46 protein-coding genes are annotated in these 49,751 nt (G+C 57.5%); 23 read left to right on the top strand and 23 right to left on the bottom strand.

The window, feature by feature from the left end; translation table 11 throughout:
* A partial coding sequence (locus tag BSU04_RS08560) for an ATP-binding protein (RefSeq protein ID WP_179258253.1) occupies window positions 1-289 on the top strand: 289 nt, incomplete at its 5' end.
* Here the strand turns inward: BSU04_RS08560 and BSU04_RS08555 are convergent.
* The gene (locus BSU04_RS08555) at window positions 276-503 is read right to left on the bottom strand and encodes a hypothetical protein (RefSeq protein ID WP_144021164.1); all 228 of its coding nucleotides are present in this window, start codon (window positions 501-503) and stop codon (window positions 276-278) included. The genes BSU04_RS08560 and BSU04_RS08555 overlap by 14 nt on opposite strands.
* A gap of 255 nt (window positions 504-758) precedes the next feature.
* On the opposite strand from BSU04_RS08555, the gene drt3a reads away from it, so the two are divergent.
* The 3 genes from drt3a (at window position 759) to BSU04_RS08540 (ending at window position 5,455) form a co-directional block, all read left to right on the top strand.
* Window positions 759-1,916 (top strand): antiviral reverse transcriptase Drt3a, encoded by a 1,158-nt coding sequence (gene drt3a, locus BSU04_RS08550; protein WP_089160212.1) that lies wholly within the window; start codon window positions 759-761, stop codon window positions 1,914-1,916.
* Entirely contained in the window at window positions 1,904-3,913 is a 2,010-nt protein-coding gene (drt3b, locus tag BSU04_RS08545; RefSeq protein ID WP_089160211.1) for an antiviral reverse transcriptase Drt3b, read from the top strand. Before drt3a ends, drt3b begins: the two co-directional genes overlap by 13 nt.
* 885 nt (window positions 3,914-4,798) lie before the next feature.
* Window positions 4,799-5,455, top strand: a complete 657-nt coding sequence (locus tag BSU04_RS08540; protein WP_089160210.1) for a histidine phosphatase family protein — start codon at window positions 4,799-4,801, stop codon at window positions 5,453-5,455.
* Window positions 5,456-5,550: 95 nt separating this feature from the next.
* On the opposite strand, the gene BSU04_RS08535 is transcribed toward BSU04_RS08540, so the two are convergent.
* The 3 genes from BSU04_RS08535 to BSU04_RS08525 all read right to left on the bottom strand — a co-directional run bounded on the left by BSU04_RS08535 (window position 5,551) and on the right by BSU04_RS08525 (window position 8,186).
* On the bottom strand, window positions 5,551-6,411 hold the full coding sequence (locus BSU04_RS08535; protein WP_179258252.1) for a relaxase/mobilization nuclease domain-containing protein: 861 nt from the start codon (window positions 6,409-6,411) through the stop codon (window positions 5,551-5,553).
* A 276-nt stretch (window positions 6,412-6,687) separates the two neighbouring features.
* Window positions 6,688-7,731, bottom strand: a complete 1,044-nt coding sequence (locus BSU04_RS08530) for a type IV secretion system protein (RefSeq protein ID WP_089160208.1) — start codon at window positions 7,729-7,731, stop codon at window positions 6,688-6,690.
* 146 nt (window positions 7,732-7,877) lie between these two features.
* Window positions 7,878-8,186, bottom strand: a complete 309-nt coding sequence (locus BSU04_RS08525; RefSeq protein ID WP_089160207.1) for a hypothetical protein — start codon at window positions 8,184-8,186, stop codon at window positions 7,878-7,880.
* Between the two features lie 117 nt (window positions 8,187-8,303).
* Between BSU04_RS08525 and BSU04_RS46325 the strand changes: the two genes are divergently transcribed.
* Window positions 8,304-8,462 carry a hypothetical protein gene (locus BSU04_RS46325; RefSeq protein ID WP_179258251.1) on the top strand — a complete coding sequence of 53 codons (159 nt, stop codon included), beginning with the start codon at window positions 8,304-8,306 and terminating at the stop codon, window positions 8,460-8,462.
* A gap of 164 nt (window positions 8,463-8,626) precedes the next feature.
* Here BSU04_RS46325 and BSU04_RS08515 read toward each other — a convergent pair whose 3' ends face one another.
* Window positions 8,627-9,166 (bottom strand): plasmid mobilization protein, encoded by a 540-nt coding sequence (locus BSU04_RS08515; RefSeq protein ID WP_179258250.1) that lies wholly within the window; start codon window positions 9,164-9,166, stop codon window positions 8,627-8,629.
* Between the two features lie 108 nt (window positions 9,167-9,274).
* The gene (locus BSU04_RS08510; RefSeq protein WP_089160204.1) at window positions 9,275-9,886 is read right to left on the bottom strand and encodes a helix-turn-helix domain-containing protein; all 612 of its coding nucleotides are present in this window, start codon (window positions 9,884-9,886) and stop codon (window positions 9,275-9,277) included.
* A 921-nt stretch (window positions 9,887-10,807) separates the two neighbouring features.
* Here BSU04_RS08510 and BSU04_RS45270 point away from each other — a divergent pair.
* On the top strand, window positions 10,808-11,029 hold the full coding sequence (locus BSU04_RS45270) for a hypothetical protein (protein ID WP_144021163.1): 222 nt from the start codon (window positions 10,808-10,810) through the stop codon (window positions 11,027-11,029).
* Between the two features lie 425 nt (window positions 11,030-11,454).
* Here the strand turns inward: BSU04_RS45270 and BSU04_RS08495 are convergent, their stop codons facing one another.
* From BSU04_RS08495 to BSU04_RS08485, 3 genes are all read right to left on the bottom strand, one after another.
* Entirely contained in the window at window positions 11,455-12,720 is a 1,266-nt protein-coding gene (locus BSU04_RS08495) for an MFS transporter (protein ID WP_089160201.1), read from the bottom strand.
* A gap of 40 nt (window positions 12,721-12,760) precedes the next feature.
* Window positions 12,761-13,324: an isochorismatase family protein gene (locus BSU04_RS08490; RefSeq protein WP_089160200.1), complete on the bottom strand. Its 564-nt coding sequence runs from the start codon at window positions 13,322-13,324 to the stop codon at window positions 12,761-12,763.
* 102 nt (window positions 13,325-13,426) lie between these two features.
* A complete protein-coding gene (locus BSU04_RS08485; RefSeq protein WP_089160199.1) occupies window positions 13,427-13,891 on the bottom strand; it encodes a MarR family winged helix-turn-helix transcriptional regulator in 465 nt (154 codons plus the stop codon).
* A 602-nt stretch (window positions 13,892-14,493) separates the two neighbouring features.
* On the opposite strand from BSU04_RS08485, the gene BSU04_RS08480 reads away from it, so the two are divergent.
* Window positions 14,494-14,784 carry a hypothetical protein gene (locus BSU04_RS08480; protein ID WP_179258249.1) on the top strand — a complete coding sequence of 97 codons (291 nt, stop codon included), beginning with the start codon at window positions 14,494-14,496 and terminating at the stop codon, window positions 14,782-14,784.
* Between the two features lie 69 nt (window positions 14,785-14,853).
* On the opposite strand, the gene BSU04_RS46320 is transcribed toward BSU04_RS08480, so the two are convergent.
* Together BSU04_RS46320 and BSU04_RS08475 are read right to left on the bottom strand one after the other, a co-directional pair.
* Entirely contained in the window at window positions 14,854-15,024 is a 171-nt protein-coding gene (locus BSU04_RS46320) for a hypothetical protein (protein WP_179258248.1), read from the bottom strand.
* 340 nt (window positions 15,025-15,364) lie between these two features.
* The gene (locus BSU04_RS08475; RefSeq protein WP_089160216.1) at window positions 15,365-15,685 is read right to left on the bottom strand and encodes a DUF4148 domain-containing protein; all 321 of its coding nucleotides are present in this window, start codon (window positions 15,683-15,685) and stop codon (window positions 15,365-15,367) included.
* Between the two features lie 266 nt (window positions 15,686-15,951).
* Here BSU04_RS08475 and BSU04_RS47430 point away from each other — a divergent pair, with 266 nt between their 5' ends.
* The 3 genes from BSU04_RS47430 (at window position 15,952) to BSU04_RS08460 (ending at window position 18,926) form a co-directional block, all read left to right on the top strand.
* Window positions 15,952-16,134 carry a hypothetical protein gene (locus tag BSU04_RS47430; RefSeq protein ID WP_089160198.1) on the top strand — a complete coding sequence of 61 codons (183 nt, stop codon included), beginning with the start codon at window positions 15,952-15,954 and terminating at the stop codon, window positions 16,132-16,134.
* A gap of 373 nt (window positions 16,135-16,507) precedes the next feature.
* Window positions 16,508-17,440 carry a 2-hydroxyacid dehydrogenase gene (locus BSU04_RS08465; protein WP_089160215.1) on the top strand — a complete coding sequence of 311 codons (933 nt, stop codon included), beginning with the start codon at window positions 16,508-16,510 and terminating at the stop codon, window positions 17,438-17,440.
* A gap of 121 nt (window positions 17,441-17,561) precedes the next feature.
* The gene (locus tag BSU04_RS08460) at window positions 17,562-18,926 is read left to right on the top strand and encodes an MFS transporter (protein ID WP_089160197.1); all 1,365 of its coding nucleotides are present in this window, start codon (window positions 17,562-17,564) and stop codon (window positions 18,924-18,926) included.
* 173 nt (window positions 18,927-19,099) lie between these two features.
* On the opposite strand, the gene BSU04_RS08455 is transcribed toward BSU04_RS08460, so the two are convergent.
* The 4 genes from BSU04_RS08455 to BSU04_RS08440 all read right to left on the bottom strand — a co-directional run bounded on the left by BSU04_RS08455 (window position 19,100) and on the right by BSU04_RS08440 (window position 23,264).
* A complete protein-coding gene (locus tag BSU04_RS08455; RefSeq protein ID WP_256982323.1) occupies window positions 19,100-20,851 on the bottom strand; it encodes a tetratricopeptide repeat protein in 1,752 nt (583 codons plus the stop codon).
* Between the two features lie 126 nt (window positions 20,852-20,977).
* Window positions 20,978-21,574: a lipocalin family protein gene (locus BSU04_RS08450; RefSeq protein ID WP_089160195.1), complete on the bottom strand. Its 597-nt coding sequence runs from the start codon at window positions 21,572-21,574 to the stop codon at window positions 20,978-20,980.
* Window positions 21,575-21,679: 105 nt separating this feature from the next.
* On the bottom strand, window positions 21,680-23,062 hold the full coding sequence (gene dbpA, locus BSU04_RS08445) for an ATP-dependent RNA helicase DbpA (RefSeq protein WP_031361009.1): 1,383 nt from the start codon (window positions 23,060-23,062) through the stop codon (window positions 21,680-21,682).
* Window positions 23,063-23,066: 4 nt separating this feature from the next.
* Window positions 23,067-23,264, bottom strand: a complete 198-nt coding sequence (locus BSU04_RS08440) for a hypothetical protein (protein ID WP_062087611.1) — start codon at window positions 23,262-23,264, stop codon at window positions 23,067-23,069.
* A gap of 246 nt (window positions 23,265-23,510) precedes the next feature.
* On the opposite strand from BSU04_RS08440, the gene sbcD reads away from it, so the two are divergent.
* Both sbcD and BSU04_RS08430 read left to right on the top strand, forming a co-directional pair.
* Window positions 23,511-24,725, top strand: coding sequence for an exonuclease subunit SbcD (gene sbcD, locus BSU04_RS08435; RefSeq protein WP_089160194.1), 1,215 nt, complete (start codon window positions 23,511-23,513; stop codon window positions 24,723-24,725).
* The gene (locus tag BSU04_RS08430; protein ID WP_089160193.1) at window positions 24,722-28,159 is read left to right on the top strand and encodes an AAA family ATPase; all 3,438 of its coding nucleotides are present in this window, start codon (window positions 24,722-24,724) and stop codon (window positions 28,157-28,159) included. The genes sbcD and BSU04_RS08430 overlap by 4 nt, the downstream gene beginning before the upstream one ends.
* A 29-nt stretch (window positions 28,160-28,188) precedes the next feature.
* Here BSU04_RS08430 and BSU04_RS08425 read toward each other — a convergent pair whose 3' ends face one another.
* From BSU04_RS08425 to dnaA, 4 genes are all read right to left on the bottom strand, one after another.
* Complete coding sequence (locus BSU04_RS08425; protein WP_218827250.1) at window positions 28,189-29,400, bottom strand: tetratricopeptide repeat protein; 1,212 nt, start codon at window positions 29,398-29,400, stop codon at window positions 28,189-28,191.
* An 849-nt stretch (window positions 29,401-30,249) separates the two neighbouring features.
* Window positions 30,250-32,721 (bottom strand): DNA topoisomerase (ATP-hydrolyzing) subunit B, encoded by a 2,472-nt coding sequence (gyrB, locus tag BSU04_RS08420; RefSeq protein WP_089160191.1) that lies wholly within the window; start codon window positions 32,719-32,721, stop codon window positions 30,250-30,252.
* 147 nt (window positions 32,722-32,868) lie between these two features.
* On the bottom strand, window positions 32,869-33,972 hold the full coding sequence (gene dnaN / locus BSU04_RS08415) for a DNA polymerase III subunit beta (protein ID WP_089160190.1): 1,104 nt from the start codon (window positions 33,970-33,972) through the stop codon (window positions 32,869-32,871).
* A 401-nt stretch (window positions 33,973-34,373) separates the two neighbouring features.
* Window positions 34,374-35,966, bottom strand: coding sequence for a chromosomal replication initiator protein DnaA (gene dnaA, locus BSU04_RS08410; protein WP_089160189.1), 1,593 nt, complete (start codon window positions 35,964-35,966; stop codon window positions 34,374-34,376).
* 419 nt (window positions 35,967-36,385) lie between these two features.
* On the opposite strand from dnaA, the gene rpmH reads away from it, so the two are divergent.
* The 4 genes from rpmH to yidC all read left to right on the top strand — a co-directional run bounded on the left by rpmH (window position 36,386) and on the right by yidC (window position 39,202).
* Complete coding sequence (gene rpmH / locus BSU04_RS08405) at window positions 36,386-36,520, top strand: 50S ribosomal protein L34 (RefSeq protein ID WP_006998755.1); 135 nt, start codon at window positions 36,386-36,388, stop codon at window positions 36,518-36,520.
* A gap of 92 nt (window positions 36,521-36,612) precedes the next feature.
* Entirely contained in the window at window positions 36,613-37,065 is a 453-nt protein-coding gene (gene rnpA / locus BSU04_RS08400; protein ID WP_179258247.1) for a ribonuclease P protein component, read from the top strand.
* Between the two features lie 68 nt (window positions 37,066-37,133).
* Window positions 37,134-37,517, top strand: coding sequence for a membrane protein insertion efficiency factor YidD (gene yidD, locus BSU04_RS08395; protein WP_089160214.1), 384 nt, complete (start codon window positions 37,134-37,136; stop codon window positions 37,515-37,517).
* Window positions 37,518-37,525: 8 nt separating this feature from the next.
* Window positions 37,526-39,202 carry a membrane protein insertase YidC gene (gene yidC, locus BSU04_RS08390; protein WP_089160187.1) on the top strand — a complete coding sequence of 559 codons (1,677 nt, stop codon included), beginning with the start codon at window positions 37,526-37,528 and terminating at the stop codon, window positions 39,200-39,202.
* A gap of 37 nt (window positions 39,203-39,239) precedes the next feature.
* On the opposite strand, the gene BSU04_RS08385 is transcribed toward yidC, so the two are convergent.
* Together BSU04_RS08385 and BSU04_RS08380 are read right to left on the bottom strand one after the other, a co-directional pair.
* Window positions 39,240-39,764 (bottom strand): hypothetical protein, encoded by a 525-nt coding sequence (locus BSU04_RS08385; protein ID WP_089160186.1) that lies wholly within the window; start codon window positions 39,762-39,764, stop codon window positions 39,240-39,242.
* Between the two features lie 247 nt (window positions 39,765-40,011).
* Window positions 40,012-40,431, bottom strand: coding sequence for a transcriptional regulator (locus BSU04_RS08380; protein WP_089160185.1), 420 nt, complete (start codon window positions 40,429-40,431; stop codon window positions 40,012-40,014).
* Window positions 40,432-40,744: 313 nt separating this feature from the next.
* Between BSU04_RS08380 and mnmE the strand changes: the two genes are divergently transcribed.
* Both mnmE and BSU04_RS46315 read left to right on the top strand, forming a co-directional pair.
* Window positions 40,745-42,133: a tRNA uridine-5-carboxymethylaminomethyl(34) synthesis GTPase MnmE gene (gene mnmE / locus BSU04_RS08375; RefSeq protein ID WP_089160184.1), complete on the top strand. Its 1,389-nt coding sequence runs from the start codon at window positions 40,745-40,747 to the stop codon at window positions 42,131-42,133.
* A gap of 68 nt (window positions 42,134-42,201) precedes the next feature.
* On the top strand, window positions 42,202-42,339 hold the full coding sequence (locus BSU04_RS46315) for a hypothetical protein (protein WP_179258246.1): 138 nt from the start codon (window positions 42,202-42,204) through the stop codon (window positions 42,337-42,339).
* A 113-nt stretch (window positions 42,340-42,452) separates the two neighbouring features.
* Here BSU04_RS46315 and BSU04_RS08370 read toward each other — a convergent pair whose 3' ends face one another.
* Window positions 42,453-43,079, bottom strand: a complete 627-nt coding sequence (locus BSU04_RS08370) for a LysE family translocator (RefSeq protein WP_089160183.1) — start codon at window positions 43,077-43,079, stop codon at window positions 42,453-42,455.
* Window positions 43,080-43,609: 530 nt separating this feature from the next.
* On the opposite strand from BSU04_RS08370, the gene sap1 reads away from it, so the two are divergent.
* A complete protein-coding gene (gene sap1 / locus BSU04_RS08365; RefSeq protein WP_089160182.1) occupies window positions 43,610-43,954 on the top strand; it encodes a surface attachment protein Sap1 in 345 nt (114 codons plus the stop codon).
* Between the two features lie 366 nt (window positions 43,955-44,320).
* The gene (locus BSU04_RS08360) at window positions 44,321-44,872 is read left to right on the top strand and encodes a YaeQ family protein (protein WP_089160181.1); all 552 of its coding nucleotides are present in this window, start codon (window positions 44,321-44,323) and stop codon (window positions 44,870-44,872) included.
* Window positions 44,873-44,896: 24 nt separating this feature from the next.
* Here the strand turns inward: BSU04_RS08360 and BSU04_RS08355 are convergent, their stop codons facing one another.
* The gene (locus tag BSU04_RS08355; protein ID WP_089160180.1) at window positions 44,897-45,304 is read right to left on the bottom strand and encodes a VOC family protein; all 408 of its coding nucleotides are present in this window, start codon (window positions 45,302-45,304) and stop codon (window positions 44,897-44,899) included.
* A 384-nt stretch (window positions 45,305-45,688) separates the two neighbouring features.
* On the opposite strand from BSU04_RS08355, the gene ada reads away from it, so the two are divergent.
* The 3 genes from ada (at window position 45,689) to gshA (ending at window position 49,717) form a co-directional block, all read left to right on the top strand.
* On the top strand, window positions 45,689-46,798 hold the full coding sequence (ada, locus tag BSU04_RS08350) for a bifunctional DNA-binding transcriptional regulator/O6-methylguanine-DNA methyltransferase Ada (protein WP_089160179.1): 1,110 nt from the start codon (window positions 45,689-45,691) through the stop codon (window positions 46,796-46,798).
* Between the two features lie 63 nt (window positions 46,799-46,861).
* Entirely contained in the window at window positions 46,862-47,824 is a 963-nt protein-coding gene (locus BSU04_RS08345) for a DNA-3-methyladenine glycosylase family protein (protein WP_373452811.1), read from the top strand.
* Window positions 47,825-48,097: 273 nt separating this feature from the next.
* On the top strand, window positions 48,098-49,717 hold the full coding sequence (gene gshA, locus BSU04_RS08340) for a glutamate--cysteine ligase (protein ID WP_089160177.1): 1,620 nt from the start codon (window positions 48,098-48,100) through the stop codon (window positions 49,715-49,717).
* Window positions 49,718-49,751: the final 34 nt, after the last annotated feature.

Here is a 49,751-nt window from a genome sequence, read left to right as displayed (position 1 = left end):
CGTGAGAAAGGACCAGGCCGAAACCAGCGTGCTGTTCGAGTTGATAGCCGAGAGATATGAAAGAAAAAGTCTTCTCATCACGGCCAATCAACCATTCTCGGGGTGGAATGACGTGTTTCCTGACCCTGGTATGACCGTCGCCGCCATAGACCGCCTCGTTCATCACTCGACGATCTTCGAACTGAATGTCGAAAGCTATCGGCGCCGCAACGCCAATGACAGACAGAAAGAGCGGCGGCGTCAATTACCCACAGACGACCACAACGGAGCGACAACTATAGCCAATTGACAGCGACAATTACCCCCGTCGACCGGCCATCATAGTTGTCGCGCAACCGGACATCGTAGTTGACGATATCCAGCTGAAGCGGTACACCCACCTCAAACCGGAAAGTCTCCTCGATAAGCTCGGATAGAATCGCAACCTGATTGTCCACACGGGCAACGCGTGACTCGTCGAACAGCCCAGAAGTGACTTCGACGAGTAAAATGTTCAGATCCATGTAAGCAGCCAGCTCATTTTTCCCTTGCACTATCGTCATCTTCCATGACGGTAAGGAGGAAACGACGCCGGACAACAAGAGGCACCGCCCGGTTGCGCCAAGGATACGATCAACAGACGCACTACGGGGAAGTGATGATCGAAATTGCATACACAAAACGGCGAATCGCGAAATGCATAAGCTACAGCGATCTGATTGACGACAAATCCCTCTTAGACCGAAAAAATCGAGATGCTGCTGCATCGAGGGCATTAAATGAAATCAATAAAGATACGCTTTTTCAAAAAAAATCTAAAAACACTGACAATTAGAGGAAAGCAAGCCTTTGCATGTGCCAATATTGAGCAAGCGCTGGCAACAAGACTCATTTCAAAAAATATAAAAGCCAACTACAAGATAAAACCGCAGAACAGAAGTGCAATAATTAGGAACTTAATTTCCTCTTTACGGGAAAGCGGTCCATACAATATTCATCGATTCGATATTGAGAGTTTTTTTGAGAGCATTAATCGCGACGCTCTGTTTTCCAAACTCATGAGCGATGATCGATGTTCTAGGCAAACACTGCTATTGATTTACCAGCTCTTTGAAAAAATTAAATCTCAAGGCATATCTGGTTTGCCTCGCGGCATTGGATTGAGTTCGACACTTTCCGAGCTGGCTTTACACGATTTTGACAATAGCATTAAGCGAGAAAGAAATATTTTCTTTTATGCTCGATTCGTCGACGACATCATTTTAATAACAGCCCCGGATCTTCAAAAAGGCGAGGTCATTGAGCTTCTTCAGGGAAATTTAAAATTTGACCTGAAACTGCATAAAATTGGCAAAAAGATATCGCATCACAACATCAGTAAAGCAACCGACAAGAGTGACCCAACAAATGCGACCTTCGAAAAATTTCAATATTTAGGCTATGATTTTTCGATATTTAACAGCAACGCTCGCAATGAAACGATCTTGGGAATTCCTCGTCGCCAATTGAAAGTTGATATTTGCCAAGAAAAAGTCGAAAAAATAAAATCTCGAATTATCGCATCATTCACAAATCATTTAAGCACGTCGTTTGAGCCCGGTTCATTTGATCTCCTAGAAATGAGAATCAAGGCATTGACCGGCAACTACATCATAAATGACCCTTCGACAGGGATAAGCATCAAGACGGGTATCTACTACAATTATTTCGAGAAAAATAATAAGACAAAGTGTCCCCTCAAAGACCTTGACGCTATGTTGCGTGGTTTATTGTTTTCAAAAAATCATAAGTTGTCGTCTCGAATTCAGGCTAAAATTCCGATTCATAGACGGCACAAGCTTATTGGCTATACGTTTACCGAGGGATTTTACGAGGCGCGCCTTCATTTCTTTAAGCACGAAGACTTAAAAAAAATAAAAGAGGCATGGAAAAAATGACAAAATCATTGCGACGCGTAAAGAAAGAAGACTATGCACGAGTTCTATTAACAGAGACCCCTTGCTATGATGCACCCGTGACGTTCTCAAACGTTGGCTTTTATTGGCATTGGAAAAAGTACCAGGAGGGGAAAAGCTTTTTCCCGGAAATTATGGACTATTTTTTCAAAGATGGCGACTTGAGTAGCTACACGATCCCGCTGCCGTACAAAATCAGAAAAGACAACAACTCATACCGTCAGCTCTCGTTAATCCACCCTATCACTCAAGCCAATTTTGTCGATTTTTACAGAGCATTTGATCAACAAATCATTTTAGCTTGTAAAGACAGCCCATTTAGCATTCGCTGCCCAGAAAATATTGCCAGCAAGTATTACGTTCGAAACAGCAATGAGAATGCGTACAAATTCAAACCGGAAGGAGTAACTACAAAGCAAGCAGAAGCGAAGAGTCGATATCTAACTTCCTATTTCTCTTACAGAGGCTACGGTCGACTCCATCATTTTTTCGATTCTCAAGAATTCATATCTCTTGAACGAAAGTACTCGTCATTTTGGTCTGTCGACATATCAAGGTGTTTCGACAGCATATACACGCACTCGGTAACCTGGGCGCTGAAAACCAAAGTGCACTCGAAAAACATCGCGAACGTTAAAAATACATTTGGCTCGGTTTTTGATACATTAATGCAGCGATGTAATTACAACGAAACCGCAGGCATTGTTATTGGTCCAGAAGTCAGCCGCATATTCTCTGAAATAATATTTCAAAGAATAGACCGAGACATTGTTTCTGAACTTGAGAAAACTGAAAATCACTGTCTAAAAAACGAAGTCGACTACACGATCCGACGATATGTCGATGATATCTTTATTTTTTCAACTGCGGATGACATTTCAGCTGTCGTCGCGAAGGTCGTAGAGAACTGCCTCAAGACGTACAAGCTCAATCTAAATAACGCGAAAACCGTGAAGGCAACTCGGCCGTTCATCACGGAGAAAAGTAGGTCGCTGCAGTTGGTGAAAAAGGCGCTCCAAGAATTCACCGCAAAATTAATCAAAGTTCCAATCGATGAAAGTGAAATTCAAACACCTGTGCCAAGGCGCATATATAGGCGCAGAAGATTTATTGCATCATTTCTTAACGACGTTAAATCCGCATGCATAGGGTCGACGCAAGAATATGAGCTGGTCTCCGGCTATCTCATCTCGGCCATATCGAATCAGGCAATTTCGTTTTGTGAAGAAAGCATGACGCAACCGATACCGGAAGACGAAAGTAAATCGAAATATATCGATTTTCTACTGATTTTGATCGAGCTTGCCTTTCATTTTTATATTGTCAGTCCAAGTCAGAGTGGATCAATCAAGATTTGCGTTTTGACGGATATTGCATGTCGCTATGTTGATCAAAAAATACCCGACGAATCCCATGAAATTCGCAGCCTTATCTATACTCTGGGTAATGACTTTTTCTCAAGTAGTGGCTTCAAGAAGATTTCCAAAGACAATTCAGACGTTGCTCTTCTGGAAGCACTGAACATTCTCGTCGCACTTAAACTTCTGGGCCGTAAATATCTGGTTTCCCGGGAAGTTTTGGGAAAGATAGTTAACGTTGCCGAAAATCGCCGCATCTCTTATTTTGAGATTACGGCCCTTCTATTTTATATAGGCAATGACGAAGAGCATTCGTATAGTGCGATAAAGAAACGCGTCATTAAAGACATTGATGCGGCCTTGCACGATCTCTCTGACGTAAAATCAAACTCCGAGAAGGCCTATATTCTCCTCGATGCTCTAACCTGTCCTTACATCGAAGATGAGAAACGAAGAGGGTATGTGAAAAAGCTTTTAACGTTGGCTACTCAGTCACAGCCGTCGGACCATCTCGTCCTTGATTATCAAAAGAAATTCGCGAAGTATCGATGGTTTACGTCTTGGAATAAAACTGAGTTACTTGCATCACTCGAGAAAAAAGCGTTGCTCAAGAGTTATTGAACGATTATGCTTTCGAGGTAGGGTGTACCGGCTCGTCTTACGGATCTGGCAACCATGGATCCGGCTAATCTAAATGCTTGTTTGAGCAATTTCCCGGCGAGCATGAAGATATCGCTTTTTTCCTAGGCGGCGGAAACGCACACACTATACTGGCTGGACACCCTACACCTTCGCATTATGCTTGCAAGGCAAGCCGTTGCGACTGACCTTCTTACAGTCTCGTTTCAATTGCAGCGCCGACGTCGGGATACGATGTCGGGCTGACAAAATGTCTGCCGCCGCTGTGCTGGACAGCGCGTATCAATCCGGGACTAGCAAGAGCGCATGCGTTTGCGGACCCACGTGACCCTACAGTGCCGACCGTTGTGCCGCGCTCTGCGGCAACAGCTCGGAATAGACGCGATCTATGCAGCAACGATCGCTGCCAAGGTTTGCAAGATCCGCAGTAAGTGGTACCACCGCCCCCCTAAATTGACCACTGGAAAGCGCCCAGCCGGTGACCACACATTCGCCGGCTGGGCTCAGCATGATCATAACCTCCTCGTTATGACGATTCCCGGCGGAAGCCTATCCTGCCTTAGAACCAAACCGTCGTACTTCTTGCGCTGTCGCAATTTTTTGCGGATGGCGTTGATTTCGGCGCTGCATTGCCCGACCCTGCCGGGCACCCTTAAAACCAGTTTGGCAAAAGGAGGAAAGCTTCCGCTTTCCGTGCGCGCCCTGCGCGAATGCGGACGCGGTCCCAACACTGGGAACGGCGTCTAATTGTATTGCGCAATACAATTAGATGCTTATGGACGGGCGTTATTTCTTGCGACGTCGCAATTTTTCACTCTGGGCGCGGACAACGCTCTGCGCTGAAGAACTACCGGAGCACCCCCAGACATGCCCCTACTGCGAGTTCTATGCTTCCGGCATGGCGAGAGTGCCGCGAACGCTGGCCACGCGACGAGCGATCCGGTGTCGATCCCACTGACTGAATTGGGCGAACAGCAGGCCCACGCGATCAGCCAGCGCCTTGTCGAATCTCCGTCCATCGTGATCTGTTCGCCCTTTCTGCGCGCCCGGCAGACGGCTGCGCCGACATTGGCCCGATTCCCCGCCGTGCGAAGTGATATCTGGCCGGTCCAGGAATTCACCTACCTGGCACCGGCCAGATGCGCAGGCACGTCGGCGCAGCAACGTCGGCCGTGGGTCGACGCGTACTGGAATGCGTTCAATCAGACGCTTGTGGATGGGCTAGGGGCCGAGTCGTTCTCCGCCTTCATCGAGCGCGTGCTCGAGGCTCTGAACCGCTTCAGGATGCTCCACAATGCGTCAGACGCTACAGCAGCGATGTTCGGGCACGGTCAGTTCCTACAGGCAATGCGGTGGCTGATCCAGAATGGCGACGGAGTAATCGACACTGACGCCATGCGCTCATTCAGAATTGTCGATCAGCGGTCACCCATTCACAATGCGGGCGGGTTTGTGGCGACGTTTGACGGACGGTCCTGGTCCGTCGAGCAGGAACATGCGGCGCTGGAGACGCCGCTGCGCTGAAGAACTACCGGCTGGTGAGATGTGAGCGCGACAGACCACTGAATTGCGGCAGCGCAAATTTCTCGCGCTGTCGCAATTTTTCGTCGCACGCGCGTCTATCTGGAGGGTTCGTCAGATCCCCCGTTGGGCTCCCGATTCCGAACCGTTCGTTTCGGCACATCGGGGCGAGGTGAACTCGATCTATCCGGCCGATCTGTTTGGAGTGACATATGTGCGAGTTGGACGGATGGCATCTGCTTTACCAGTTTGACGATTTCGACCGCCATCTTCCGGTCTTCTACGTCCTCAGAGTCCGCCATAGTCTTCGCCATCGCGCCGTATGCTTGCAGCACCTTGTGCCCAGTCTCTGAACGGTCTCCTGCCTGGGTGTGCTTTGCATCCAGAAGCGGTGTGCTGTGCGGCCGCCGGGGAGCCGTGCCGCGCTTCTTCTGCATGTTCACAACGGGTTGCGGCACCGGCATTCTCGTTACCCCACGCGCCTGGCGTCGAGTGGCATTGGCATCAATCCCGTGTTCACGCAGATAAGCAGCGAACGACTCTCGCCAGTCCTGCAGGTCCGCCTTGCGCGGATTGAGTCTCGTACCGTCGTTCGACCGGGCTATGACGCAAAGGTGCACATGGGGATGGGCCTCATCCGTGTGGCACGCGAATACGTAGCGAAAATTCTTTCCGAACTCGTCTGCGGCAAAGCTACGTACGGAATCGTGAACAGCAGTCCTGTCGGTACCCGGTGGCATCGATAGAACGATGTTGAACGCTTCCCGAACCGTACTCTCCTCAGGGATGCCGAAGCCGCCAAACTGAAGTTCAGTCTTGAGGTCTCGAATATCATCGCGCCCGACAAGAGCATCACCGTCTTGGTTCTCCAATGCGACCTTGCCGTTGCGCGAGATGTAATCGAGATGGGCTCGAATAGCCGTCATCCCCCTGCCGCCGCCGCTTATCTTGACAACCACCTCCGGTGCTTTCTTGGTGGTTGCCGCGAGCGTTTGCCGAATTCTTAAGATGCCAGAGGGCCGTGCACGCCTGCTAGGTGAAAGCGTTCGAGGAGGAAGTATCACCCCCGTGCCAGCTTTACGCGGCCTGACTACACGTGTAGTGCTGCCAAACAGCTTGTCCCCCCACGTCTGCAGGATTCCGTTGACGTAAATTTTGGGTAGCGTCATGCCTTACCTCTCTGCGCGCACGTATCTAATCCTTTGCCAACAAATCGATAGGACTTCCACAGTCGATCAACGCTTGCCTCCCAACAGACGATCGATCGTCGCCCGTTGGTACGCTGGAGTCGGCGCACTACCGCCGCCAGAGGCCCGTCCAGAATTTCCGCCTCCGTCTCTCGTGACGGAGCCACCCTCTGCACCGTTCTTCGGAAACGGTTCATTCTGTTTGCCGCCGCCGTTTCCCCGGAGCATGCGACTCATGAGGGAAACAAACGTGATGGCTGCTCCGCCGGAAATTGCTGCACCACCCGCTATGCCGGCCGCCATGCCGGGCAGCTGCACTATCACGAAAACGAGAGTGCCGCACAGTATAAGGAAGCTCATTGCGTCGCCCAGTGCGTTGTCGTTCGCGGACGCAGCGGTTACCGTGTCGACAAACGTTGAGTAGATCGATAGGCACATGGCCGCCGCCGTAGCGAGAAAGAAAATGAGCAGCACATAGTTTGCTACCTTGGCGAACCATCCCTCTGCGAACCGCTTTGTTGGTGCAAAAGCCATGCACGCGAGAAACAATGGGCCCACTGCCAGCATGAGCGAAATTGCGACTTTCGCGAGTGACAGCAGACCACCCATTACGATCTCAATGGTGGCCGCCGAAAACAATACTATCGCCGTAGAAAAGAGGTCCGCATACCCGCCCATTGGGAAAAGGTTTGTGCCTCGCTCCCAAAGCATATGCATGTAGTTGTACGCTTTGGTATCGACCAGATCGATCGCGGAAAACATGTTTGTATTCGAGCCAGGCATCGCGGTCTGCACCAACCCAGAACTCAATCCGTTCACAAACACGACGACGTTGGCCTGATAGATAGCCGCGTTCAATGCCAGCGTCAGCAATGCGGACACCTTGAACGCGCGAATGGCGAACTGACTAACGGGTTCCTGAACCTCACCCCTGAGCGTCGCCCACCCAAACATGATGATCCAGATGGTGACGGCGGCGAAGACCAGTGGTGCAATCGCGCTCGCAATGGATGACGAGATGCTCGCGACGAACACCGATAGTGCGTTGTCAATCGAGCCCGTAACAAACTGAAATAGTCCGGTCAGTGGCATGCTGCTCCCTGTCTATTTGTTCCAACGAAACTGGCTTGCTGGTACTGGCGCTAGGTTGTCCTGCGCGCGGGCCTTTTTTTTGGAAACATCGTCGTCCTTCTTGCACGCGACGAGAGCCATAATCACGGCACATATTAAGAGCGCCCTCATTGATATTCCTCCTCTGCCGCACGCAGTCCTGCATTCGCGCGACGATGGCCGACGATAAATACAACGGTGAGAGCTGCCATTACGTACAACCCATCGGCATGAGCAATGCCGAGGGCCTGTCGTACACACAACGCCAGTAGCACGAAGTAGGCGACCATCGACGCCAGATCACCGACAAAGTGAGTGGGGGTATGGACGAGGTAGCCGAGAAGCTGACGATTTCGTATCAGGAACGCCCAGTCGAGACAATGAATAAAAAACAAAAAGCTTGCTGTTGCCAATATCAGGAACCAAAGCGAAAACATGGCACCTCCCTCCTTTCATTGAGCGCCCAGGGGGCGCAACGGCCGCAGGCCCGATCTTGCAAAGCGACTGCATTGAGGCCTCGCGGGGCGAGGCTCATCGGCGCGCGGCGGCATCATATGGCAGTCCCACATGCCGAGGTCCAGCAGAACATGCTCGAAGTCAAGATCAACGTCGAGGTCCAGCAGTTCGTCGGTACATTCTTCGATGGACTTGAACCACGTCGCTGTACCTTCACGCAAAACAGGAACCGGTCCAGAAACGGTCATGACATATAAGCCGAACCCCCGATACCTATTCGCTCGGAGCAAGAGAGTCGGGGGCGGTTCCAAATGACGAGCCGCAACGTCTGTTCTTGGAACAGGCTGGTTCTTCCGGGGCACAAGTGTTTTGAGATCAGACCATCCGAAATGAAGCTTTGATCGCATACGAACCTCCTAAGCTAACGGGACCAGCGTTGAACATTCGATTGGATGACAGCGGAGACCGCTGCCGTATGAGACTTAATTGCTTCTGAGAGTGCTTCGACAACATCGACTCGATAAACCGTCTGCTCGGTCGGCGCCGCGTTTAACGCACGAGCTATCTGGTTTAGGTTCCTGCCAATCGCGAGAAGCCGAGTATTTGACTCCGCAAGCTTCTCTAGCTCGTGTTGACCGAGCTGAGGCTGGACCGTCAACTGCGCCCGGGCGAGCGAAGCAATCCACGAATTGATCGAAAAGCCCGCCAGCGTTGCAACTCTTTTCACCGTCCGATGTTCCTCCCATGTCAAACGGATTTCGATGCGCTTCTTCGCGTGGAGAACGTCCGACGAAATCGAGTTATCTAAGCTTTCAGCATAGGGTTCTGGTCCAACCAGCTTCCGAATTACCTGCCTAGTTGCATCGCTGGGCGACACTCCGTGAGAACGGCAGTAGCTTTCCCATTGAGGCTTCAGCGCTCCCAATTGAACGCTGAGCACGCTGCTATTTCTGCTCTTCACGCCGATGCCTCTCTTTGGAGTAAACATCTCTCTTATTAGTGGCTCACGCGTGACCTCATTCCACGACGAAAGAGGTCACGCGTGAGCTATGACGAGCAGTGATATGGGTCACCCGTGATCCGGGTCATCGCTGACCTGTGTATAACTTCCAACGTCTATCGCGCCCGCACGCTCCAGCAAAGAAACCAACTTTTGCCGCATACTCGGGTGCATCTGATCAAGCGCATCTTGGACATTGATGACAACCCCGCCCGCGGCGACATGGTTGATATTGAGTTGCAAACGCTCGATATGAACGTTTGGCGGTACACGCCCCGCCCTTAGGTCATTCGCCGTAGACTTAACGAGCGCGGGGATATATGGCCAAGACGCCATCGCAGTATGATTCCCGGACTCGTCATGTATCCGCCATTTTTCCTGGAATCGGTATATGTAGGAGCGACCGCAAGGAGAGCGTGAGACGTAGCCCAGCGATTCAAGCAACGGGATCGCGCGCTTGACGGAGGACACGGAGATACCTGCCTTCGCAGCAATGGTCTCGTACTCAATGGGACCCGCGACGCCGGTGTCGATATTGGTGTGCGTCTTGATGACGAGATACACCTTCACCGTCTTCCCGTCCATTGAAGCGAACGCGGCGCTGTTGACTAAAGACCGAAAGACGTGAAACCAGCCGGTCTCAGCTTTGAACAGCTCCCCTTGCATCGACTGCGTGCTCACGCTCAGTCGCTCGTCGCATGACGTGGACGCCCGATACGCGGTCTTGCGCTACCCTCGTTCATAGCTATTTGCTTGTTGTTTCTCTTTGTCGCTGCGTCGTCAAGCCATGTGCGGATATCACTTACGAACCAGCACGCCCGTCGTTTCGCTGGAAACGCCGTTGCGGGGAGTTCGCCGCGATACGCCATCTGCGTTACAGCACCAACGGTCGTTGCAAGTAACGCCGCGAGCTCGTCCCTATTGATGATTGCTTGTGGCGCCATGCGCTCGAACGTTTGTCGAAAATCACTGTCCAATTTCCGCATCAGAGATCACCGGTTACTTGTATTGAAGACCAGTGCAGACTAGCCTTGACGTGACGTCCGCACAAAGACCAGTTTTTAACTTTGGAAGATCTTGATCGTGAACATTGGGACTAACCAAGGGCAGCGGCTGAGGCCAGCTCTGCAACGCTTTACTCGGGGATTAATTGCAGAGGCCCGCGACTTAAGCGGTCTCACGTATTCACAACTTGATGCGCATCTCGCGCCGCCTCGCGTCGATTGGGATGGACAGGTCAATCGATACGCATGCAAAGATCGGGCTCCGCTCGCGTCAGCAATTCAAGGTCTAGAGGATCGTGTAGCACGCCTCTTGCAACGTAAAGCCCGGAGGGTATGTGTGCGTACGCCCTGCGGGGGCTCATTAGGTGTCGCGCGACCGAGCAAGGAGCTCCGTCTTCTTGAGCAGCATCACGTCTCTCTCGGCTATGAGGACGGCTGGCCGTCGTACTTGGACCTAATCACGCGTCAGGACGAAACTGACCGTCCGGGGGATAGGTTCAAGTCGTTCGCGTGGCAATGGGGAATTCTTTGGGGACGGCAGGACTTCCAATGGCTCAACAAAATCGGACGAGGGTTCGGCTGGTCGCCGCGAGAGCCAGTGACAATCCTCGTGGATGAACTCGTCGACCATGCCGAATATAAAAAGGCAAAATACGATCAGGAGGTCGGCCCGCAGCCATGGATGATCGACGAGAAACCGTGGCGTCACTTGCCGTGCCCGACCTCTTGGCCGCTGATCTGTACTGTCCAGACGACGTACATCCTGTACTCGATGACAACGGAGTCGAGATGCCGCTCTGGCAACTTCGATACGAAGTAGCTGAAGAGCATGCTCAGCAGGAGCTGCTATGGACGGAGGGTTGGGACATTCTTCCAGGCGGCTTAGCTCGTTGACTGGACTAGCAAGCATTGACCACCCGTGCGCAGTGCCGGAAATCTGCCGGATTTCGCTGGTTAGCGCGTGGCAAGCCGGGTGATCTCCAGCGATCAATTTTCTTGTAAAATCAAGTGACTACCTGTAATGTGTAAGGCGCTTGGTTTGACTCTTAATCCGTAGGTCGACAGTTCGAATCTGTCACGCCCCACCAAAGATTTATGTAAAAAGCCCAGTCCTCGTGTCTGGGCTTTTTACTTTGTGACATCGCTCAATGCATCGGGCGCTGCAACCTGTCGGGTAAAGCGACGCCAGCGCCACGCCGGCGCAAATCCTTTGCTCCCGCGGGAGCGCCTCGGACACAATCCCCTTCAAACCACCGCGTCCCCCTTATCGATACTGAATCGCAGCCTCCCTGCATCAATAAACACTCGCAACTGGCGATACTTCGCCAAATACCGAACCCCAACGATCGCCGCCGCAAACCCCGCCGCTGCCGCCACGCCAAGCGCCCAACGCGGGCCGAACGTATCGGCGACCCAACCTACAACCGGCGCACCCAACGGCGTGCCACCCAGCGCAATCGCCAGAAAGATCGCCATGACGCGCCCGCGCATGGCGGGCTCGGTGGATAGCTGCATCGTGCTGTTTGTCGTCGTGGTGATGGTCTGCGCGGACACGCCGATGACCACAAGCGCAAGGCCAAAGAACCCATAGCTCGGCGCAATCGCTGCCAAAGCACAGCCGAACCCGAAGACCGCGGTACTGGCAAACAACACAGCAATCCGCGGCTTCGCCCGCCTGGCCGCGAGCAGCGCACCCGCGATCGTTCCAATAGCCATGATCGATGTCAGGAGTCCGTATTGACTCGCTCCGGCATGAAAGACGGTGACGGACATCGTGGAGATGAAAATCGGGAAATTGAGCCCAAACGTGCCGATCAGAAACAGCATGAGCAGCACCGCTTTCAAATCCGGCCGCTTCCAGACATACCGGAACCCTTCAGCCAAACTCCCTCGCGCCCGGACCGCCCGTTTGCTCAGATGAAATTCACCAACACGAAGGAACCCCAGCGAGCAAAGCACCGCGACAAACGACGCCGCGTTGATCAGGAACACCCACCCTGTCCCCACCGACGCAATCAGCACACCGGCAATGGCGGGACCTATCATGCGCGCCGCGTTGAACGATGTGGAGTTCAACGCCACGGCGTTCGACAGATCGGTTTCACCGACCAGATCGGCGACGAATGTCTGGCGCGCGGGAGCATCGAACGCACTGACGCTGCCGAGCAGAAACGCGAACACGTACACGTGCCACAAATGGACCCATCCAGCGACAGTGAGAATACCCAACCCAAGCGCGAGCGTTCCCAAAGCCGCCTGGGTGCCCATCAGGAGTTTGCGGCGATCAAGATGATCGGCCGCAAAACCGGTGAAGGGCAACAAGAGAAGATGCGGACCAAACTGCAGCGCCATGACCACGCCAACCGCGGTCGCATTGTGGTGGGTCAGTTGCGTGAGCACGAGCCAATCCTGGGCCGTGCGCTGCATCCACGTTCCGATATTGGAGACGATCGCGCCGCCGGCCCAGACCCGGTAGTTGAAGCTGTTCAGCGAGCGGAACGTGCCGGTCACCGGCGCGCTCCCGAGGCTGCTTTCACCGCGCCGAAAGCGCTCACGCGCGGGTGCTGCCGAGCATGTCGACGATCTCCCGGGTCGTGCCAGTCTCGCCCAGCCTCGGAAAGATCCGCGTGACGCTGTTGGTGTGGGCATCGGCGTTCATGTCGGTCATCGCATCGACGGCCAGCGTCACGTTGAACCCGTGCTCGTGCGCGTAACGCGCGGTCGACTCGACACCAACGCTGGTCGCCACCCCGGCAATAACGACTTGCGTGACCCCGAGCTTCTTCAGATGTTCATCGAGACCGGTATTCGTGAACGCACCCCACGTACGCTTCGTGACAATGTGATCTTCCGGCTGTTGCTTCAATTCGGGCACAAGATCGGCCCAATCGGCGGGAAGCCCGGCAAGGTTGCGAGCCTGCTCAGACCGGCCCGGCGCGCCGCCGGCAACGTTGACGAGCACGACGGGCAAGCCGTGGCTGCGGAACGCGTCAAGCAACTCGACGGCGTGCTTGACGACATCATTGACGGGGTGCGCGGTGGGAAGCGCAATAATGCCTTTCTGCAAATCGATGACGACAAGAGCCGTCTTCGGGTCGAGCGTGGTGATAGCCATGGTGTTCTCCTTCCTGCAAGTTGGACTGCGACGCGCCTGGAATGAGGCGCGGCAAAGGGGATAGGTGAGCCGGCGGCACCGCTTGCGCCACGCGGGCCCAAGTCAGGAATCGACGAGCCGGTTGAGCAGCGCCACGGTGACCGCGAACTCCTCTTGCTCCGCAGGCGTGAGCTTGGTTCGAATGGCGCGGAACAACCAGTCTTCCCGGGCTGCCCGGCTCGCCTTGATCCATTCGCGGCATGCGTCAGTGAGGGACAAAATGGTCTGACGTCCATCGGCCGGGTCCGGCGTACCGGTCACAAATCCGGCCGCCTCGAGGACAGACACGGTGGCGCCCATGGATTGCGGGCGCACACCTTCAGCGCGCGCAAGCGTTGTGACGGTCGCGGGACCCTCGCGCTCCAGACGGCCAAGGGCTGACATCTGGGACAAAGTGAACTCTCCCAGATTCGCCTCTTCGCGCAACCGTCGCTTCAGCTTGCCAAGCACCACGCGCAATTCTCCCGCAACAGCATGCGCATGCGCGACTTCATGATCGGTGTCTTGCGTTTGCTCGTTCGTGTTCATCCCCGCACCTTAGCAGATACCAAGGAAAACTACAAAGTTAAACTTCGCACTTGAGTCGATGAACGACATTTGGCAACGAACCCGGGGCAACTGAAGATGCGAGTGAGTGGACGAGTGAGTTTCGCCGCGGAGGAAGCGCACCGGACACCGGCAGCGTGACGCTACATGCTCGGCGATAGAAAAATGGCGCTACCAGTACGAATGGTCTGGTAGCGCCAATCTGCATCCTGTCTATGAAATGCTAGCGGAAGACTTGGCGGCGCTAATCCGAACCACTAAATGCCAATGCGCCTGTCAAAGTTGGTGCAATAACTCTACAAAATCCGTTTCACGATCAAAATATTTCCAAAAATCTTCCCGAAAGCATTACCGGTTTCACAGCCGGTAACGGCGGATTGCTGAAGCAGAATTGTTTCCCGTAAGCATTGTATTTTGGGGACCGCAAAGACGCTTCGGGATGAAAAGCTTACGTTCACACCCTTACCCAGCGCGTATTGGCCTTTTTGCACGCGTTGTTTCTGTTTTTTTCAATTACTAACAACCACGTTTACCCCAACACGAGAGAATCACTAATCGAAAATCTCGTTTGACGAGGAGACCGAATGCACGCCATTCCACTCAACTATAACGATCATGTTTTGGTGCCCCTTGCAGCCGGGGAGCGCGGTAGTTATGCGTCAATGGTTATTGTCACCAAACCGAACGGCGCGCGCTGGGCATCGGGTGTGCTCGGCCACTTCGCCGAAGCGGACGACGCCTGCCGGTTTGCTATCGAATATGGGAAAGCAGAGGTGGACGGACGGAGGCGTCCCCGAACGGTGAAGCCGCCTGCCGACACTGAACCGGGAAAGAATCGCACCGCTTTCCAGCGCGCGCACAGCCCAGCGCCATGAGGTTTCGTCACCCATTTCTTCTCTGCCCACTTGCACTATGCAAGTGGGCTTTTTGTTTTTAGCGATGCATTAATGCTTGTGGTGCATCCAGCTCATGTGGTGCGTATCGAGCCACTCACGCATACGTAGCGATCCACTGCCGTCCTCTGGGTGCTCGCGGCGATACCGGCGACCCAATATGGCAGCTATCACTATCAGGACCGCAAGGCCCACCACAAAACCGATCATCGACTCAGTCATGGCCGCCTCCTTAATACGTCACAGCCTCCTTACATTTTAGGTCACGCATTTTGAAATGCGAATTTCGCCGCGTGCAAACGCTGTCTTTGCTGCACGTCTGGAAGTTGCCCGTTTTGGTAAGTAGCCTTTTATGTATCGCCGAAATACGCAAAAAAGCCCAGACACCAAAGCTGGGCAATTCCACCGCGAATAAACCCGATGGAGGAGGTGCGGATTCAGACTTTTATAACTCTGCTGAAAGCATTTTGCTCGCTGGATGTACACCGCCAGGCGACTCGCAATCGGACTCACACTCGAATAGTCGCCGACGCCTTCTCATACAGCGTGATGGTTAATCTGATTAATGACCCATGTACACCGAGTGCACATTGTCGCCGAATGAGGATTGGACAGCGCTTCCTGAATCCGACGACCCATTAGACACGCCGCCATAGCTGCTGGCGCCGCCGTTTTGGGCCGCTACGCGTGCTTCTGCGGCTTGAATATTGGCTGGATAGTCGTAATCGTTCGCTGTTGCCGGGTTGTAGCCGGCCTTCTCAATCTGGATCAACTGCGCCTTCACTTCAGCACGGGTCAATGGTTGTTGGCTCGACTGAGCAAACGAAACAGCCGGCACTGCCAACACTGCGGCCACTACAACGGCTTGAATGAGCGACTTCATGATACTTACCTCCGAATCTTGTTTTATCGCGAACATCCTTGTTCGCGTTCTCTGATTCAAGTGTAGGTAAGCCGTTTCTGAAAATTAACTACGATGCGCGCAAGAGATTATTGTTGTTTTAGGTAAAAACCCTGAGATTATATGGGGACAGATAGCTCACCCGACGCGACCTGTAATTTTCCGAAACCAACTCGTGATGAGCGACACAATTCCAGCCGAACGATAGTCCGGTTTGATCTCTCTAAATCACAACAGGGAGAAAAATCATGCTGAGGCTCTTTCTTGTGGTGGGGCTAGCGACCGGCCTTTCGGGGTGCATTGTCGCGCCGCCTTATGGGTATGCTCCGGCGCCCGGATATGGATACGGCTATGCGCCCGCGTATTACGCGGCGCCGACTGTCGGCGTGGGGATCGGGTTTGGCGGTGGGGGATGCTGTTGGCGGAGGTGATAGGTTTGGTCGCAGGCATGCCCGCCGTTGCCGTCGAGGATGACCAAGACACCTCGGGGTATGTAAGGGGGTTTGAACAGGGCCGTTGTAGCGGGTGTCAATGAACCCGCTCTTTCCTATCGGATACAATACTCGGCCTCCCCACGCAGCGTTTTTTAACTTGCAAACCGTTAGAACTGCAAACTAGATGAGCGCAAAGACCGTCATCAAGTTACTGTGACCGGATCGCAGTTCCAGCCATGGAAGGCACCTCAGAACAGAGGATTGGCCGAAGCTCTAACGTGCCGAGACGTTTTGAATGCGCGAGGGACGTCCCGACGCCATCTCAAAAAAATGCGAAACTTGGCGCTTCGCTCCTTCAACCCTCGCGCCCATGCTCCCCACCGTCCTCGTCCTGGTTCCGCTTCGTCCCGAAAGCCAAACCACCGTTGCAAACGCCTTCAACGTCATTACAGCCCTCGATCGACCAGCGCTCGATCAAGCCCTCACCGACCACGCGGACAAAATCCGCGCTGTCCTGACAAACGGCACCATCGGCATCGATGCAGCGTCCATCGCGAAACTGCCGAAGCTCGAACTGATCGGTGCATTAGGCGCGGGCCACGAAAACATTGCACGCGACGCCGCTCAGGCGCGTGGCATTACCGTGGTAAATGGCGCCGGCACCAACGATGACTGCGTCGCCGATCACGCCTTCGCGTTGCTCCTCGGCGTCGTCCGCCAGATCCCCGTGCTCGACCGCGCATGCCGCGCCGGCGTATGGCGCGACGAATTGCCGTTCCAGCCGAACTTTTCGGGCAAGAAACTAGGCGTGATCGGGCTTGGCAATATCGGCAGGAAGGTGGCCAAAAGAGCGCAAGGCTTCGATATCGAGATCGGTTATCATAATCGCCGGCTGCAACCGGGCTCGGCGTATACCTACTTCGATTCAGTAGTCGCGCTGGCCGAATGGGCCGATTACCTCGTGGTCGCCACGCCCGGCGGCGCATCGACGAAACATCTGATCGACGCCAGCGTGCTCGCCGCACTCGGCTCAACAGGCTATGTGGTGAACGTGTCGCGCGGTAGTGTTGTGGATACCGCCGCTCTGGCGGACGCGCTCGAACGCGGCGTCATAGCCGGTGCGGGACTCGATGTCTACGAAGGCGAGCCCGCGCCGCCCGCGTTGCTGACAGGCTCCGAGCGCGTCGTGCTGACGCCCCACGTGGGCGGGCGCTCACCGGAGGCGGTGGCAGCGTCGGTACAGATGTTTGTCGATAACGCCACGCGGCACTTCGCCGGCGAGGCCGTACTGACACCTGTTTGAAAGCTCCTGCGGGGGTGCCCGGCGAGCTTCGCCACGATCCCGTATCGTGTCGGACTATCGCCGATCACGCCTAAACCAAAAAACCGTGTCAGACCAGACCACTCTCCCCACCGACGGCCCCATGACCGCGCTCCAGCGTCGCGGCATGGCGGCCATCCTGCTCGCCGTTTCACTCGCCACGCTCGATACCGCCATCGCGAATACCGCGCTTCCCGCGATCGCCGCCGATCTTCACGCAACGCCCGCCGCGTCAGTCTGGATCATCAACGCGTATCAACTCGCCATGGTCGCCACGTTGCTGCCGTTCGCGGCGCTGGGCGGCATCGTCGGGCACAGGAAGATCTATCTGGGCGGGCTGATCCTGTTCCTCGTGGCGTCGCTGACGTGCGCGCTGTCGTGGTCGCTGCCATCGCTCACCGCGGCGCGGCTGTTGCAGGGCATTGGCGCGAGCGCGGTAATGAGCGTCAACACGGCGCTGATCGGGGCGATCTATCCGCATCACAGACTTGGGCGAGGGTTTGGGCTGAACGCGCTGGTGGTGGGGATATCGTTCGCGGTCGGACCGACAGTCGCGTCGATCGTGCTCTCACTTGGACCCTGGCCGTGGCTTTTCGCCGTGAACCTGCCGGTGGGGCTGCTGGCGTTGTTTATCGGCTGGCCGGCTTTGCCGCAGACGCCGCGCGCGCAACACGGCTTCGACCGCGTGGCGGCCGTGCTGAACGTGATCACCTTCGCCGCGCTGGTGTTCGCGCTTGGCGAAGCGGCGCAGCGCGCGCCCACGCATATCGTGCTGATCGCGCTCGTGATAACGGCGGTGGCGGGCGGGCTGATGCTGCATCGGGAACGCGGTCACCCCGCGCCGATGCTCCCCGTCGATCTCTTCAAGCGTCCGATGTTCGCCTTATCGACAGCAACCGCCGTCTGCTCGTTCGCCGCGCAAGGGCTGGCGTTCGTGTCGCTGCCGTTTTATTTCGAAAGCGTGCTCGGGCGCAGCCAGGTGGAGACCGGCTTCCTGATGACGCCGTGGTCGGTGATGGTGGCCTTGCTGGCGCCGGTCGCCGGGCGTTTATCGGATCGATATCAACCGGGGCTGCTGGGCGGCATCGGCCTCGCGATCATGTGCGCGGGCATGGCGTCGCTGGCGCTATTGCCGGTTCATCCCCATGCACTCGATATCTGTATCCGGATGGCCATATGCGGCGCGGGTTTCGGGTTCTTTCAATCGCCCAATCTGAAGGCGCTCATGGCGAGCGCGCCGCGCGAGCGTAGCGGCGGTGCGAGCGGCGTAGTGGCAACCGCCCGGCTGATCGGCCAGGCGACCGGCGCGGCGTTGGTCGCGCTGAGCTTTGGAATTGCGGGGCATCATGGACCGGCGTTGGCGCTGGCGATTGGCGCGGGATTCGCAGGCGTCGCGAGTATTGCAAGCGGCTTGCGGCTGATTACCCGCGATAAACCCAGCCAAGCGATGCAAACAGCGGAGAAATAGGCGGCGATCACGGTGGGGCGACGTCACGCAGCGCAAGTCGCCCATGCGCGAATGGCCGAGGCTGGCGGGACGCGATTCTGCTGCGCTTCACACGGTAGGCGCGCGGAGCTTGATCCGCGAGCAACGGTTGCTCGTCAGGTAACCGGCCGCCACATCAGCCAGCGCAAAAACATTTACCCTGCCATCAGCGCTGCTTTCGCCCGCGCCACGGGCTCGGTCCAGTCTCCGAGCATAGTCTGCTTGAACAGGCGCGCGTGCGGATACCACGGGCTATCGTCACGATCGAGCATCCAGCGCCAATCGTAATTCGCCGGCAGCAACACCCACACGGGCTTGCCAAGCGCACCGGCCAGATGAGCAACCGATGTATCCACCGTTATCACCAGATCGAGTTGTTCGATCAGCGCGGCGGTATCGGCGAAATCGTGGATATCGTCCGTCAGATCGTGGGGCTTCAGCGCGCACTCCGAATTTGAAAGCTGTTCCCGGGCGGACCCCTTCTGCAGCGAAAACCATTCGGCGTTCGCCACCTCCGCGAAGGGTGACCACGCGGCGAACGGCATCGAGCGGAATTGATCGTTGCCGAACGTCGGACTGCCCGCCCACACGATGCCAATCTTCCTGCGAGTGCCCGCCAGTTTTGTCACACGCGCCGGCCATGAGCCAATCCGCTCGGCGCTGACGCTCATATAAGGCGTCTCGGCCAGCACGCCGGACACATGCTCGGCCAGGCGATGCGGCACGCTCATGGACGGCGTCCAGAAGTCGTAATGATCCGTTGGCCCATGTGCAAAGGCCCGGTGCACGCCCGGAACGCTCTGGATCAGTTCCACGATGTTCTCCGGCACCCGCATATCGACGGTCGCGCCCATTTGCGCCAGCACCGGCATGTAGCGAGCGAATTGCATCATGTCGCCGTGACCCTGCTCGCCGACCACCAGCAGTGTCCTGCCTTGCAGCGGTTCTCCGCGCCATTCCGGTACGCCGGGAATCTGTATTGCCTTGTATTTGCTTGAGCGCCAGCGCACTTCGTGCAGCGCCCAGCCTTCCTTGAAGTTCCCGCGCCGCAACTCCAGCAACGCGAGATTGTGTTGCGCGTCGGCGTGATCGGGCGCGAGTTCCAGCGCGCGCCGATAATGCGGTTCCTCCCCCTCAAACCGCCCCTGCGAGCTAATAGCCGCACCCACGCAGACGTGAATCTGCGGATCGTCGCGCAAGGTCAGGGCCCGGCGATACTGCGTCTCCGCTTCCACGAATTTCCCAAAAAGCCCGAGCGTCGTGCCGAGATTCACGTTCGCCTCGAAGTGGTCCGGCCTGAGCGCCAGTGCTCGCTGCAAGCTGGCGACCGCTTCCTCGAATCGCTTCAGTTCGCGCAGCGCGTTGCCTTCGCCGAAATGTGCGTGGAAGTTGCTCGGATCCCGTGCGAGCGTCTCGCGATATACCGCCAACGCTTCGTCGTAGCGCTTCGCGGACGCGAGCGTCGAGCCGAGGTTCAAACGCGAGTCGATGAAATCGGGATCTCGAGCGAGCAACGTCTTGTGCTGTTCAATGGATTCGTCGAAGCGGCCTTGCTGTTGTAGCGCTGTGCCAAGGTTGTTGCGTGCGTTGGAGAACGCCGGATCGATGGCGAGGGCGCGCTCGTAGCACGCCACGGCATGGGGAAGATCGCCCAGCGCCGCCGCCACCAGCCCGCGATTGCTCCAGCACGCGGACGCATTGGGGGCAAGGCCAAGCGCACGATCCAGTAACTTCGCGGCATCTTCATTGTCGCCACGTTGATGCAGCAACACACCAAGGTAATGCAGCGCATCAACGTGATCGGGACGCTCCTCGAGAATCGCCCGATAACCACTTTCCGCTTCGGCCATATGGCCTGTCTGATGGAGTTCTAAAGCGACGGCAAGCGGTGCGGAAAAATGATTCATGGCGGGCGTATTCATCAAGGTGGATAACTTCTCGATGCTAAGCGCTGCCCTCCCGTCCAGCTATCGGATTGCTCCTATCCCTTGTTTCCCCATTTGAAGTTATGCGTTTCGCACGCTTGGCGGTGTTTAGTCCTTATCGCCGGGGGAATGGAAGCCAGGTTTGCCGACTTGTTCCGGCATCTGCGGCACGCGACGCAATCGCGAGCTGTCGTAACCCATCTCGTCCAGACGGCCCAGCAGTTCGTGGTATTTCGCGTCGCTGATGTCCGGCGAGCGCGCGAAGATCCAGGCTAGCTTCTTGCCCGGATAACCAAGAATCGTGTACTGATAATCCGGATCGACATAAAGCGTTTGCTGGCTCGCGTAGATCGGCCAGAAAATGCGCACGCTCCATTCAGCGTTATTCGTCCCGGGAACGATCGAATCCGTGAATTGATAGTGCTTGAGCGGGGCGTCGAATGAGCCCTTGTGAGCGTAATACGAATCGTCGATTTTGCCGTCATCGCGAAGTTTCCATTGCGCATAACTGCCGACGAAATTGTCTTCGGCGAAATACGGAATGTTCGCGACGATGTACCAACGTCCCATATAACGCGGCAAATCGACGGATGCGAGCTTTGGCTCCACATTCGCGCGAGGATTGGGGTTGGGTGGGGAGGAAATACACGCGCCCAATAGCAGCGTGAACAAAACGGCGACAACAACGCGCGAATAGCGGGACATGGGGCACCAAGGTATCGATTAAGAGCGGACATGAATGCATACGCATATCCGCCCTGACTGGTTTCATCGATTCATAGGTGCAAATTGCAGGCCCGGCGCTCTAAATCAGATGCGCCGCACCTTCACCTTCTTGCCCTTCACCTTGCCCGCCGACAGCTTCTTCACCGCCTGATCCGCAATATCCCGCGCGACCGCCACGTAGGTGACCATGTCCGTCACATTGATCTTGCCGATCTGCGAGCCTTCAAAACCGGCATCACCAGTCAGCGCGCCAAGCACGTCGCCGGGACGAATCTTTTCTTTGCGGCCGCCCAGGATCTGCAGCGTGGCCATGGGCGGCTGAAGATGACCCGGCGTCGCCGGCGTCAGCTCGCTCAGCTTGTGCCATTCCACTTCCTTTTTCTGCGCCTGTTCGATCGAGCTCACACGCGCCATTTCATTCATGCTCGCGAGGCTCAGCGCCCAGCCTTCCTGATCCGCGCGGCCCGTGCGACCAATTCGATGCACGTGGATTTCGGGATCTTGCGTGACATCGACGTTGATCACCGCTTCCAGTTGCGTGATATCGAGGCCACGCGCGGCAACGTCGGTCGCGACCAGCACTGAGCAACTGCGGTTGGCGAACTGCACGAGCACCTGATCGCGTTCGCGTTGTTCGAGTTCGCCGTGCAGCGCGAGCGCGTTAAAACCTTGTGCGACTAAAACGTCGAGCAAGTCGCGGCATTGCTGTTTTGTGTTGCAAAACGCAAGTGTGCTCACAGGCTGATAGTGATCGAGCAACTGGCCTACCGCGTGCAAGCGTTCGTTGTCGTGGACTTCGTAGAAACGCTGCTTGATCTTCGAATTCGTGTGCTGCTCGGTGAGCTTGACTTCCTGCGGCTTGCGCAGGAATTGCTGGCTCAGTTTCGCGATGCCTTCCGGATACGTCGCGGAAAACAGCAGCGTCTGGCGATCCTTCGGACATTGTTTGACGACGGCGACGATGTCGTCGAAGAAACCCATGTCGAGCATGCGGTCGGCTTCATCGAGGACAAGCGTTTTCAGCGCGGTCAACGGCAGCGTGCCGCGTTCGAGGTGATCCATGATCCGCCCGGGCGTTCCCACGGCAATATGGCAGCCATGCTCAAGACTCGCGATCTGCGGACGCATGGGCGAGCCGCCGCACAGCGTCAGGATCTTGATGTTGTCCTCCGCGCGCGCGATTCGACGAATCTCCTGCGTCACCTGGTCGGCGAGTTCGCGCGTCGGGCACAACACGAGCGCCTGGACGGAGAACAGCCGCGGATCGATTTTCGCGAGCAGCGGCAACGCGAACGCGGCGGTCTTGCCGCTGCCCGTCTTTGCCTGCGCGATGAGATCGTGGCCTGCGAGCGCGATCGGCAGGCTGGCGGCCTGGATCGGGGTCATCGTCAGATAACCGAGTTGTTCGAGGTTCGCCAGCATGGCCGGCGAAAGCGGCAGGGCGCTGAAAGAGGTAGGCGTTGTCATTGGATTACTTCACTGCAGGTTTCGGCGGGACCGAATTGTCCTGCTCGTAGGTGATCGTGCCGTCGGGCGCGTCGTGGCGCAGCACCTTGTTGCGCGCGCCGCACATGGGGCAGCGGAACATCAGGCCCTGGCCTTCGTTCTTGATGAGCACGTCGGCGAGTTGCCATTCGGCGCCGCACGGCTGGTTTCGGCAGATAAACATGATTGATTTGAGCGTAATTGATGGGGTTGCGGCGTGAAAAGGGCATCGGCGGGGCCGGCGCGCACTGTTTTACGCGCAATTAGAAGCCGAAGTGTACGCGTACACGGCGCAATTGCCTCGTTTTGCGGCGTTTTCCGGGGCCTTATCGGTCGAATGGCAGCCGGTTCCGGCGCTTGGGCGAAGTCGATCGGCTAAACTGGCAGCCACTAAAACGATGCGCGGCAACGCCTTCAACCCACCTCCCCGATGCGAATCCTGCACACCTCGGACTGGCACCTCGGCCAGTACTTTCTTGGGCATTCACGCCAGGCCGAACATCAAAAGCTGATTGCGTGGATGGTCGAGCAGACGCGGCTGCACGCCGTGGATTCGGTGCTGATAGCCGGCGATATCTTCGATACCGGCGCGCCGCCCAGCTACGCCCGCGAGCTCTATTACACACTGATTCTGGCCTTGCGCGACGCAGGCGTCGGTTTGACGCTGCTGGCGGGCAATCACGATTCCGTCGCCGTGCTGGAAGAGTCGCGCCATTTGCTGACGGCGTTAAATACCGTGGTCATTCCCTCCGTGCAGGACGATCCGAACGAACAGGTTCGTCTGCTCACCACGCGCGACGGCAAGCCTGGCGCAATTGTCTGCGCCATCCCGTTCATCCGTCCGCGCGACGTGCTGCAGAGCATCGCGGGACAGAGCGCTCGCGATAAACAGCAATCGCTACAAGACGCGATTCACGCGCATTACCAGGCGCTGTTTACGCTGGCCGAGCAAAAACGCCTGGAGCTTGGCGCGCATTTGCCGATTATCGCGACCGGTCATTTGACGACGGTCGGCGCGAGCGCGAGTGAGTCGGTGCGGGAGATCTATGTCGGCGCGCTGGAGGCTTTTCCAACGAGCGCCTTCCCGGCGGCCGATTACATCGCGCTCGGGCATATCCATCGGCCGCAGAAAGTGGGCGGGTTGGAGCACATTCGCTATAGCGGATCACCGATCCCACTGAGCTTCGACGAAGCGCGGCAGCAGAAAGAGATGCTGCTCGTGGATGTGTCGACGAACGGCCTTGAACGCGTGACTGTACTCGACGTGCCGTGCTTTCAGCCGTTGTTGTCGGTGAAAGGATCGTTGAAAGAGCTTGAGGCTGCGGTCTCGGCAGCAGCGTCCCAAGGCGAGACCGTGTGGCTCGAAATCGTAGTCTGCGCCGATGACTACCTCAGCGATCTCCAGTCGCGTATCCAGACAATCGCTGAAGACCTGCCGGTTGAAGTGCTGCGCATTCGCCGCGAGCGTTCTTCGGCTTTGAACACGCTGCATCGCCAAGCAAAGGAAACCTTGAACGAGCTCATGCCCGATGATGTATTCGCGCGCCGCCTGCAAACGGAGACCATCGACGAGGAAACGCGCTTGCAGCTTTTATCGATGTATCGCGAGGTGGTGGCGCAGATTGGCGAGGCGGATGCAGCATGAAGATCTTGTCGTTGCGGTTGCGGAATCTGAACTCACTTAAGGGCGAGTGGAAGATCGACTTCAGCCAACCACCGTTTCGCGATAACGGCTTGTTCGCGATCACCGGCCCGACTGGCGCGGGCAAAACCACGTTGCTCGATGCGATCTGCCTTGCGCTCTATCACCGCACGCCCCGCATGGACACCGTCTCTCAAGGAACGAACGAGCTGATGACGCGGCACACGTTCGAATGCCTCGCGGAAGTGGAGTTCGAAGTGAAGGGCGAAGGGTATCGGGCGTTCTGGAGCCAGCGTCGCGCACGCGATAAAGCCGACGGCAATCTGCAAGCGCCCAAGGTGGAGCTCGCGCGTCTCGATGGCACGATCATGACCGAGCGGATCGTGGATAAACTGCGGCTTGTCGAAAGCATCACTGGACTGGATTTCGGCCGCTTCACGAAGTCCATGATGCTCGCGCAAGGTGGCTTCGCCGCGTTCCTAGAAGCGAAGGCGAACGAGCGCGCCGAGTTGCTCGAAGAACTCACCGGCACCGATATCTACGGCACGATCTCGCAGAATGTGTTCGAACGGACGCGCGACGAGAAGCTTGCGCTGGATACGTTGCTGGTGCGCGCCGATGGTGTTCAGTTGCTGACTGAAGAACAGCGAAACGGCCTCCAGCAGGAACAAACTGCGGCTTGCGAGCAAGAAACAGAGCTCGGCAAGCAACTCGATACAACGCGCGCGATGTTGGCCTGGCGAGCGGCGTTATCGGCGGCGGACGTGCAGCTTGAGCAGGCACTGACGAACCAACGGCAAGCTGAATTGAAGATCGCCGATGCCAAGCCGACACTCGATCGTTTAGCGGCAAGCGAGCCCGCTGAAAAGCTGCGTGCGGATCATATGGCCATGCTCGCGGCTCGCGACAGGCATGTGGGAACCGCGCGTCAACTAGAGAGCGCGAAGGCGGACAAGCAGGTTGCATCGCTCGATGCCGCGCGCGGTCTACGTCTGGCATCGGTCATAAGTGGAAGGATTGCCGAGCTTCGACAACGAACACTGAACGAAATTCTCGCCGATGCTAGAGCCGTTCAGTCCGCACTCGATGAACATCCGCATCGAAGCAAACTTGGCGAACAGATTGTGTTGTGGCAGCAGCAGTTCGCGGTGCGCCAGCAGACGCTGAGCGACATTGAAGCGACTCGCAGAAAGCACGATGAGTTGAAACTCGCGATCGATAGGCAAGCCCAGGCGATCGATGCTCAGCGAATTGCAGTGCGGGACGCAACGACCGCAACCGAGTACGCGCGCAAAGGCGAAGCCGAGCAGCGCGCGAAGCTCCTGGCACTGTTGAACGGCGACATCGAAGGCGATCTAAAGACGCGTTGTCAGCGGCTTCAGGATCAACATCAATTGTTCGGCAAGCTTGCGCATATCGGCGAAACGATTGCTCGCGGGACCAAACAACTCGCACTGGATCGCGAAGAACTCGCGCAGAAGAACGCTTCGGTCAAGCCGCTGATCGAGCAACGCGATCGTCTCGCCAAAGAGATTGAAACGCTCGTGGAGCAGATTGAAGACAAACGCAAATTACTGCATCAGGAACAGCGCATTCTTGATCTCGCCGGTCATCGCGCGGCGTTACAGCCTGGAGAAGCCTGTCCTTTGTGTGGCTCGATGGCGCATCCGTCGATCAGTGCGTATGAAGCGCTCGATATCTCCGCGACCGAGCAAGCGTTGAAAGACAAACAACTCGCGTTGGACGGCAAACGCAAGGAAGCTCTAGCGATCAATGTCGGAATCGCGGGGTTGAGCGTGGCGATTGAACAACTCGGAAAACGTATCGATACATGGATCGTCGACGCTGGTTCGCATGCCGCAAGTTGGACGCAGTTATGCGCTGACCTTGAACTCGAAGCCATTGAGCAAAGCGCGCTCGATACTCATGTGCACCAACACGCGACCAAGTTAAAGCGCGCGCAAGACACGCTTGCTGCGGTGGATCAACAGAAGACGGTGATCGAGCAGCACGCGAACGCCGCGAATGCGGCGGAGCGGAAGTCAGTCCAGCATCAACACGATCTGAAACTGCTCGAAGAGAAACAAAGCGGCGCTGAAAAGTCGCTCAAGGAAACCAAAGATCACACGGAGTCGTTGCAGAACGCGCTGGCCAAGCGAGAACAGGCGCTTGATGAATCCGTGACGTCGGTCGGTTACGCGCGTCCCGATTCGTGGGCTTCATGGCAAACGTGGATCACGCACCGCGAAGCCGAATGGAAGGCGTGGCAGACGGCATCGGATAAAAGCCACGTGTTAACACAGCAAGCCGATCGCACGCGGCAGGCGCTTGAAGCGGTATCGGTGGAAGCAAAAAAATGGTCCACGCGATGGGCTGCTTGCGAAGCGGATTTTGTCGAATTGCAGACTGAGGTTGTTGCAGCGGCCAACGATCCCGATGCAGCGTTTTCATCGGCCATACAACGCTACGAAATCGCACGCGATAAAACCAGCGCGCTCGAAGGCACGCAGCGAACGCTCACGATACGCCTGAGCGAAGACGCCGAACGCGCGGAGAAAACATCGGATGCATGGACGAGTGCGTTAGTCGAAAGCATATTCGCCAATGAACAAGCGTTCGCCGAAGCGCTGCTGCCGAACGAAGAACGCGAGCGCTTGCAAACGCTGAAACGCGAACTTGACGATCTGTTGACGACCGTGCGCACACTGCGCACGAACGCGGAAAACCATCGCGCGGAATTGCTGAAAGAGCCGAAGACCGAACAAGACGCGCAAGCATTGCAACGCACGGTTGATGAACTGCTTGCAACGTTGAAGACACTGAGCGAAAAGCAAGGCGAGCTTCGCTCGACGCTCAAGAACGACGACCGGCTGCGCGTGGAAAAGCAGGCGTTGTATCAACAGATCGATGCTCAACGCGCGCGCTACGACTTGTGGCAACGCTTAAGCAGTCTGATCGGTTCCGCCGATGGCGCGAAGTATCGGAAGTTTGCGCAAGGCCTCACGCTCGATCATCTGATCTATCTCGCGAATCGGCAACTCACGCAACTGCATGGGCGTTACCAGTTGAACCGCAAGTTGGCGGGCGATCTGGAAATGGAAGTACTCGATATGTGGCAAGGCGACATTGCGCGTGACACACGCACGTTATCGGGCGGCGAAAGCTTTCTGGTGAGTCTTGCGCTGGCGTTGGCTTTATCGGATCTGGTAAGTTTCAAGACTTCCATCGACTCGCTGTTCCTCGATGAAGGTTTCGGCACGCTCGACGGCGAGACGCTGGAGATCGCGCTGAACGCACTCGATTCGTTGAACGCAAGCGGAAAGATGATCGGTGTGATCAGTCACGTGGAAGCACTCAAGGAGCGCATTCCTTTGCAGATCAGAGTGACGAAAAGCCTGGGGATTGGCTTCTCGACCGTGGAAGTTGTCGGCGCGTGAGGAGCGCTTGTTGAGCGCTAGGTGAGCGCTTATTCCTCCCGACGCACCACGATTTCCTGGGATGCAATCTTATCTATCACGAAGAACGGCATGTCCAAGCGCCATTCGCCATTCTGAACGGTCGCTTGATAATCGAACAATCGCTTGCCATCTGCCGCACTGAAAATCAACCGTTGCTCGGCGCCTTCGGGCAGCACGCTTGGGCCGCCGATCGCCTGATAGCTTGTATTGCTGCCGACATGGAATTTTTCCGTGTTCCATCGGTTTGGCGCGTGCGGCGGGAAAGACTTGGCATCGTGGAAACCGAACAGGTCGTCGTGGGACAGCACGCTCTTGCGCAATGTCGGCCATACGTGTTCACGTAGATAATGTTGATCGATGAAACGGCCGCTATCAGCGTTTTTCGCGGCAAACTGCTGCATCGATGAAACCGCGTTATGCAGCACGCCGGTGCATCCGCCCCATAAGCCCGCGAGAATCAGTTCGGTGTGGGTGAAGTAGTCACGGATGATGTGAAAGTAGTACGGGCTATTCACCCATTCCTGTAGAGCTGCGTGTTCGCGCTCGGACAGCAGCGCGTCAGCATCGCGTAGAAGGAAGCGTTTAACGCTTGAGTCATCGATCACGAGAAAGCGCCACATCAGCGGATGAACGCCCGAGTCGCGGTCCATGAAAACAACTTCGGCGCCAGCGTCCTTGAGTCTGCGTTGGACGTGCTCGGGCACCGTAGCATCCAGATAAACGCGGCACGTCCAGCCCTTGAACACGTCGCGCGTTATCTCGGCGTTCATGACGGCGGGCTCGCAATATCGCGGATTCGATCCGAACAGCGAGTAGGCGATCACGTTTTCAGCGGGGTTCGCAGGATTGAATTCGGGCGGTGGGGAATCGGGAATGGGCTCGCTCGGATTAGCACCGCATTTTGCGTCGGAGGCTCGCAAGGAGCGCAATCCGTACTCGCGCATTTCTTCGGTTTTACCCAGCCAGCCGCATACCTCCACCAAGCCATCAAGCCAGGTCGCCGATGCAAGCTTGCGCTTGCTCGCTGGTGCATTGTGGATGCTCATGTATACCTTGTACGCGTGGTCATAGGCGTTGATACGCATGAGGCACAACGCGTAGTCCGGCAAAATCGTCATGTTGTCTGGCGTGATACGAAGCGCTTCTTCGGCAAATCTCGCACCGCTTTTATAATCCCCTGCCGCGTACGCCGCCTGGAACTGTTCGGCAATTTTGGCCAAGCGCGCTTGCATAGCCGCAGAGGATTGGCGCACGCCGCCGGATTGTTTCGCTTGTTGAAAATTAGGTCGGGCCATGAAGTTTTATCGGTTATTTGCGAACGGCATTGTTCGTACGCGCGCTTGTGCCGCAGCGCCGAAGCGCTTCGAGGTAACCGTGGACTTTAAACGGCGTGACGCCTATTGCCGACGCTTGAGATCGTTTTTCACAATTTCGCGGCGTGAAATCTCCGGGCGCCGGTAGCCGCGGGACTCGCATATGACTTGGCTTTAGCTAATCGAAGCGAATCCCGGGCGCACCGAGCCGCCGAGTAGCGAGCCTCGCCCGGCATAAGAAAATCTGCATGCGCCTTTGCGTTTGCAAATTTTTTACGGAGCCAGGAAGACGGCCGTTGGCTATCAATACTTACACCAGAAGCTGGCCGCCGGCGCGCAAGCGCCGCGACGGCCTGCGCTCGTCAAGCCAGTTAGCCGTTTGACCGAAATCAACGGATGCCTGGCAGTTCGGAAGCATATTGCGCCGCCCGACGACGCCTACCTTGAGCATGTCCTTATTGTCCCCTTATGATTCAGCGATAAGCACCGCCACGAAAGGGCATTCGCATTTTCGAGATAAATGTTTGCAAGAAATAAGTTCGGAATCCATAGAAATCGCCACTATTTCCGTACCTTTGTACTTCTGGAATGGCGTGGTCAAAGGCGGCAAACAGAGGGGTTACATCGTCGCTGGGCTACCGGGATCGTGGCTATGCTGTCGCCCAAAACAAAAAGCCAGTCACATCGAAGATGCGACTGGCTTTTTCCAAGCGAGTTGTAGATCGTGCTACCCGAACTTCTCAAAAAGTCACAATCTCAAACGTCAATATTCCCCGCCCTTAGCGCGTTCGATTCAATAAACGCGCGACGCGGTTCAACGTCATCGCCCATCAGCGTCGTAAAGATCCCATCGGCTGCAATCGCGTCTTCGATCTGAACCCGCAACAAACGGCGTACGGTCGGGTCCATCGTCGTTTCCCACAACTGCGACGGGTTCATTTCGCCCAAGCCCTTATAGCGCTGCTTGGTTACGTTACGCTCCGCATCCGCAATCAACCATTTCATCGCGCTCTTGAAGTCGGTAACCGCCATCGACCGCTCGCCGCGTTTAATCAATGCACCCGGCCCGATCAAACCCTTGAACGTATTCGCAGTCGTCTGCAGTTGCTTGTAATCCGCGGTCAGCTGGAAGTCTTCATCGATAACCGAAACCTTCACGTTCCCGTGATGCCGGCGGTTGATATGCAGCGACCGAATCTCGCGCACTGAGTCGTAAGCCGGCTCGACACTGACTTCCGGCTTCAACGGATCGGCACGCAAAGCGGCCTGCAAAGCGGCAGCCGAAGCCACGGTGGATTCTTGCGTCGACAAGTCCAGCTCGATGCCATCCATCACTGCGCCAAGTGCGTTGACGTCGTAAAACCGGCTGAGACGATCCACCACCGCTTGCGCTAGCAAATAAGCACGCGCCAATTCACCGAGCGCGTCGCCGCTGATTGGCGTGGCGCCTTCAGTTGCAGTCAGCTCCGAACCCTGCAATGCCAGCTTCAACATATGCTGATTAAGCTCGTGCGTGTCCTTCAAATACCGCTCGTCCTTACCCGCCTTGATCTTGTAAAGCGGCGGTTGCGCGATATAGATAAACCCGCGCTCCACGATCTCCGGCATCTGCCGATAAAAGAACGTCAACAGCAGCGTACGGATGTGCGCGCCGTCCACGTCCGCGTCGGTCATGATGATGATGCGGTGATAGCGCAACTTCTCAAGGTTGTAATCGTCCTTGCCAAGCCCGGTCCCGAGCGCCGTGACCAACGTCACGATCTGCTCCGATGAAATCAGCTTGTCGAAACGCGCGCGCTCCACATTCAGCACCTTGCCGCGCAGCGGCAGGATGGCCTGGAACTTCCGGTCACGCCCTTGCTTCGCCGATCCGCCTGCCGAGTCACCCTCGACAATATAGATCTCGGACTTCGCCGGATCCTTCTCCTGACAATCGGCCAGCTTGCCCGGCAAACCAACGCCGTCGAGCACGCCTTTACGCCGCGTCATTTCACGCGCTTTACGGGCGGCGTCGCGGGCACGCGCTGCATCGATAATCTTGTTCGTGATGATCTTCGCGTCGTTCGGCGTTTCCTGCAGGAACTCTTCGAGCGCCTTGGCGACGACATCTTCAACCGGCGCACGCACTTCCGACGACACCAGCTTGTCCTTCGTCTGCGAGCTGAATTTCGGCTCCGGCACTTTCACTGACAGCACGCACGACAATCCTTCGCGCATGTCGTCGCCACTCGTCTCGATCTTCGCTTTCTTCGCAATATCGTGGTCGGTGATGTACTTGTTCAGCACCCGCGTCATGGCCGCGCGCAGGCCGGTCAAGTGCGTGCCGCCGTCGCGCTGCGGAATGTTGTTCGTGAAGCACAGCACGCTTTCGTTGTAGCTGTCGTTCCACTGCATGGCCACTTCGACGGTGACGTTGTCCTTCTCGCCAATTGCGTGAAACACGTTCGGATGCAGCACTTGCTTCGCTTTGTTGATGTATTCGACAAAGCCCTTCACACCGCCGATAAACGCGAAATCGTCTTCCTTGCCGTCACGCTGATCGGTCAGGCGAATCCGCACGCCGTTATTCAGGAACGACAGTTCACGCATACGCTTGGCGAGGATGTCGTAGTGGAATTCCACGTTGCCGAAGATGGTGATATCGGGCATGAAATGCACTTCGGTACCGCGGTTTTCGGTATCCCCTACAACGTGCATAGGCGAGTACGTAATCCCGTCTTCCGTCACGAGCTCACGGTTCTGCACCACGCCACGATGAAACTCCATGAAGTGCTTTTTGCCGTCGCGGCGCACGGTGAGGCGCAGCCATTCAGACAGGCCGTTCACGCACGACACACCCACGCCGTGCAAGCCGCCCGATACCTTGTAGCTGTTCTGGTCGAACTTGCCGCCCGCGTGCAGCTCGGTCATCACGATTTCGGCGGCGCTGCGCTTCGGATCGTGCTTGTCGTCAAGCTTCAGGCCCGTCGGCACGCCACGGCCGTTATCGGTCACGGAGATGGAGTTGTCAGCGTGAATTGTGACGTGGATGTCGTTGCAATGTCCGGCAAGCGCCTCGTCGATCGAGTTGTCCAGCACTTCGAAAACGAGGTGATGCAGACCCGTGCCATCCGACGTATCGCCGATATACATACCCGGCCTCTTGCGGACCGCCTCCAGACCCTCGAGGATCTGAATGGAGGATGCGCCATAAGCGTTGTCGGGTTGCGAAATTGGGTTTTCAGTCATGGGTTTTTTTCCGGTTCTGCGTCACTACTAGGTCACTGCGGGGTCGCTACTGGGTCGCAACGTGGTCGCTGCATGAGACTTTTCGAAACACCTTAAAAATGCCAAAGGGGCAATGCGCCCCTTGGAAAGTTTTTAGTTTTGGCCGCGTCAGATGCGCATCGGCATCACCACATATTTGAATTCGTCGTTCTCGGGAATCGTGATCAGGGCGCTTGAGCTAGCGTCGCCGAGACTCACTTGCAGCATGTCGATCTTCAGGTTCGCGAGCACGTCGAGCAGATACGTGACGTTGAAACCGATGTCCACGCTGTCGCCCTGATACGCGATTTCCAGTTCTTCCTGCGCTTCTTCCTGGTCGGCATTGGTCGACATGATCTTCAACTGACCCGGCTCGATCAGGCAACGCACGCCCTTGAACTTGTCCGACGTCAAAATAGCGGCGCGTTGCAGCGAACGCTGCAATTCTTCACGGCCGATCAGGAACGTGTTCTTGTGCGACTTCGGGATCACGCGCTGGAAGTCGGGGAACTTGCCTTCCACCAGCTTTGAGACGAGTTCGACCTGACCGAACGTGAACTTGACCTGGCTCGCGGCAATGTCGATAACCAGCGAGTCGTCAATGTCTTCAAGCAAGCGCTGCAATTCAAGAATGGTCTTGCGCGGAATGATCACTTCCTGGCGCGCGAACGATCCTTCGATTTTCATCGACGAAAACGCGAGCCGGTGGCCGTCCGTTGCAACTGCCATCAACTGGTCGCCGTCGACAACCAGCAGCATGCCGTTCAGGTAATAGCGGATGTCCTGCTGCGCCATGGCGAAGTGGACCATGCCGAGCAATTGCCGGAAGGTCTTTTGCGGAACTGACAGGCTCGCGCCGAACTCTGTAGCCTGGTTGACGGTCGGGAACTTATCGGCAGCAAGCGTCTGGAGCGCGAAGCGGCTTTTGCCGGAGCGTACCGTCAGCTTCTTGTCGGTGAGATCGAGCGACACTTCGCCCGGCGGCATGGCGCGCAGGATATCAAGCAGCTTGCGTGCGGCGACCGTGGTGGCAACCTGATCGCTGCCCGTGCCGAAGTCAGCACGCGTGGTGATCTGAAGTTCGAGATCGGTCGAGAGGAACGACACGTCGGCGCCAGTCTTCGTGATCAGCAAATTGGCGAGGATCGGCAACGTATGACGGCGTTCGACGATTCCGCTCACGGTTTGCAGCGGCCTTAGGAGATTATCTCGTTCGGTCTTGACCAGTTGCATAGAGTTCCTTCGTTGATGTGACGGCCGTCCGCCGCTTTTGTCACCGCTGCAGTCACCACTTTTGCCTCCGCTTTTTGAGAAGCGTTTGCCACCGCATGGATGACCTTCGGACGGTCTCGTGTCACGCGCTTGCGGCGATTGCCGCTCGCACGTGCCAGGCTTGCGCCAAAACGCCGCCCAGGGCCGCTGGACGGTCAAACCCGTATTGTGCCTCAAAACCTGACCGCCCCCTGAAAATGGGGGCAATTTCGTCAATAAACAGGCCCATTCTTTGACGCTTTTTGTGGCGCTTTTGGGCGCAGGCGACAAACGGCCGCGCGCACGATCATGAGCGGCCGTTTCCCTGCATTTCCTGCGTTTTGTGCACCGAGCGACGTGTGCCGCGTTCCCGCGCAGAACGCTCAACCTTTCAGCGTTTGCTCGAGAACGTGCAGTTCGTGGTTCAACTGGGCGTCCGTGCCGCGTTCCGCCGAGATTTTCCGCACGGCATGCAGCACCGTGGTGTGATCGCGGCCGCCGAACAGTTCACCGATCTCCGGCAGACTCTTCTGCGTGAGTTCCTTCGCCAGATACATGGCGATCTGACGCGGCCGCGCGATGTTCGCCGGCCGCTTCTTGGAATACATGTCGGCGACCTTGATGTTGTAGAAGTCCGCCGCCGTCTTCTGGATGTTTTCCACCGATATCTGTCGGTTCTGCACCGTCAGCAGGTCTTTCAGCGCTTCCTTGGTCAACTCGATCGAGATCTCGCGGCCGTGGAACCGGGAGAACGCCAGGATCTTGCGCAACGCGCCTTCGAGCTCACGCACGTTCGAGCGCAAATGCTTTGCGACGAAAAACGCCACATCCTCCGACAAACTCACGCCTTCCGATTGCGCCTTGCGCATCAGGATGGCCACGCGCATTTCAAGCTCCGGCGGTTCGATCGCGACCGTCAGGCCGGAGTCGAAGCGTGAAATCAGCCGGTCATCGATACCCGAAATCTCCTTCGGATACGTATCGCTCGTGATGATCACCTGCGCCTTGTTCGCCACCAGCGCCTCGAACGCATAGAAAAACTCTTCCTGCGTCCGCGATTTGCCCGAGAAGAATTGAATATCGTCGATCAGCAGCAGGTCGAGCGAATGGTAATAACGCTTGAAGTCGTCGAAAGCCTTGCGCTGGTAGGCCTTCACCACGTCCGACACGTATTGCTCGGCATGGATGTAGCGGATGCGCGCGCCGGCCTTGTCCTGCAACAACTGGTTGCCGATTGCGTGAATCAGGTGGGTCTTGCCCAGGCCCACGCCGCCGTAGAGGAACAGCGGGTTGTACGAAATGCCGGGGTTATCGGCGACCTGGATCGCGGCCGCGCGGGCGAGCTGATTCGCCTTGCCGGTCACGAAGTTATCAAAGGTGAGGACGGGATTGAGCTTCGAACGCTCGTAAGCCGAATCGTTTTCCCCATTCGACGACGCCGTGCCGCCCGGCCGCCATGTCCGGCGTGCCGCAGCAGCTTCGTTGGCGTCGAGACTCGGGAGGTCGAGATCGCCGTTGTCGCCCTGGTCATTGTGTTGCTGGGACTGCGCGTTTTGCGCGGCTTCCGCCGCGAGCGCGTTGATATGGGCGCTCGCATTCGCGTGTCCGCCATTGTTTCTTTCAGCGGGCTGAGGCGCCGTTCGCTGCATGGGCGGAGAAGCCGGTGCGCCAGAGGGCGCAGACGGCGCGGACGGCGCGGGTGCGCCACCCATCGCCTTGCGGGCCGTGGCTTTTGGGTCCAGGACAAACTGGATATCGACGGGCGCGTGCCAGAAATCCCGAGCCATATCAGCGATACGGCCGGAAAACTGGCTCTTTACCCAGTCGAGCTTGAACCGATTGGGTGCGGCGATGCGCAGCGTGCTCGCATCGGCATCGAAGTCGACCAGGGCCAGCGGTTTGATCCATGTGACGTACTGCTGCGGCGTAAGTTCGCGCTCCAGCAATGCGGAACAGTGTTGCCAAAAATCGTTCATCGAATGCAGTCGTTAGGGTTTACCGCGAGTCCTGCCGCCGCCCTCGCCGCCACTTGGCGACAAGGCCCGGTGCGCGCGGGCAAGCGTGCCCCGGAGCCTTGTCCACCATGCTTTTGCAGGCGGCACAGCGGACCGGGACAACGTGCGGTTACGTCGGATTGAGCGGAGATTCTAACGCCAAATGCAATCGCGGCGCGAGTTATCCACAGGGACGGACCATGCCGTGTATCGAATCATCGGACCTGTGGACTTCTTGGAAAACCGCTCGCCATGCCTCGTAACCTATTGACGGTCAATAGGAAAACGGTTTAAATAGCGGGTTCCGCAAAACCCGAATTCCTGTACCACCGGCCGGTGCGTCGCCTTTTACGTCGCTTGCCTCTAGCCGGGCGGTCCGTTTTTACCCAAGTGAGACCAACATGAAACGCACTTACCAACCTTCCGTTACCCGCCGCAAGCGTACCCACGGCTTTCGCGTCCGTATGAAGACGGCCGGCGGCCGCAAGGTGATCAACGCACGTCGCGCGAAGGGCCGCAAGCGCCTGGCTGTATAAGGTCGCTTTTGACGGCGCGCCCCGGCACTCGCCCAGACGCGTGCGACGGCCAGGTGCGCAGCACGGCAAGCTCCGGACAGGAAACCCGTCAGTTGCAAGCAAGTGCCGCGTTCCCCAAGGCCGCAAGGCTGCTGAAAACGGATGAATACTCATCCGTTTTTCGTTTGCGCCCCTGGCGCCGGTCCCCGCACTTTGTCCTGTATGGCAAGCCGACAGGCAGCGAGGCGCGACTGGGCTTGGTTATCGGCAAGAAGTTTGCGCCGCGCGCGGTGACGCGCAACCTGATCAAGCGGTTGGCGCGCGAGGCATTCCGGCTTCGGCGCGCGGAGCTTGGCGGCTGGGACATCCTGCTGCGGCTGCATGCGAAAATTGACCGCAAGGCTATGCCAAGCGCGAAATCGCCGCCGCTGCGTGCGTTGTTTCGCGAGGAGATCGACGGCCTGCTCGAGCGTGCAGTGCGCGAAGCCGCTCGACGTACTGAAGGCATGGGTGAGCAGGGTGCACCGCCCATCGTCAACGATCCACCCGCGCCTGCGGGCTCATGAGCCGCTTCAGGCGCACACCGGCTTGGTCCGGGGTCGACCCGAGCGTGAATTCTATGCAGACGGCACGAATGGCAGAAACGGCGTTGATCGCCTTATTACGCTTCTACAAGGTTGCGGTGAGCCCCATGCTCGGCAACCGGTGCCGCTTTTACCCATCGTGTTCTGACTACGCGCGCGAAGCAATCCAGTATCATGGCGCCGCGCGTGGCTCATTCCTCGCAGCAAAACGTCTGTGCCGCTGCCATCCGTTTTCGGCTGGCGGCATCGATCTGGTCCCCGTGCCTCCGTCCGCCGCCGGCTGCGTTCAGCAGGATGGCGCGTCAGCGGCCGACCCAGTCGACGACTCTGCCCCGAGCTCATCGAATTCGCCAGATCCAGCTTCGTTGGATCCGGAAAATTCAGTAGGTTCAAACCCAAACGGCGCCAATAACGCGCTCTTCGATCGACACTGAGACAACGCATGGATATCAAACGTACCGTCCTATGGGTCATCTTTTTCATGTCGGCTGTCATGCTGTTCGACAACTGGCAACGTGACCATGGGCGCCCGTCGATGTTCTTCCCGAGCGCCGTCCCGACCAAGACGGTCGGCAGCGCTGCACCGGGAACCACGACGCCGGGCACGCAAGCCGCCGATTTGCCGGCCACTCCTGGCGAACCCGGCGCCCCGGTCGCGCCGGGTTCGAACGCACCTGCATCGAGTGCCGCAGATCAGCTCGTGAATTTCTCCACGGACGTCTATTCCGGCCAGATCGATACGCGCGGCGGCACGCTGTCGAAGCTGTCGCTCGTGAAGGAAGGTGACGGCAAGCAGCCGGATCTGTACATCACGCTCTTCGATCACACCGCGACGCACACGTATCTCGCGCGCACGGGCTTGCTCGGCGGTGACTTCCCGAACCACAACGACGTCTTCACGCTCGTGCCGGGCGGCCAGACGACGATGGGTGACGGCAACACGCTGTCCATCTCGTTCGAATCGCCGGTCAAGGGTGGCGTGAAGGTCATCAAAACCTACACGTTCACGCGCGGCAGCTATGTGATCGGTGTCGACACGAAGGTGCAGAACGTCGGCGCTGCGCCGGTCACACCGCGCCTCTATATGGAACTGGTGCGCGACGATTCGCCGGTGGAAACGCCGCGCTTCTCGCATACGTTCATCGGGCCGGCTGTCTATACCGAGCAGCATCACTTCCAGAAGATGACGTTCAGCGATATCGACAAGGGCAAGGAAGATTTCGCGCCCTCCGCCGATAACGGCTGGGTCGCGATGGTGCAGCATTACTTTGCGTCGGCGTGGATTCCGCAGCAGGGTGTGAAGCGCGATATCTACGTGCAGAAGATCGATCCCAAGTTGTATCGCGTGGGCGTGCAGCAGCCGTTGCAGACCATTGCGCCGGGACAGACCGTCGACGTGCAATCGCGGCTTTTTGCCGGTCCGGAAGAAGAGCGGATGCTGGAAGGCGTCGCGCCGGGTCTTGAGCTCGTCAAAGACTACGGCATGGTGACGATCATCGCGAAGCCGCTGTTCTGGCTGCTTGAGAAGATCCATAGCTATGTGGGCAACTGGGGCTGGTCGATCATCCTGCTCACGCTGTTGATCAAGGCCGTGTTCTTCCCGCTGTCGGCGGCAAGCTACAAGTCGATGGCACGCATGAAGACCATCACGCCGCGCATGACGCAATTGCGTGAACGGTATAAGGGCGATCCGCAGAAGATGAATTCGGAGCTGATGGCGCTCTATAAAACCGAGAAGGTGAATCCGTTCGGCGGTTGTCTGCCGGTCGTTGTGCAGATTCCGGTGTTTATCTCGCTGTACTGGGTGTTGCTGTCTTCGGTGGAAATGCGCGGTGCGCCGTGGGTCCTGTGGATTCACGATTTGTCGCAGGCCGATCCGTTCTACATCCTGCCGGTGATGATGGCCGTTTCCATGTTCCTGCAAACGCGGTTGAATCCCACGCCGCCGGATCCGGTTCAGGCAAAGATGATGATGTTCATGCCGCTGGCGTTCTCGGTCATGTTCTTCTTCTTCCCGTCAGGACTGGTGCTGTATTACGTCGTGAACAACGTGCTTTCCATCGCGCAGCAGTATTACATCACGCGCATGATGGGAAAGAAGAAGGTCGCCAAGGCTTAGGTTTTTGAGTCTTTGGTTGGAGTTCAAAACGCCCGGTTTATTCCGGGCGTTTTTGTTCCAGGTATTCGATTGCCATTTCGTTGATGCTGCCAACGACGCTTGACACAAACTTGCTTAACACCGCCGGAAGGTCATCTACCCTCGGCGAGAGTTGAAACGATGCCAAACGACGAGAGTGCGTTTTCTGATCTTGCCTGGCCTCTAACTCTTGCGCACTCGCTGACCCATCAATAGCGCCAGAAATCAGAAAATCCCACGTCACACCTAGCAGAACACACAGGTCAATACGATATTTCGGACTCGGGATGCGCTGACCCGCAAACCAACGTTTAGCTGTATCACGACTAGGAGATGGTCCAACGCGTTTGAGGTTATAAACTTGGAGAAAATCGTCTATGTTTCCTACTCGCACAGGGGGAAGCCTATATTCTTTTCGAACGCTATCGAATGTTGGCTTCGCGTCAATTGCAGCAGCTTTTACTCGATTGCCGAAGGCCTCCTTACGTTTTCGGTCTGCTTCCAACAGCTGCTTTGCTTGTTCTTGCTTGGCGACAACATTCATATTTTGATTCCTCACTGCTGTTGCATTCGACAGCCGAATTTTTGCGCGCTTTCAGGCAGCGAGAAAGTGACAGCGAATGCCTTTTCAGGCATTCGCTGTCTTTGCATCTCAAATTAATCTGCGCCGCCGATGCATCGCACGACGAGCCGTCCAAAAAATATTTGAATACAGCGAGTTAGCGTTCGGCTACCTGCTCCGCGTTAGGAACAAAAAGACAACGCAGTATCTTAATAAAGATAAATTTATCTCACCGCTTCCCGCCCACCCCATAAAACTGGTCGATGAGTTCTTCCAGCAAATACCGGTGATGCGACGAAAGCGCCTCGATCTTCGAAGCCAATTCAAGCGTCTCCTCGGACGCCGGATACTTCTCGTCATGCGATATCGGCTTCGGGGTATTTTGCGGATTCCCGCTTGGCGGCGGCCCGTAGTGAAGCCAGTGCTGCTCGACCTTGAACCACTCAGCAAGTGTTGCCAGTTTGTCGGCAGTCGGAATTGAACGCGCGGTCAGCCACTTATGCGTGGTTTGCGGCGACACGGGTTCGCCGTGATAACGCAAATTAAAATGCAAAGCGAGATCGGTTGCACCGCGCATTTTCTCGGGCGCGCGTGTCATCGAAAATTTGAGCCGATCCGAAAAATCGGTTTTCTCTTTGGGTGTTGGCATGGTCGCGATTGTGCGAGGCAAACGCAGTGGCGAAGTCAACTGCCTACGCTAGATATGGCGCATCTTTCTCATTTTTAGCGCGTTCAGGAAAAACAACACCAAAATGCCGGGATGGTTGATTGATAGGCGTGGCCCAACAATGACCACATTTGCACCCAATGAAACGATGCACGCCAACAGCCAGTCCGATGTTCCATCATATCCCACATAAGATAAATTAAGAATCCTCCTAGCGACTCGTGCGACGCAGCGAAACAAAGGCGCCACGCTACAATGCCGCCACTCGTTCACTCGCGTTCCGCTGGAAATAACCATGTCCAATAACGACACCGATCCGATTGTCGCGATCGCCACCGCGCCGGGGCGTGGGGGTATCGGCGTGATCCGGCTGTCGTTCGGGCGAGCCGGCGAAGCGGCGGCAAAGCACGCAATGCTCGCGCTGTGCGGTCAGCGGCTCGACGCGCGGCACGCGAGCTATGTGCCATTTATCGATGCACGCGGTGAAGCGATCGATCGCGGGATTGCACTGTATTTTCCCGCACCGCACTCCTACACCGGCGAACACGTGCTCGAGTTACAGGGACACGGTGGGCCGATCGTGCTGCAACTGCTGTTGCAGCGTGCTGTCGAGACCGGTCGTGAATTCGGCGTGCGGTTGGCCGAACCGGGCGAGTTCACGCGTCGCGCCTTCCTCAACGACAAGCTCGACCTGGCTCAGGCTGAGGCTGTTGCCGATTTGATCGAGGCGAGCACGGAGGCCGCGGCGCGCTCGGCAGGCCGCTCGCTCGATGGCGCTTTCTCGCGCGAAATCCATGCGCTTGTGGAAGACGTGATTACGTTGCGCATGCTGGTCGAAGCGACGCTCGACTTCCCCGAGGAAGAAATCGATTTCCTGGAAGCCGCCGACGCCCGCGGCAAGCTCACTCGCATCCGTGCCTTGCTGGACAAGGTGCTCGCCGACGCTCGTCAAGGTGCGCTGCTGCGCGAAGGGCTGTCGGTCGTGCTGGCGGGACAGCCGAACGTGGGCAAATCGTCGTTGCTGAACGCGTTGGCCGGCGCGGAACTCGCGATCGTCACGCCAATTGCCGGCACCACGCGCGACAAGGTCACGCAGACTATTCAGATTGAAGGCGTTCCACTGCATGTCATCGATACCGCCGGCCTGCGCGAAACCCAGGATGAAGTGGAGCGGATTGGTATCGAGCGAACGTGGGGGGAAATCGGCCGCGCGGATGTCGTATTGCATCTGGTGGACGCCCGCGAAACGCTCAGTGCCGACGATGCGGCAATCTCGGCGCGTTTTCCCACGGGCGTGCCGATCGTGCGCGTGCTGAACAAGGCGGATCTGGCGGGCGTGGAGGCATCGGCGGATGTGGCCGGCGATGGTGTCCGGGAAGTGCGTTTGTCGGCGAAAACCGGCGATGGTATTGCGCTATTGCGCAGCGAATTGCTCAAGATTGCCGGGTGGCAGGCGGGTGCGGAAAGTATCTATCTGGCACGCGAGCGGCATTTGATTGCGCTGCGCGCGGCGAGCGAACATCTGGCAATTGCCGCCGACCATGCGGACCAGAATTCGCAAGCGCTCGATTTGTTCGCGGAAGAGTTGCGGCTCGCCCAGGATCAGCTCAATTCGATCACCGGGGAATTTAGTTCCGATGATCTGTTGGGCGTGATTTTCAGCCGGTTTTGTATTGGGAAGTAGGCGTCGCATGGCTCATAGCGTTCCTTGATGTAGGATTCCTCAGAGAGAAGCTACGCAGGGAGCCCGACATGGCGAAACCAAAGGGTCTCGATGAAGAGCAAGCAGTTCGGTGCCGCAGGCAGATAGCCTTGGCCACCATCGCTGCCGTGATCATTATTGCCGGGCTCTGGCGGATGGCCGTGTGGTTTGGATGGATTGGCTTGTGATTGGGCTTGTGATTCGGGCTTCCTATTCAGAGCAAGTCATGGCGCCGCCGAATCGAAGCGGGTAAAAACGGGGCTTGATTGTCGATATCGTCCCGGCCTTGCTCACCCCAGCCTCAGACTGCCTTCTTCCACGCCGCCGCAAACACCCCTGCCCCCATCAACAACGCGCCGCCGGTCCGGTTCACCGTCCGCTGCACTCCAGGCCGCCGAATCGCCCGCCGCGCAACCGATGCGAGCATTGCATAAGCGAACGCATTGGCCGCAGCCAACCCGACAAACGTCGCCTCCATGATCGCAATCTGCGACATGCTCGCCACATGCGGATCGATGAATTGCGGCAGGAACGCGATAAAGAAAATGATGCTCTTCGGATTGAGCGTGGTTACGGCGTAAGCGTGAGCCACGATCCGCCGGGTGCGCAACTCGGCAGGCGCGCCGACTGCATCGGCATCCATCACCGGCGCGCGCCACAACTTGATGCCCAAATAAACGAGATAAGCCGCGCCCACCCATTTCAGGACCATGAACAGTTCCGCCGATGCCGCGAGCAACACGCCGAGCCCGAGCATGGAAGCGGTCATCGACGTAAGGTCGCCCAGCGCGACGCCAGCGGTGGTAGCAAGCGCATATTTGCGTCCGTGGCCGAGCGCATAGGAGACGACCAGCAGCACAGTCGGTCCGGGAATGGCAACAAGGATGGCGGAGGCGACCGCGAACGGCAGCCATTGAGCAAGGGTCATGGAAGCTCCTGTAGAAAGCGTCGATTAATCCACGAAGTTCCGCGTCTGACAAGACACTGTGTAAAAACGGCAGAAACCGCAACACGGGCCGGCCCAAGCCGGGGGCAACATGTGACGCACCAAGTTCCTGAATTGAAACGGTTTCATCTGCAGAATTGCTTTTCTGTATTTTATTTCAACGTTCGGCACAGATCCTGCTTGGTGTTAATTGGGTTTTGACCAGCGATCAGGCCCGGTAATCTGTAGTGTCTCCTCCCTCACTCGTGAGGTTAATGCCCGGTTCCAGCGAACCGGGCATCTTTTATTGTTTTTCTAATTGCGCCGCATCATTCGGCATTTTTGATTACAGCGCCGCGCGCTTAAAGCCTCTTATTACAAAATACCCAGCTGCGACAATCTGTCTTGTTGCAAGCGCACACAAGTTGTGCTTGCCTCTTGCAAATTCTCGTCTAGGATAAACGCTGCAGATTAATAACTAGTCACTGAATACATAGCTAAATCCCCGCTAAAGAGTTGCATGGAGGCTATAGATGAAAATGCGCGCCATTGCTGGTTTCGCGATGATCGGCTTATGGGGGGCGATCGCCTCGGCTCAGGCCCAGGACAAGGTAGTCCAGCCGCAACAAACGTTCAGCTTCATGCCTAACGCGTACGGCTGTTTATCGAAGGACAAATTTGATTCCGCCGATCAGCACGCCCAGGCAGGTGAGCAGCAGAAAATGCAGGAATTCTTCACCGGATTTCAATGCATACCGGCTCCGGAAGGCGCTCATTTCCGTGTAGTGCAGGTTGTCGGCCATGACGTCGAATTTGTGAATGCTGCAAACAGCGATACACAAGGCTTGTGGACTGCAGATCGATTTATTAAGCAGTAAATTAATCAAATACAGGTCACGGCTTAAAAGGATAACGGCGGCGTATGAACCGCCGCTTATCTAATCGTGCGAGTACTCGGGGAGTGAATTTATTCTTACCCGCTAGACGCGGCATCACGTCCTCTCAGGACAGACTCAAGCCATGTCGGTCACGGCATGGGTCAACGCCAAACCGCCCCTCTTTTCCCTGCAACACTTCCCCTCCACCAGCGATTCCCCGCAACGAGCGAACGCGTTCGGTATCATCACGCGTCGAACGTCGTCGAATGTGATTCGGAACGCGTCGGCACGCTGCGGCTCCGCTCGAAACATCCGTTCCGAATTCCCCCTTTTTTCCGGCCTCTCAAACAGGCTTTCCGGTGTTGCATGGCCCTCAAATCCACAATCTACAAAGCTGAACTGCAAATCGCCGACATGGATCGGCACTACTACGGCGACCACGCGCTGACCATTGCCCGGCATCCGTCCGAAACAGACGACCGGATGATGGTGCGCGTCGCCGCGTTCGCGTTATTCGCAAGCGAACGCCTCGAATTCACCAAAGGCCTGTCTGACACCGACGAACCCGATCTCTGGCAAAAGGATCTGACCGGACAAATCGAAACGTGGATTGAAGTGGGTCAGCCGGAAGAACGGCGCATCGCAAAGGCGAGCGGACGCGCGGACCGCGTGATTGTGATCGCGTATGGCGGCCGCACCTCCGATATCTGGTGGCAGGGCGTCAAAGCGAAGGTCGAACGGATGCAAAACGTGACCGTATGGTCGCTCACCGATGGCGTGGCCACCGCTCTCGGCGCGCTGGCCGAACGGACCATGCGGCTTCAATGCACAGTACAAGACGGCGAGGCGTCGCTGGGCAGCGCCACGGTCGATCCGGTCGCTATCGACTGGACGGTGTTCAAGGGAAAACCGCGCTGATCGGATGACTCAGCCGGCCACCGGTCAGCCTTCCGGTGGCCCTTTCAGTTCGACGAGATTGCCTTCCAGATCGAAGAAATAGAGCGACGGGCCGAAGCCTTCAGCGCCGTATCGGCGGCCTTCTTCTCCCATGCGCACACCGTTCTCAAGCAGATGCGCACGCAACGCGGCAGAATCGAATGGTTCCACGCGCAGGCACAGGTGATCCATGTTGTTGCCCGCGCCCGGCGTACCGCTTTCCGGCCGGTCGATCTTCGCCCCAACGGCCAGCAGGTCGATCAGCGAGCGTCCCGCGCGCATCTGCACCAGCCCGAGTTCGCGCTGTTCCTTCTCTACCGGACAGCCCAGCACCGTCTTGTAAAAGCCAACCATGGCATCAAGGTTCGCACAGCGAATCACGACGTGATCAATCTCGCGGATGGGGATGTGCATCGCGTGTCTCCGTTTTTAGCGTGTGACGGCCAATGGTTGGCCTAAAAACCAGCTTCAAGTTTAGCAAGTGTTGCGAAACAGCACGGCTATAAAGGCGCCAACGCGTACAGACGAAAAAAAGCCCGCTCGTTGCGGAGCGGGCTGAATCCATATCAGGAGGAGACATGGAGGAGACAGTTCCGATATTACACAGCCGATAGGGCCGATGCAACACTTATCGTAGTAAAAACCCCTATGGTGATGATGTGTCGCATCTGTGCGTCATTTGTCCATGTGTTCACATCCCCGTGATCCAAGGAAGCAATGACAGAGCAAGATCCGGCGAGTACCTACAGACGTGCGCCTCTAAAGTAGTCACGTACCCTTCGCAAATCGAGGATTGTGATGAAACCCGAATCAAGTACCGCTGGTTTTTCCAACGATGAAACCCGCTGGAACGCCTTGTCAAGCCGCGACTCGAGCGCCGACGGCGAGTTCTTCTATGCCGTTCGTACGACCGGCGTGTTTTGCCGCCCATCGTGCGCGTCGCGCCAGCCGCGGCGTGAAAACGTTGAATTCTTCAATACCCCGCAGCAGGCCGAAGCCGCGGGGTATCGGGCGTGCAAACGGTGTCAGCCGGGCAGCCTGTCGCGTGAGCTGGCCATTGTGGAGCGGGCGTGCAAGGTGCTCGACGCAGACCCGCAGGAACGCGTGACACTCGCTGAATTGAGCCGCGCCGTGCATGTCAGTGCGTTTCATTTGCAGCGGCTGTTTTCACGTGTGGTCGGCGTGTCGCCGCGGCAATACCAGGCCGCCCGCCGCGCGGATGCATTGCGCGGTGCGCTCCAACGCGGCGATGACGTGACGCGCGCCATGCACGACGCCGGCTTCGGTTCCACCTCGCGGATGTATGACGCGGCGCCGGCCGAGCTCGGGATGACGCCGTCGACTTATCGACGCAAGGGGGCGGGTCTGGTCGTGCATTTCGCCACTGCGCAGACAGCGCTCGGGATCGTGCTGGTCGCGGCGACGCCCAAGGGCATCTGCAAGATCGCTTTCGGCGATAACCCTGGCGCGCTCGAAGCTGAATTGGCGCAGGAGCTGTCGGACGCGCAACGCATCGAGGATAAAGCGCGGCTCGCACCGTTCATCGTGCAGATCGATGCCTATCTGCGCGGCACGCGGGAGCACTTCGACCTGCCGCTCGATATCAGCTCGACGGCGTTTCAGCAGCGCGTATGGGATGCGTTGCAGAGGATCCCATACGGCCAGACACGCAGTTATACCGATATCGCCGAAACGCTCGGATCGCCACGGGCGGTGCGGGCTGTGGCGAATGCGTGCGCGTCGAACCCGGTGGCGCTTGCCATCCCGTGTCATCGCGTGGTGCATAAGGATGGTGCGCTGGCGGGGTATCGATGGGGCACGGCGCGCAAGGTCGCGTTGTTATCGGCGGAAAAGGAGCATCGGCTGGAGGCGCCGCTCGAAACCGTCGGCGCGGAGGACCTGGGCTGATGGCGCATGGTTGGCTTGCGGGTTTTCGACATCTTCTGAATCACATAGGGCGATACGATGCCGATCAGCATCCCGATCGCCCGATCCTCCCTGCTTTCGAACGCGCCTAAATTGCCCCAAGCCAAGCCCACCCGCATCCAACTGCCCTACGTCGAACCCTACGATTGGCCCCGCGTCCTGCGATTTTTCGCGGGGCGCGCGACGCTTGGCGTCGAAGCGGTGGAGGACGGTTCGTATCGACGTGCCATTGAGTGGCTTGGCGATTCAGGCACGCTCAGCGTGACGCGGCACGCCAGCAAACCCTGTCTCGTCGCAACACTGGAAGGCGCGGCGAGCCGTCACGCAAAAGCGATCGGCGAGCATCTGACGCGCATGTTCGATCTTCAGGCCGACGCACCTGCCATCGCCGCCCATCTCGGCCGCGACCCATGGTTCGCGCCGCTGACTCGTGCCGTGCCGGGGTTGCGCGTACCTGGCGCGTGGTCGGGCTTCGAGCTGGTCGTGCGCGCGATAGTCGGCCAGCAGGTCAGCGTGAAAGCGGCTTCGACCATTGTGGGAAGGCTGGTCGAACGCGCCGGTACGCCCCTCACCGATCATCCGCATGCCGGAACGGCCTGGCGCTTCCCCACGCCCGCCGCGCTGGCCGCGGTCGATCTGGAAAAGATCGGCATGCCGGGCAAACGCGTGGCGGCGTTGCAAGGGTTCGCACGCGAGGTCGCGGCGGGCGCGCTGCCCCTCGACGATCCTCATGCGGACCGCGCCGAACTGCGGGCGGCGTTGCTGGCCATGCCGGGTATCGGGCCGTGGACAGTGGAATATGTGGCAATGCGCGCACTACGCGATGCCGACGCGTGGTCCGGCACCGACCTGATCCTGATGCAGGCGCTGGTGGCACGCGATCCGTCGATGGCAAAAGCGACGGCGCTGCGCGCCCGCGCTGAGGCGTGGCGGCCCTATCGCGCGTATGCTGCACTTCATGTGTGGAACGAGATCGCGGACCGGGCGGGATCGGCGAAAGGCGGGTGACACGCAGCGTCGTTACGTGGGCCCGAAGCGGATCCTAAGACCCGCCCCGAAGAGCCGCCTCAACCCACTGCCGCTTACGCAGCCGAATCGGAAGTCCTGCATCGCCCATCGAACCCTGCCGCTACCACTCACTCGCCAAACCACTGGAATTCGCGCAAACCCTTATCCGGCAAGGGTTCAAGCACGTCTTACACTGAGATGTTAAAGTGCCCGCTACCCAAAAATCTGGTTCGGCGCATTCGGTTCGGCGCCAGACACGCAACCGTCGCAGCAATGGCAAATACGAATTTCTCATCTCCGTCTGACAGCGCTTTCCTGCGCCGCTTATCCGCGCTGACCAGCGGCCCGCAAGGCGCTGCGTTGCGCCAAGGGCTGCGCGGCATCGAGAAGGAAAGCCTGCGGGTGACGCACGAGGGTACGCTTGCCACCACACCGCATCCGCACACATTCGGCTCGGCGCTTACGCATCCGCTCATCACCACCGACTACTCCGAAGCGCTGATCGAACTGATTACGCCGGCCGAGCATGACGTCGCGCGCACGCTCGAGCAACTGGACGACTTGCATCGCTTCGCCTACGCCCATCTCGGCAGCGAATTGCTCTGGAACGACTCCATGCCCGGCGAGCTTCCCGCCGATCAGGACATCCCGATCGGCTGGTATGGCACATCGAATATCGGCATGTTGAAGCACGTGTACCGGCGCGGTTTGTCGCTGCGATACGGCCGCACCATGCAATGCATCGCCGGAATTCACTACAACTATTCGCTGCATGAAGACGTGTGGCGCACGTGGGCCGCGCTCGATAACCGCAGCACCGTGCCGGTAGTCGATTTCCAGTCCGAACGATATTTCGCGCTGATCCGGAATTTCCGCCGCACAAGCTGGCTGCTGATGTATTTGTTCGGCGCATCGCCTGCGCTCAACCAGCAGTTCCTGCGCGACCGCCCGAATTCGCTCGAGACCTTCGACGCCACCACGCGTTATCTGCCGTACGCCACCAGCCTGCGGATGAGCGATCTCGGCTACACGAACAACCCTGCGCAATCCGCGTTGCTGCCGAGTTACGACACGCTCGACGGTTACCTCGACGTGCTCGCGAAAGCGGTCAGCGAGCCGTATCCGGCGTATGAAGCCATGGGCACGCAGCGCGACGGCGAATGGGTGCAGATCAACACGAACGTGCTGCAGATCGAGAACGAGTTCTACTCGACCATCCGGCCAAAGCGCGTCACGCAACCCGGTGAGCGGCCGTTGCATGCGTTGTCGTCGCGTGGCGTGCAATACATTGAAGTGCGTTGCCTCGATATCGACCCATTCGAGCCGACCGGGATCTCGCTGGAGACCACGCGTTTCATGGACGCGTATCTGCTGTATTGCGCGATCGAAGACAGCCCGCTTTTGCCGCGCGCTGCCAACGAGGAAGCCAACGAGAACTTCGCGCGCATCACGAAGGAGGGCCGCAAGCCCGGCCTGACGCTGGTACGCGATGGCCGCGAAGTCCCCATGCAAGGCTGGGCGAATTCGCTGCTCGACGCCATCGAACCGGTCGCGCAGGCGCTCGATGCGCTGCATGGTATCGACGAACACATGACCGCCTTGAAGGCCCAGCGCGCACGATTGGCCGATGTCTCGCTGACACCGTCCGCTCGCGTGCTGGAGACCATGAGAGAGCGCCATCAAAGCTTTAACGAATTTGCGTTCGAACTGAGCGCAAAGCACGCCGATTACTTCCGCAGCCGTCCGCTCAGCGCCGAGGCCGAACGCGAAATGGCGGTGCTCGCTACAAAGTCGCTGGACGATCAGGCAAGAATCGAGCGTGAAGAGGTCGGTTCGTTCGATGCATTCGTCGGCGCTTACCGTGCTTACACGCTGAACCGCATTAGCGTTTGAAACGGCTGGGCGCCGGCTTCAACGCCGGCGCCCT

This window comes from Caballeronia sordidicola (assembly GCF_002220365.1).
GTDB lineage: Bacteria > Pseudomonadota > Gammaproteobacteria > Burkholderiales > Burkholderiaceae > Caballeronia > Caballeronia sordidicola_C.
Note: the sequence above shows the minus strand (reverse complement) of the source record. Positions and strands in the feature narration are given on the sequence as shown.

Coding starts and splice junctions, on each gene's coding strand:
- rpmH (WP_006998755.1), top strand. CDS start 36,386: ATGAAACGCACTTACCAACCTTCCGTTACCCGCCGCAAGCGTACCCAC.
- BSU04_RS08465 (WP_089160215.1), top strand. CDS start 16,508: ATGCTCCCCACCGTCCTCGTCCTGGTTCCGCTTCGTCCCGAAAGCCAA.
- sbcD (WP_089160194.1), top strand. CDS start 23,511: ATGCGAATCCTGCACACCTCGGACTGGCACCTCGGCCAGTACTTTCTT.
- BSU04_RS08385 (WP_089160186.1), bottom strand. CDS start 39,764: ATGAATGTTGTCGCCAAGCAAGAACAAGCAAAGCAGCTGTTGGAAGCA.
- dbpA (WP_031361009.1), bottom strand. CDS start 23,062: ATGACAACGCCTACCTCTTTCAGCGCCCTGCCGCTTTCGCCGGCCATG.
- drt3b (WP_089160211.1), top strand. CDS start 1,904: ATGGAAAAAATGACAAAATCATTGCGACGCGTAAAGAAAGAAGACTAT.
- ada (WP_089160179.1), top strand. CDS start 45,689: ATGAAACCCGAATCAAGTACCGCTGGTTTTTCCAACGATGAAACCCGC.
- BSU04_RS08530 (WP_089160208.1), bottom strand. CDS start 7,731: ATGCCACTGACCGGACTATTTCAGTTTGTTACGGGCTCGATTGACAAC.
- BSU04_RS08370 (WP_089160183.1), bottom strand. CDS start 43,079: ATGACCCTTGCTCAATGGCTGCCGTTCGCGGTCGCCTCCGCCATCCTT.
- drt3a (WP_089160212.1), top strand. CDS start 759: ATGAAATCAATAAAGATACGCTTTTTCAAAAAAAATCTAAAAACACTG.
- BSU04_RS46315 (WP_179258246.1), top strand. CDS start 42,202: ATGGCGAAACCAAAGGGTCTCGATGAAGAGCAAGCAGTTCGGTGCCGC.
- BSU04_RS08460 (WP_089160197.1), top strand. CDS start 17,562: ATGACCGCGCTCCAGCGTCGCGGCATGGCGGCCATCCTGCTCGCCGTT.
- BSU04_RS08485 (WP_089160199.1), bottom strand. CDS start 13,891: ATGAACACGAACGAGCAAACGCAAGACACCGATCATGAAGTCGCGCAT.
- BSU04_RS08380 (WP_089160185.1), bottom strand. CDS start 40,431: ATGCCAACACCCAAAGAGAAAACCGATTTTTCGGATCGGCTCAAATTT.
- BSU04_RS08480 (WP_179258249.1), top strand. CDS start 14,494: ATGCACGCCATTCCACTCAACTATAACGATCATGTTTTGGTGCCCCTT.
- BSU04_RS46325 (WP_179258251.1), top strand. CDS start 8,304: ATGGCAGTCCCACATGCCGAGGTCCAGCAGAACATGCTCGAAGTCAAG.
- BSU04_RS08355 (WP_089160180.1), bottom strand. CDS start 45,304: ATGCACATCCCCATCCGCGAGATTGATCACGTCGTGATTCGCTGTGCG.
- BSU04_RS08525 (WP_089160207.1), bottom strand. CDS start 8,186: ATGTTTTCGCTTTGGTTCCTGATATTGGCAACAGCAAGCTTTTTGTTT.
- BSU04_RS08540 (WP_089160210.1), top strand. CDS start 4,799: ATGCCCCTACTGCGAGTTCTATGCTTCCGGCATGGCGAGAGTGCCGCG.
- BSU04_RS08475 (WP_089160216.1), bottom strand. CDS start 15,685: ATGAAGTCGCTCATTCAAGCCGTTGTAGTGGCCGCAGTGTTGGCAGTG.
- BSU04_RS08450 (WP_089160195.1), bottom strand. CDS start 21,574: ATGTCCCGCTATTCGCGCGTTGTTGTCGCCGTTTTGTTCACGCTGCTA.
- sap1 (WP_089160182.1), top strand. CDS start 43,610: ATGAAAATGCGCGCCATTGCTGGTTTCGCGATGATCGGCTTATGGGGG.
- BSU04_RS46320 (WP_179258248.1), bottom strand. CDS start 15,024: ATGACTGAGTCGATGATCGGTTTTGTGGTGGGCCTTGCGGTCCTGATA.
- gyrB (WP_089160191.1), bottom strand. CDS start 32,721: ATGACTGAAAACCCAATTTCGCAACCCGACAACGCTTATGGCGCATCC.
- BSU04_RS08440 (WP_062087611.1), bottom strand. CDS start 23,264: ATGTTTATCTGCCGAAACCAGCCGTGCGGCGCCGAATGGCAACTCGCC.
- gshA (WP_089160177.1), top strand. CDS start 48,098: ATGGCAAATACGAATTTCTCATCTCCGTCTGACAGCGCTTTCCTGCGC.
- mnmE (WP_089160184.1), top strand. CDS start 40,745: ATGTCCAATAACGACACCGATCCGATTGTCGCGATCGCCACCGCGCCG.
- yidD (WP_089160214.1), top strand. CDS start 37,134: ATGGCAGAAACGGCGTTGATCGCCTTATTACGCTTCTACAAGGTTGCG.
- BSU04_RS08430 (WP_089160193.1), top strand. CDS start 24,722: ATGAAGATCTTGTCGTTGCGGTTGCGGAATCTGAACTCACTTAAGGGC.
- BSU04_RS08555 (WP_144021164.1), bottom strand. CDS start 503: ATGGATCTGAACATTTTACTCGTCGAAGTCACTTCTGGGCTGTTCGAC.
- dnaN (WP_089160190.1), bottom strand. CDS start 33,972: ATGCAACTGGTCAAGACCGAACGAGATAATCTCCTAAGGCCGCTGCAA.
- dnaA (WP_089160189.1), bottom strand. CDS start 35,966: ATGAACGATTTTTGGCAACACTGTTCCGCATTGCTGGAGCGCGAACTT.
- BSU04_RS08455 (WP_256982323.1), bottom strand. CDS start 20,851: ATGAATCATTTTTCCGCACCGCTTGCCGTCGCTTTAGAACTCCATCAG.
- BSU04_RS08360 (WP_089160181.1), top strand. CDS start 44,321: ATGGCCCTCAAATCCACAATCTACAAAGCTGAACTGCAAATCGCCGAC.
- BSU04_RS47430 (WP_089160198.1), top strand. CDS start 15,952: ATGCTGAGGCTCTTTCTTGTGGTGGGGCTAGCGACCGGCCTTTCGGGG.
- yidC (WP_089160187.1), top strand. CDS start 37,526: ATGGATATCAAACGTACCGTCCTATGGGTCATCTTTTTCATGTCGGCT.
- BSU04_RS08490 (WP_089160200.1), bottom strand. CDS start 13,324: ATGGCTATCACCACGCTCGACCCGAAGACGGCTCTTGTCGTCATCGAT.